This window comes from Duffyella gerundensis, assembly GCF_001517405.1.
GTDB lineage: Bacteria > Pseudomonadota > Gammaproteobacteria > Enterobacterales > Enterobacteriaceae > Duffyella > Duffyella gerundensis.
Map to the genome: position 1 here is coordinate 1,551,194 of NZ_LN907827.1, position 57,671 is coordinate 1,608,864.

Genomic DNA, 57,671 nt, shown 5'->3' on the forward strand with positions numbered 1-57,671 from the left:
CTGACGATCCGGTCGCGGCTTCGCGGGCGGTGGTGCTGTCACAAACGCAGGCGAGGGATGCCCAGTACACCACGTCGCGCTCTTTTGCGACGCAGAGCCTGTCACTGGAAGAGAACACGCTGGCAGGCGTTACCGGTGCGGTGACCAGCGCACAGGAGCAGATCGTCCTTGGCTCCACCGGTACGCTAAGCGATGGCGATCGCGCTTCGGTTGCCACCCGTCTGGAAGGTATTCGCAATCAGCTGCTCAACCTGGCAAACAGTAAAGATGGCAGCGGGCGTTATATGTTCGCCGGTTATAAAACCGACGCCGCGCCGTTTGCCGCTGACGCTACCGGCGATATTGCTTATAACGGCGGCACTAACGCTATAACGCAGAAAGTTGACGCCAGTCGCACCATGACCATAGGCCATACCGGCGACGATGTTTTCACCTCAATCCCCAGCAATGCCAAAAAAGAGCCAGACGGCAGCGCCAGTGAGACCAACCTGTTCAAAATGCTCGACAGCGCCATTAGCGCACTGCGCACGCCGCTCGCCAGTGCCGATGATGCCACAAAGACAGCAGTTTCCGCCGCAATGGATAAAACCAACCGCGGACTAAGCAATTCGCTGAACAACGTGCTGAGCGTGCGTTCTGAAATCGGTACGCAGCTTAATGAACTGGATACGCTGGACTCTCAGGCGGGTGACCGCAGCGTGATTTATGAAGCGCAGAGGGGCAATCTGGAGGATGCAGATCCGGCTGCAACGATCTCTAAGTATACCATGCAGCAGACCGCGCTGCAGGCGGCCTATAAAACCTTTACCGATATGTCCGCATTGTCATTGTTTAAGCTGAACTCCTGAAAATAACTCTTTGAGCGTACTTTAACCGGGTGCGCTCAGTTTTTCCCGCGGTCTGCTGGTCAGCCCGCGGGATTTTTTTTTGCTTTAATTTCGGGTTCGACTCAGCGTTGCAATCAGCAATCAGCAATCAGCAATCAGCAATCAGCAATCAGCAATCGGCAATCAGCAAGTAGCACCACGCGTTGCTACAGATAAGTGACAGGGCGAGTGGGCAGACGCGTGTCACGGCTGCATGGCAGAGCCAGCTTGTCGTGTGCAGGTTATACGCAGCGTCTTAGCGTTACGCAGGCATAAAAAAAGCCCCGCCGAAGCGGGGCTTTTTAATGCGTTCAGTACGCTTACGGACGCGTCGCAGGTGCAGTCGCGTGATGCGTAGCGGAATGACCGCCAGCTGCGCCTTTGCCTTCGAAGTCGTAAGCTGGACGCTGCCAGTCGCTTTGAAGCACAGGCTCTGGCTGCCAGGCCGGTGCCGGTGCTTTGGTCATCGGCGCGGTAGCGTGGAGCTTGAAGCTGGTGGCCGCAACGGCGGTGTTAACCGGCTCATCGCGGGCCGGAACCGGCGCATGCGGCTCGGTCACTACCGGTGCTTCAGTGGCGGCGACAGGCGCAGCCAGCACTTCTTCAACCTGCTGCTCAACGCGTGGGGAAACATCAGCGGCACTCTGCTGAGCAACGTCGCTGGCGGTAGCCTGCGGCTGTTCAGCTGCTGATGCAACCGGCTGGGTTTCAGCCACCGGTGCTTCAGCGGCGGATGCGCTGTTCACATCAGCGGGCTCGGCCTGCGCGGCGATGGTCTGCGCGGTGGCTTCGTCAGCAGCGGAAATCACTGAAGGCTGCTCATTGACCGGTACATCGATAGCGGCGGTCTCTTCAGCTGCCACGACTGGTACAACGGTTTTAACCTGCGGCTCAGCCTGTTTTACCGGCTCAGCTTCTGCTGCTGCAACCGGTAAGGCGTCAGTAGCAGGTAGCGCAACGGCTGCGGCGGTCTCTTCTGCCTGGTAATCAGGCGTGCTGTGCTGCTCAACCTGCTGAGCTGGCTCATCCGCCTGCGCAACCGGATAGCTAATCCACACTTTTCCTGACGCCATTTCTGGTGAAGCGGCAGCCACGGTAACTGGCATTGGCGACTGACCAGGGTAACGCTCATCGCGATAGCGACGACGACGTTGACCACTGACACGCAGATGACGCGGTGAACGGCGTGAACGGCGTGGCATGTTCGTGCTTTCACGGTTGTCCTCGTCCTGCACGTCCTGCACGTCCTGCACGTCCGGCATTGGCATCGCCTGCTCAGCGTCAGATGCAGCTGACTCAGCGGCTGCAGTTGCAGCGGCCTCTGCTTCTGCGGCAAGCTCGGCGGCATTAAGCACGCGAACTTTCTGGCTCAGCTGACGTGGCTTACGACGCGTCATGACCTGAACCTGCTCTTCCTGCATCGCTTCGCTATCAACGATTTCAGGTTCGGCTTCGGCAACAACCGGCTGCTGTACTTTCTCCGCATCCTGCTGCAGGCGTTTTTCTTCCTGACGACGGCGCTGGCGCTCGGCACGCTGTTCACGACGCTGCTGCTGTTGCTCTTCACGCTGCTTACGCGCTTCCTCGCTCAGCGGTGCTGACGGCGTTTCATCACGGGCTTCGACCTGCGCTGGCTGTTGACGACGGCCATTACGGCGGTCATCACGGGCTTCACGTGGCTCACGCGCTTCGCGAGGTTCACGCGGCTCGCGTGCTTCGCGCGGTTCACGGCCTTCACGAGTCTGTTCGCCGTTGCGATCGCGCTGCATGCGCTCATTGCGGTCGCCGCGGTCGCCTCGGTCGCTGCGGTCGCTGCGGTCATTACGATCGCGACGTGGATTACGACGATTGTTGTTGCGGCGTTCGGTATTGCGCTGCGGCTCGCTGCTTTCTGTTGTTGAGGCGGTAGCCACTTCTTCAGCCGCTGGCTGCTCAGCAGGTTTCGCGCTCTCTTCACTACCAAACAGCTTTTTCAGGCCGCCCATCAGGCGACTCATAAAGCCACCCTGATGTGTGCTGGCAGGTGCAGCCGCTTTTTGTGGCTCAGCAACCACAACCGCTGGCGCCGGGGCTTCAGTGGCCGCAGGCGCTTCAACCGGCGCAGGCGGTGCATCAGACATCACAAACGCGGCCAGAGCCGGTTGCTCCGGACGACGACGCTCAGCGTGCTCTTCATCTGACGGCATCGCCATTTCGGCTTCATGCAGCTTCGGCAGGTGATAGCTAAGGGTTTGTGTCTCTTCGCCTTTACGCACGCGCAGTACAGAATAGTGCGGGGTTTGCATCTGGTCGTTTGGCACGATAATCGCGCGCACGCCGCCCTGACGCTTCTCAATGGCGCTCACTGCGTCACGCTTTTCATTCAGCAGGTAAGAGGCAACCTGAACCGGGACAATAGCGTGAACTTCTTTGGTGTTCTCTTTCAGCGCTTCTTCTTCAATCAGGCGCAGAATCGAGAGCGACAGCGATTCGTTGTCACGGATGGTGCCGGTGCCGCTACAGCGTGGGCAAACATGGTGACTGGATTCGCCCAGCGACGGGCTGAGACGTTGACGTGACATCTCCAGCAGGCCGAAACGCGAGATGTGACCAATCTGAATACGGGCACGATCCTGGCGAACCGCTTCACGCAGGCGATTTTCCACCGCGCGTTGATGGCGAACCGGCGTCATGTCGATGTAGTCGATTACGATCAGGCCGCCAAGGTCACGCAAACGCAGCTGGCGAGCAATTTCGTCGGCTGCTTCCAGGTTGGTATTAAAGGCGGTCTCTTCGATATCGCCGCCGCGGGTAGCACGCGCGGAGTTGATGTCGATAGCGGTTAACGCTTCGGTGGTGTCGATAACGATTGAGCCACCTGATGGCAGGCGCACTTCACGCTGGAAGGCGGACTCAATCTGCGACTCAATTTGATAGTGGCTGAACAGCGGGATTTCACCGGTGTAGAGTTTGATTTTGCTGCTGAAATCGGGACGACCCAGCGCGGCGATATGCTGGCGAGCCAGTTCGAGCACTTTCGGGTTATCGATCAGGATTTCGCCGATGTCCTGGCGCAGATAATCACGGAAGGCACGAACAATCACGTTGCTTTCCTGATGGATCAGGAAGGGCGCTGGACGGCTCTCGGCCGCTTTTTTAATCGCTTCCCAGTGTTTCATACGGAAGCTGAGGTCCCACTGCAGCGCTTCGGCTGATTTGCCGACGCCAGCGGTGCGCACGATCAAACCCATGCCTTCAGGCAGTTCCAGTGCGGAGAGCGCTTCTTTCAGTTCGGTGCGATCGTCACCTTCGATACGGCGTGAAATACCGCCAGCACGAGGATTATTAGGCATCAGAACCAGATAACTGCCCGCCAGGCTGATAAAGGTGGTTAAGGCCGCGCCTTTATTACCACGTTCTTCTTTATCGATCTGAACAATAACTTCCTGACCTTCACGCAGCACGTCTTTGATATTTGGACGGCCATGGGCGTTGTAGTTAGCAGGGAAGTAATCGCGGGAAATCTCTTTTAAAGGCAGGAAGCCGTGACGCTCAGCGCCGTAATCAACAAACGCGGCTTCAAGGCTGGGTTCAATGCGGGTGATTTTACCTTTGTAGATGTTGGCTTTTTTCTGTTCGTGCCCTGGGCTTTCGATATCCAGATCGTAGAGACGTTGTCCATCAACCAGTGCGACCCGCAACTCTTCCTGCTGAGTTGCGTTAATTAACATTCTTTTCATCGTAACTTACTCGTTATTCTTACATGAGTGACAAAGCTACGGGCATGGTAACGCTGGACGAGAGTAAACCGGTGGCCCCGTGTCTCATTGCAAGGCCGTCAACCTCACGGTTGTCGCCAGCTCCAGGGGCGCAAAATCGGCAGCCTGCTTTTTAAGTTAAAAAAACAGCGCTTCTGAGGGAAAGGCTACTGAACTGCACCAGAAAAAGCATATCCCGTCTAATCGTCCAGGCTGCAACCCGCAGCCCGCTAAGTGCCTGATTTAACATTACGTCTTACGCCATTGCTGCGTGTATGTTCAATCCGGCTAAATTATTATTTCGCTATTATCTTCGCTCTTAATTGCGAGCGAAAAGCATTAGCATTATTCCATTGCTAACCTTGTTATAGCAAGGTGACTTTTATCGGTATGTGAAGTTTATTGCTGCTTAATGCACTTATTTTGCAGGGCTTTCCCGCAAACCGCATAAAATCCGGGCTGTTATCAGGCGTGAGGCCAACCAGGAAAAAGCTCAAGCCAGAAAAAGAGGTGGCGCTCTGCACGGTCCCTATTTAGAATCGCCGCCATGAAAACGAATCCTCCCGCGGTACAAATCGTTGCCATTTCTGCTGATGAAGCAGGGCAGCGTATTGATAACTTTTTGCGCACTCAGTTAAAAGGTGTGCCCAAAAGCATGATTTATCGCATTTTGCGTAAAGGCGAAGTGCGGGTGAATAAAAAACGCATCAAACCTGAATATAAGCTGGTGGCGGGCGACGAAATTCGCATTCCGCCGGTTCGGGTTGCCGAACGTGATGAGCAGACCGTTTCGCCGAAGCTGGCAAAAGTGGCCTCGCTGGCTGACGCTATCCTTTATGAGGATGACTGGATTCTGGTGATGAACAAGCCTTCCGGCACCGCGGTGCATGGTGGCAGCGGATTGAGCTTTGGTGTCATTGAAGGCTTGCGTGCGCTGCGTCCTGAAGCGCGTTTCCTTGAGCTGGTGCATCGCCTTGATCGCGACACTTCTGGCGTGCTGCTGGTGGCAAAAAAACGCTCGGCGCTGCGTTCCCTGCATGAGCAGCTGCGTGAGAAGGGCATGCAGAAGGATTATCTGGCGCTGGTCCGCGGCAGCTGGCCGTCGCATTTGAAAGTGGTCCAAGCGCCGCTGCTGAAAAATATTTTACAAAGCGGCGAACGGGTGGTGCGGGTGAACAGCGAAGGTAAGCCTTCAGAAACACGCTTCAAAGTGGAAGAGCGCTATGCGCATGCCACGCTGGTGAAAGCGAGTCCGGTTACCGGCAGAACGCATCAGATTCGTGTCCATACACTGCATGCCGGTCATCCCATCGCTTTTGATGACCGTTATGGTGAACAGGAGTTTGATCGCCAGCTGGCCACTACCGGTCTGAATCGGCTTTTTCTGCATGCCGCCGCGCTGACGTTTACCCATCCTAACAGTGGTGAAGTCATGCGTATGGAAGCGCCGCTCGATGAGCGCCTGAAGCAGTGCCTGAAAGTATTACGCCAGCAGGCACAGTAATGAGCAGGGGCTGCGGCCCCGCTTAATCGTTTAATAACGGATTAATGCCCACCTCACGCAGTAGTTCACCCAACGCAATCAGCGGCAGTCCAATCAGCGTATTCGGGTCACGCCCTTCAAGCTTTTCGAATAACGCAATGCCCAGACCTTCACATTTAAAACTACCTGCGCACTGCAACGGTTGCTCTTTACGGACGTAGCCAGCAATTTCTGCCGCTGACAACGCGCGAAAATGCACGGTAAAGGGTTCACAGATGACCTTATAGCGGTGCGTAGCAGCATGGCTGATGGCCAGGCCAGTATAAAAGGTGATCGCCTGCCCGCTGGAATCAGCCAGCTGCTGACGCGCACGCGCCTCGCTATGCGGTTTACCGATGATGCGGCCATTGATCACACAAACCTGATCGGAACCGATGATCCAGTGATCGGGATAGGTCGCCGCCAGTGCCTGCGATTTGGCCAACGCCAGACGCTGCACCAGCGCAGCCGCGGTTTCGTCGGGGAAGGGCGTTTCATCCACCTCGGGCGCAGCACATATAAAAGGCAGCTCGAGTTTGGCTAATAGCGCCTTGCGAAATGGCGAAGTTGAAGCAAGTATTAATGGTGTCATCTTTTTTTCACGAATATATAGCGTATCGGGTAAAGGCATTTTAAACTGTGCGCCGCACCGGATGCGAATATTGGCTGAAAGATGCTGTTTAACGGCCTTTTTCTTTGACTCTCTAACGTTACAAAGTTAATATGCGCGCCCTATGCAAAAGGTAAAATTACCCCTGACACTTGATCCGGTTCGCACCGCTCAAAAACGCCTCGATTATCAAGGCATTTACACCTCTCAACAGGTGGAGCGTGTTGCCGACTCAGTTGTTAGTGTGGACAGTGATGTGGAATGTGACATGACATTCGCGGTGGACAATCAACGTCTGGCCGTTCTGAAAGGAACTGCTGATGTGGATGTCACGCTGTCTTGTCAGCGCTGCAATCAGCCTTTCGCACATCATGTTCACGTCTCGTATTGTTTCAGTCCTGTCGTCACCGACGAACAGGCAGAAGCACTGCCGGAAGCGTACGAACCGATTGAGGTCAACGAGTTTGGTGAAATCAATCTGTTGGCAACGGTTGAGGATGAAATTATTCTCGCCCTGCCGGTCGTTCCGGTTCATGATTCTGAACACTGTGAAGTGTCCGACGCGGACATGGTTTTTGGCAAACTGCCTGCAGAGGCGGAGAAACCAAATCCATTTGCCGTATTAGCCAGTTTAAAGCGTAAGTAATAGGAGTAAGGTCCATGGCCGTACAACAGAATAAACCAACCCGTTCAAAACGTGGCATGCGTCGTTCGCACGATGCTCTGACCACCGCCGCTCTTTCCGTAGACAAAGTTTCAGGCGAAACTCATCTGCGTCACCACATCACTGCGGATGGTTACTACCGCGGTCGCAAGGTTATCGCTAAGTAATACTTGCGGCTTCGCAAGGCGATACTTTGACACGTTTGACCCTGGCTATCGACGCCATGGGCGGGGACTTCGGTCCTTGCGTGACGGTGCCTGCTGCATTGCAGGCACTGGCCTCTCATTCGCAGCTGTATCTTCTTCTGGTCGGCAATCCCGACAACATCACGCCATTACTCGCTAAAGCTGATTCTGCCATTTTGGCGCGTCTGCGGGTTATTCCTGCCGAATCGGTTATCGCCAGTGATGCCAAACCTGCTCAGGCTGTACGTCAAAGCCGCGGCAGCTCTATGCGTATTGCGCTGGAGCTGGTGAAAGAGGGGCAGGCCGCCGCCTGCGTCAGCGCCGGAAATACCGGTGCGCTGATGGGGCTGGCAAAAATGATTTTAAAGCCGCTGGAAGGAATTGATCGTCCGGCGTTGATGTCAGTGCTTCCTCATCAACATCATGGCAAAACCGTTGTGCTCGATTTGGGCGCCAACGTCGGTTCTGACAGCGAAATGCTGATACAGTTTGCCGTGATGGGCGCAGTCATGGCCGAAGAAGTACTGGCCATTGCACAGCCGCGCGTGGCGCTGCTTAATATTGGCCAGGAAGAGACCAAAGGGCTGGAGAGCATTCGTGCCGCCGCTGAGGTACTCAAAACGGCACCCGGCATCAATTATGTCGGCTATCTGGAAGGCAACGATTTGCTGACCGGTAAATGTGACGTTCTGGTCTGTGATGGTTTCATCGGCAACGTCACGCTGAAAACCATGGAAGGCGTTGTGCGCATGTTTCTTTCGCTGCTGAAGTCGCGCGAAGGCGAAAAACGGGCGTGGTGGGCAAAATGGCTTGGGCGCTGGATTAAACGGCGTCTGATGGCGCGTTTTGGCCACCTTAACCCCGATCGGTATAATGGCGCTTGCCTGTTAGGATTGCGCGGGACGGTGATTAAAAGCCACGGCGCTGCGAATCAGCAGGCGTTCGCCGTTGCTATTGAACAGGCAGAGCAGGCGGTGCGTGGGCAGCTTCCGGACAGGATTGCCGCGCGCCTGAAAGCGGTATTAGTCAGGAGTGATTAAGCGTACATGTATACGAAAATAATCGGTACGGGCAGCTACTTGCCCGCTCAGGTGCGGACCAACGCCGATCTGGAAAAGATGGTTGAAACGTCCGATGAGTGGATCGTCACCCGCACCGGCATTCGCGAGCGTCGCGTTGCTGCACCTGATGAGAACGTGGCAACCATGGGCTTTGCCGCTGCTGAACGCGCACTGGAAATGGCCGGTATCGATAAAAAAGATATCGGTTTGATTGTGGTTGCTACCACATCATCCAGCCACGCTTTTCCAAGTTCAGCCTGCATGATCCAGCAACAGCTGGGCATTGAGGATTGCGCCGCTTTCGATTTGGCGGCCGCCTGTGCAGGTTTTACCTATGGATTAAGTGTTGCCGATCAGTTCATCAAAAATGGCGCGGTGAAATATGCACTGGTTATCGGTGCTGATGCGTTAACCCGCACGTTAGATCCTGAAGATCGCGGCACCATTATTCTGTTCGGTGACGGCGCGGGCGCGGTGGTATTAGGTGCCAGCGAAGAGCCAGGCATCATCTCTACGCATCTCCACGCTGATGGTCGCTACGGTGAGCTGCTGTCGCTGACCTATCAGGATCGTTCACAGCAGGATCAGCCTTCTTACCTGAAAATGTCGGGCAACGAAGTGTTCAAAGTTGCGGTAACGGAACTGGCGCACGTGGTTGATGAAACGTTGCAGGCCAACAACCTCGAACGCGAAGCGCTTGACTGGCTGGTACCGCATCAGGCTAACCTACGCATTATCAGCGCCACCGCACGTAAGCTCGGTATGGGCATGGATAAAGTCGTGGTGACGCTGGATCGTCATGGCAATACTTCTGCGGCCTCTGTGCCGGCAGCCTTCGATGAAGCGGTTCGCGATGGACGTATTCAGCGCGGACAGCTGGTGCTGCTGGAAGCCTTTGGTGGCGGTTTCACCTGGGGCTCAGCGCTGGTTCGTTTTTAATCAACAGGAACTGAAAATGACGCAATTTGCTATGGTATTTCCAGGTCAGGGTTCACAAACTCTGGGTATGCTGGCAGAACTGGCCGCGGAAAACCCGCTGATTGAGCAGACCTTCAAAGAGGCTTCCGCTGCCCTGGATTACGATTTGTGGCAGTTGGTTCAGCAAGGTCCAGCCGAAGAGTTGAATAAAACCTGGCAGACGCAGCCTGCGCTTCTCGCAGCCTCTGTTGCCCTTTTCCGTCTCTGGCAGGAGAAGGGCGGCAAGCAGCCGCTGATGATGGCCGGTCATAGCTTAGGTGAATACTCGGCGCTGGTATGTGCAGGTGTGATTGATTTTGCCGAAGCGGTGAAGTTAGTTGAGCTGCGCGGTAAACTGATGCAGGAAGCCGTGCCTGAAGGCACTGGCGCTATGCAGGCGATCATTGGATTGAACGATGACGCAGTCCGCCAGGCGTGTGAAGTCTCTGCGCAAGGCCAGGTTGTTTCGCCGGTGAACTTTAATTCACCGGGCCAGGTAGTCATTGCCGGGAATAAAGAAGCGGTTGAGCGCGCAGGTATTGCCTGTAAAGCCGCAGGTGCCAAGCGTGCACTGCCGCTGCCGGTCAGCGTGCCTTCGCACTGTGCCTTGATGAAACCTGCCGCCGATAAACTGGCGCAGGCGCTGGAAAACATCACCTTCAGCGCGCCACAGTTTCCGGTGGTGAATAACGTTGACGTGATTTGTGAAACATCGCCAGAGGCGATTCGCAGTGCACTGGTGCGTCAGCTTTATAGCCCGGTACGCTGGACCGAGTGCGTTGAATATATGGCAGCACAGGGCGTTTCATCGCTACTGGAAGTGGGCCCGGGCAAAGTGTTAACCGGTCTGACCAAACGCATTGTGGATGCCCTGACGGCTGCTGCTGTGAACGACCCAGCCAGTCTGTCAGCGGCGCTTGAGCAAGCATAAGAGGATAAACATGAGCTTCGAAGGAAAAATCGCGCTGGTTACCGGTGCAAGTCGCGGCATTGGCCGTGCAATTGCAGAAACACTGGTCGCCCGTGGCGCTAAAGTTATTGGCACCGCGACCAGCCAGAGCGGCGCAGATGCCATCAGCGCTTACCTGGGTTCGCAGGGCAAAGGCCTGATGCTGAACGTCACCGACAGCGCATCAATCGAAAGCGTACTGGAAAATGTTCGTGCTGAATTTGGCGAAGTGGACATTTTGGTCAATAATGCAGGCATCACACGTGATAATTTATTGATGCGTATGAAGGAAGATGAGTGGCAGGATATCCTGAACACCAATCTGACCTCTGTTTTCCGCCTGTCCAAGGCGGTGATGCGTGCAATGATGAAAAAACGTGTGGGCCGTATCATTACCATCGGTTCCGTTGTTGGAACCATGGGAAATGCTGGCCAGACAAACTACGCTGCAGCTAAAGCGGGTTTGATTGGTTTCAGTAAGTCGCTGGCGCGCGAAGTGGCGTCACGTGGCATTACCGTTAACGTCGTGGCACCGGGTTTCATTGAAACTGACATGACGTTAGCACTGACGGAAGATCAACGTGCCGGTATCCTGGCAGAAGTGCCAGCCGGTCGTCTCGGCGCGGCGCAAGAAATCGCCAACGCCGTTGCATTTTTAGCCTCTGATGAGGCCGCGTACATCACTGGTGAGACGCTGCACGTCAATGGCGGAATGTATATGGTCTGATAATTGCGAAAACTATTTGCGTTATTCACGGTAAAAGCCGCAAAATAGCGCAAAATCGTGGTTTGACCAGCCGGGATTTAGTTGCATCTTTTTCAACATTTTATACACTACGAAAACCATCGCGAAAGCGAGTTTTGATAGGAAATTTAATAGTATGAGCGACATCGAAGCACGCGTTAAGAAAATCATCAGCGAGCAGCTGGGCGTTAAGTCGGAAGAAGTTGTTAACACGGCCTCTTTTGTAGAAGATCTGGGCGCTGATTCTCTTGATACCGTTGAGCTGGTAATGGCTCTGGAAGAAGAGTTCGACACTGAGATTCCAGACGAAGAAGCAGAAAAAATCACTACCGTTCAATCTGCGATCGACTACATCAACTCGCATCAGGCCTGATCAAGGCTTACTGAACACCATCAGGCGGTCACTTTGACCGCCTGAATTTTATGTCCCTTCTGTTATCGTGTTAACTTTCCCTCCCTGGAGGACGAACGTGTCTAAGCGTCGTGTAGTTGTGACCGGTCTTGGCATGTTGTCTCCTGTCGGCAATACCGTAGAGTCTACCTGGAGTGCTCTCCTTGCCGGTCAGAGTGGCATCAGCCCAATCGACTATTTCGATACTAGTGCCTACGCAACGCGCTTTGCTGGCTTAGTAAAGAATTTTAATTGTGAAGATTTCATCTCGCGCAAAGATCAGCGCAAGATGGACGCCTTCATTCAGTATGGCGTGGTTGCCGGTATGCAGGCGATGCAGGATTCCGGTCTTGAAGTGACCGAGGAAAATGCAGACCGTATCGGCGCAGCAATCGGCTCGGGCATTGGCGGCCTCGGTTTGATCGAAGAGAACCATGCTTCTCTGGTCAACGGCGGCCCGCGCAAAATCAGTCCTTTCTTTGTGCCTTCAACCATTGTCAACATGGTGGCCGGTCATTTGACCATCATGTACGGACTGAGAGGTCCCAGCATCTCGATCGCGACGGCCTGTACGTCGGGCGTGCATAACATCGGTCACGCGGCACGCATTATCGCCTATGGCGATGCAGATGTGATGCTGGCGGGCGGCGCTGAGAAAGCCAGCACGCCTTTGGGCATGGGCGGCTTTGGTGCTGCACGCGCGCTTTCCACCCGCAACGACAATCCGCAAGCGGCCAGTCGTCCATGGGATAAAGATCGCGATGGTTTCGTGCTCGGTGATGGTGCCGGCATTTTAATGCTGGAAGAGTACGAGCACGCGAAAAAGCGCGGCGCAAAAATCTACGCAGAACTGGTCGGTTTTGGCATGAGCAGCGATGCATATCACATGACTTCACCGCCAGAAGATGGCGCCGGTGCGGCACTGGCTATGACAAACGCATTGAAAGATGCGCAGCTCAATGCTGAGCAGATTGGCTATGTCAACGCCCACGGCACCTCCACACCAGCCGGTGATAAAGCAGAAGCGCGCGCGGTCAAAACCGTGTTTGGCGCGGCTGCACAGACGGTCATGGTGAGTTCAACCAAATCGATGACCGGCCATCTGCTGGGTGCAGCGGGCGCGGTTGAGTCAATTTACTCGATCCTCGCCCTGCGCGACAAAGCGATTCCGCCAACCATCAACCTGGATAATCCAGATGAAGGCTGCGATCTCGATTTTGTTCCGCATACCGCGCGCCAGGTCAGCGATCTGGAATACACGCTGTGTAATTCGTTCGGTTTCGGCGGCACCAACGGCTCGCTGATTTTCCGCAGAGTGTAAAACGTTAACGCGTTATCAAGGCCCGCTTAGCGGGCCTTTTTCATATTATGACCAGCACTTTATTTTTCGGAATCACCTCATGACCTGGATAAATGGCAAACCGCAAGCCACACTGGCCGCCAACGATCGGGCAGTCCAGTTTGGTGACGGCAGTTTCTCTACCGCCCGGATCAAGGCGGGCAAGGTTCAGCTGCTTACGGCACATCTGCAGCGGCTACGTCTGGGCTGCGAACGGCTGCTGATTGAGGGATGTGACTGGGCGGCGCTGGAACAGGAGATGTGCACGCTGGCAGCGACGACGCAGGATGCGGTGCTGAAAGTCATTATCAGCCGCGGTGCTGGCGGTCGTGGTTACAGCCCGGCCGGTTGTCAGCAGCCGACGCGTATTCTGACGCTCTCCAACTTACCGGCGCATTACCTGCCGTTGCAGCAGCAGGGCGCCTGCCTCGTCACCAGCCCGGTTCAGCTGGCACGTAATCCACTGCTGGCGGGTATCAAACACCTTAACCGGCTGGAGCAGGTGTTGATTCGCGCACGGCTTGAGCAGACGGGCGCTGACGAAGCGCTGGTGCTTGACACCCAAGGTGTGGTGGTGGAATGCTGTGCGGCTAATTTATTCTGGCGAGAAGGCGAGCAGGTATTTACCCCCTCCATCGCGCATGCCGGCGTCGATGGAGTCATGCGTCAGCATCTGCTGTCGGTCATGGCGCAGATGTCGCTGGATTGTCAGATTGTGGAAGTGATGCCCGGGCGGTTGAAAGCCGCCGATGAGGTCTGGATCTGCAACGCCCTGATGCCGATTTTGCCGGTGCGACAGATAGACGATACACATTATGCATCACGCCAGTTTTATCATTTGCTTGCAGCTTGCTGTTATCAGGATCTTTTATGACCAGGAAAACGCGCGTCATCAGTGCGCTCATCGTGATTATCGCCGCCGCCGCGGCCTGGAGCTATTGGCAGATTACGTCGCTTGCCAACAGCCCGCTGACCCTTGCGCAGGAGAAAATCTACACGCTGCCTGCCGGGAGCGGCCGCGTCGTGCTGGAAGCACAGCTGGAAAGTCAGCACATCATTAAAAAAAGCATGTGGTTCGGTGCGTTGCTGAAGCTGGAACCCGAACTGGCTAATTTCAAGGCGGGTACCTATCGCCTGACGCCCGGAATGAACGTCCGTCAATTGTTGCAACTGTTGGCCAGCGGCAAAGAGGCGCAGTTTCCACTGCGGCTGGTAGAGGGCAATAAGCTCAGCGAGTGGCTGGCTCAGCTGCGCGCCGCACCCTATATCAAACACACATTAAGCGACGACGAAGCCAGCACACTGGCGGCCGCGCTGAAAACCGATCCCGATCGTCTTGAGGGCTGGTTTTATCCCGATACCTGGCTTTACACCGCTAACACTACCGACGTTGCGCTGCTGCAACGCGCGCATGCACGCATGACAAAAGTGGTGGATGATATCTGGCAGCATCGGGCGGATAACCTGCCTTACGATTCGCCGAACGCGCTGGTGACCATGGCGTCGATTATCGAGAAAGAGACCGCAGTGGCCGAAGAACGTAACAAAGTGGCTTCGGTATTTATTAATCGCCTGCGTATTGGCATGCGGCTGCAAACCGATCCCACGGTAATTTACGGTATGGGAAAAAGCTATGCCGGCACGCTGACGCGCAAGGATCTTGATACCGCTACCGCCTATAACACCTATGTGATCAACGGCCTGCCGCCGGGACCGATTGCCATGCCGAGCCAGGCCTCGCTGGAGGCGGCGGCGCACCCGCTGAAAACGAATTTTCTCTATTTTGTCGCCGACGGTAAGGGCGGGCATACCTTTACCACCAATCTTGCCGATCACAATCGTGCGGTGCAGGCCTGGCGTCTGACAATGAAGGATAAGAATGAAAAGTAACTTTATCGTAATTGAAGGACTGGAAGGCGCCGGGAAAACCACCGCGCGTGACTGCGTGGTGCGCGTGCTGAACCAGCATGGCATCAGTGATGTGGTCTTCACGCGCGAGCCGGGCGGCACGCCGCTGGCGGAGAAATTACGCGAGCTGGTAAAGCAGGGCATTGAAGGCGAGCAGGTGACCGATAAAGCCGAGCTACTGATGCTTTATGCGGCACGCGTGCAGCTGGTCGAGACGGTGATCAAACCGGCGCTGGCACGTGGCGCGTGGGTAATAGGCGATCGTCACGATCTCTCCTCGCAGGCGTATCAGGGCGGCGGACGCGGTCTGGATAATCAGCTGATGGCCAGCTTACGCGCTACGGTGCTGGGCGACTTTCAACCCGATCTGACGCTCTATCTCGACGTTACGCCAGAGATTGGCTTGACCCGTGCCCGTGCCCGCGGCGCACTGGATCGCATCGAGCAGGAATCACTGCAGTTCTTTGAACGCACGCGCCAGCGCTACCTTGAGCTGGCCGCTGACGATGCTCGCATCCGCACCATTGACGCCACGCAATCGCTGGAAAAGGTGACATTGTCACTTGAGCAGGCCGTTACGCGCTGGCTGGCTGAGCAATCTGCATGAGTTGGTATCCGTGGCTGAATCAGCCTTACCGGCAAATCGTCGCTCAACTGCAGGCGGGCCGCGGGCACCATGCGCTGTTGATCTCTGCGCTGCCGGGCATGGGGGATGAGGCGCTGGTCTGGGGCATCAGCCGCTGGTTAATGTGTCAGCGCCCTGATGGCCTGAAAAGCTGCGGTGAATGCCACGGCTGCCAGTTGATGATGGCCAGTACTCATCCTGACTGGTACCGGCTGGAAGCGGAAAAAGGCAAAAGCTCGCTGGGCATTGATGCAGTCAGAGCGGTAAATGAAAAGCTCTACAACTTTGCCCAGCAGGGCGGCGCTAAGATTGTCTGGTTGCCCGACGCGGCGCAGCTGACAGAGGCTGCCGCTAATGCCCTGTTGAAAACCCTGGAAGAGCCACCGGCTAAAACCTGGTTTTTTCTTAGCTGTCGCGAGCCATCGCGCCTGCTGGCTACCATTCGTAGCCGCTGCCTGAGCTGGCCGCTGTTACCCCCGGATGAAGCACAAAGCCAGGCATGGCTGGCCAGGCAGCAGGAGGTGGCACCGGAGGCCGCTCTGACGGCGCTGCGGCTCTCTGCCGGTGCGCCTGGTGCGGCACTGACCCTGCTGGAGGCGCGTAGCTGGCAGGCGCGTGACGGTCTGTGTGACGCGCTGTCTGACGCTATCCAGCACGACATCATGCGGCTACTGCCGCTGCTGAATCATGACGATCATGCCCAGCGGCTGGCGTGGTTAATCAGCCTGTTAGTGGATGCGCTGAAATGGCAGCAGGGCGCAGGTGAGTTTATCAGTAACTGCGATCGCCAGGCGCTGGTCGCTTCGCTGGCCGGACAAATGCCCGCCAGTGCGCTAACCGCCAGCCTGCAGGAATGGACGCGCTGCCGCGATCGGCTGCTACAGATTAACGCGGTCAATCGCGAACTGCTGCTGACTGAACAATTATTGAACTGGAGCCTGCGGCTGAAGCCCGCACGCACCGGCTAACCCAAAGAGAGCAATTATGTTTTTAGTGGATTCTCACTGTCATCTCGACGGCCTGGACTATGAAAAGTTGCACACCGATCTGGACGATGTAGTGGCGAAAGCCGCCGCGCGTGATGTGAAGTTTATGCTGGCCATCTCCACCACCTTACCTGGTTTCAAAGCGATGAAGCCGCTGATTGGCGATCGGCCAAATATTGCGCTCTCCTGTGGCGTACATCCGCTCAACCAGGAAGAGACGTACGATTTTGCTGAGCTGCGTGCGCTGGCGGCCGATCCGCGCGTGGTGGCAATGGGCGAAACCGGCCTTGATTACCACTATCAGCCGGAAACTAAAGCGCGCCAGCAGGCGTCATTCCGTGAGCATATCCGTGTTGGCCGCGACCTGAACAAGCCGGTTATCGTGCACACCCGCGACGCGCGCGAAGACACGCTGGCGATTTTGCGCGAAGAGCAGGTGGAAGGATGCGGGGGGGTGCTGCACTGCTTTACCGAAGATCGCGCCACCGCCGCCACCCTGCTGGATATGGGGTTCTACATCTCATTTTCCGGCATCGTGACCTTCCGCAATGCCGAAAGCCTGCGTGACGCTGCGCGCTATGTGCCGCTGGATCGGATGCTGGTGGAAACTGATTCACCTTATCTGGCGCCGGTGCCGTATCGCGGCAAAGAAAACCAGCCGGCTTATACGCGTGATGTGGCGGAATACATGGCAGTGCTGAAAGGGGTGGATATCGAGACGCTGGCGGCAGCGACCACGCAGAACTTCTCCACGCTGTTTCATGTTCCGATGACGTCGCTCGGCGGCTGATTAATTTTATTGCGCGTAATAAAGAAGATTGCTGCGAGAAATGTGCGGGTTGAATCGCAGCCTGCGCATTTTTTTTGCACAAAAACTGGCGTAATCTCCAGAAATATCCTAATTAAAGACGCGCATGTTGAGCGAAACGTGATAGCCATCAAATTACCGGATAGTGAATTATTTTACACTTCGTAATAAATCAAAGAGGCGCACCAACGTCTCATCCGGCAAGGGTCTCTCCCGCCTGTTGCCACCCGTGAAATCGCGGAAAAAGCACTCATACTCAGGAGTTTCACATTATGTTTAAAAATGCATTTGCAAACCTGCAGAAGGTCGGTAAATCGCTCATGCTGCCGGTATCGGTGCTGCCGATTGCCGGGATCTTGTTAGGGGTAGGCTCTGCCAACTTCAGCTGGCTGCCGCTGGTGGTTTCACACGTGATGGCAGAAGCGGGCGGTTCAGTGTTCGCCAACATGCCGTTAATTTTTGCGATTGGTGTTGCACTCGGTTTTACCAATAACGACGGCGTCTCAGCGCTGGCTGCTGTGGTGGCCTATGGCATCATGGTGAAAACGCTGGCGGTGGTTGCACCGCTGGTGCTGCACATGCCTGCGGCGGAGATTGAAGCCAAACACCTGGCGGATACCGGCGTACTGGGCGGGATCATTGCCGGTTCGATCGCGGCCTACATGTTCAACCGCTTCTATCGTATCAAGTTGCCTGAATATCTGGGCTTCTTTGCCGGTAAGCGCTTTGTACCGATCATCTCTGGTCTGACCGCAATTTTCCTTGGCGTGGTGCTGTCGTTCATCTGGCCACCGGTAGGTACCGCTATCCAGACTTTCTCCCAGTGGGCGGCCTATCAGAACCCGGTTGTAGCATTTGGTATTTACGGCGTGATTGAGCGTTCGCTGGTACCGTTCGGTCTGCATCATATCTGGAACGTCCCTTTCCAGATGCAAATTGGTGAGTTTACTAACGCCGCAGGTCAGGTATTCCACGGCGACATCCCACGTTATATGGCAGGTGACCCAACCGCAGGTAAACTCTCCGGCGGCTTCCTGTTCAAAATGTACGGTTTACCTGCGGCAGCGATTGCAATCTGGCATTCCGCTAAGCCTGAAAACCGTGCCAAAGTCGGCGGCATCATGATCTCCGCAGCGCTGACCTCGTTCCTGACCGGCATCACCGAACCGATCGAGTTCTCGTTCATGTTCGTGGCACCGATTCTGTATGCAATTCACGCCATTCTGGCTGGCCTGGCATTCCCAATCTGTATCCTGCTTGGCATGCGCGATGGCACCAGCTTCTCGCACGGTCTGATCGACTTTGTCGTGCTTAGCGGCAACAGCAGCAAAATCTGGTTGTTCCCGATTGTCGGCGTGATTTACGGTCTGATTTACTACACCATTTTCCGCGTGATGATTGCGAAATTTGACCTGAAAACGCCGGGCCGCGAAGAGGCGACCTCAGAGCAGACCACCAGTTCATCCAACGAGATGGCAGCTAACCTGGTTAACGCGTTTGGTGGCAAAGAGAACATCACTAACCTCGATGCCTGTATTACCCGTTTGCGCGTCAGCGTGGCGGACGTGAGCAAGGTTGACCAGTCAGGCCTGAAGCGTCTTGGCGCGGCGGGTGTGGTGGTGGCCGGTTCTGGCGTGCAGGCGATCTTCGGCACCAAATCAGATAACCTGAAAACTGAAATGGACGAATACATGCGTAATCAGTAAGCCGCAGCGGTTGTGCAGCTAACAAAAAAAGAGCGAGTTGATCTCGCTCTTTTTCTTTTTAGTGACGGGTAAGCTGCCTTTACAGATAAACGCGCAGATATTCCGTCAGCGCCAGTAGCGCCATTGCCTGACCATAGGGCATCGAGGTCAGCGGCACCTGGCGATAATAATCCAGATCGTTGCCCATCGCGGTACCAAACGACACCTGCATCAACTCCCCCTCAGCATTGATCTGCGCCGTTACGCCATGCAGCGCCTTTTCCGCCATCGGTAGAAACGTCGGTGGCAGATAGCGCTTGCGTACCGCTTTCAGCACGCCATAAGCAAAACCGGCGCTGGCCGAGGCTTCCAGATAGCTGTCGCGATCGTCGAGCAGGGTGTGCCACAGGCCGCTCTCATGCTGCAACGCCTGCAGCGCGCTGACCTGCGCCTCCAGCACCTGCAGCAAAAAGCGTCGCGTCGCGTGCTGTTCCGGCCAGGCCATTAGCTCAAGAAAGTCAGGGATCACGATGGTGAGCCAGCTGTTGCCCCGCGCCCAGCGCGCGCGCGCAAAGTTGTGGTTACCCTCAAAGCTCCAGCCGTGAAACCACAGGCCGGTTTCGCGATCCATTAAATACTGCACATGGGTCAGGAACTGAAAGGTCGCCTCTTCAACGTAGTCATCGCGGCCCAGCAGTTTGCCGATCTTCGCCAGTGGTAGCACGCTCATCATCAGCGTGTCATCCCACAGCTGCTGGTGGTTTTCATTGTTGTACACCACATGCTGAATGCCACCGTGGCGGGTGCGCGGCATCTCATGCATTACCCATTCCGCCCAGCGCTCCAGCACCGGCAGCCAGGCGGGATTGCGCGTCTCCTCGTAACGGTAAGCCAGCGTCAGAAAAGGACACATGGTGTTGACATTTTTGGTGGGCAGCGGCTCGGCCAGCCGGGCGGCAAACCAGTCGTCGATGATCTGCAGCGTTTGACGATCGCCGGTCTGCTGATAATAGTGATACATGCCATACAGGCCGATGCCGTGCGTCCACTCCCAACCGGCCCAGCCTTTGGTATCGATCACCCGACCGTCGTCGAGGCGCAGCAAAAATTCGCCGCTTTCATCGGTGATGTTGACCAGATTGTCGGTGAGTTTCGCGATCAGCTGCAGGAGCTCGCTGCGCGGTAACAGGAAGTCAGGCTGGCGCAGCAGTGCGCTCTGTTTCACAGGAAATATTGTCATGGTCTCTGTTCCGGTTTATCAGTTAGCGGGTCAAAAGTGAGAATCACGGGGCGATGTGCGGCAAGCGGCGGCGCGGCAGGCCGGTTACGATTAAGAAAGCCGATATTGTTGTTGCCCCACAGGTTTTCGTACGGCAGGCCGGCCAGCTCTTCCACCACCGCGCGTGCCTGCGGCGTGATGGCCTCAGGCAGCGGTCGGCCAGCATCGCGCATCTTCACCGTCTCGGCGCGCAGGATGGCGTGCGTATGCAGATTGAGCTTAAAGCGCAGCGAGATAACAAAGCCGCAGGCGAGTACCGCCACGGTGCCAATGCTGAGAATCGCCAGAATGGTGTGGCCCACGCTCTCAGCCTGCACCGGCTTGCCGGAAACGAAGCCCGAAAGCTGCAGCACGATGCCAACAAACATGACCGCACCGGCCTGCGACGCCTTGCGGGTCAGCGTCATGATGCCGGCAAAAATGCCTTCACGACGCTGGCCGGTGATCACCTCATCAACGTCGGCAATGTAGGTGTAGATATTCCACGGCACGTAGTTGATGCCGCCGCGACCAAGTCCGGCCAGCGCAGAGATCACCACCAGCAGCGCCATATTGTCATTCATGCCGGTAAACCACAGGCCCGCATAAGAGATGGCGCTCAGTCCGAATAGCACCACCACCAGCCGATAAGAGGGCGCCGGTCCAAGACGAATACAGAGCGGAATCATCGCCATCACCGCAATAAATTGCAGTACGGCCATGGTGCCCATCAGGTTAGCGGCGATCTGGGCGCTCTGCATCAGCACAAACACCACGTACCAGGTAAACACCGCGTTAAACACGTCCTGCGCGATGTAGCCGCCAAGATACATGCCGAGATGCTGCCGGAAGATGCGGACGCGCAGCGTTGAGCTCAGCTCGACAAACAATCGCTTCATGCTCTGCGCAAAGGTCAGTTGCTGTTTGTCTTCCTCGGCGCGGCGTGATTCCGCAGAAAAATCCTCTGGCGCCCGTTCCCAGGTAAACAGATAGACCAGCGTCAGCACCAGCGCGCAGATACAGGAGAACACCAGGCTGGCCCAGAAAAAGGAGTGCGGATTATCTTTACCGAGATAGCCAAGCAGGATGCCGGGCAAAAAGGCCGCCAGAATCGCCGACAGCTGCGCCAGCGCAATACGCGCGCCCGAGAACTTGGTTTTCTTTTTGAAATCATCGGTCATTTCCGGCACCAGCGTTTCATAAGGCACCAGCACCATGGTGTAGACGATGTCGAACAGCAGATAGGTCAGCAGGTACCACCAGTAGTTCATATCAGCCAGCCACATCAGGCTGTAGCTAAACACCAGCGGAATGCCGAGCAGGATAAAAAACTTACGGCGGCCAAAACGCTTGCCGAGCCAGGTCGAGCCAAAGTTATCGGTAAGAAAGCCCATTAACGGGCTGATCACCGCATCCAGCACGCGCGCCATGGCAAAGATAAAGGTCGCTTCGATCGGCGTCAGGCCGCAGAAGGTGGTGTAAAAATAGAGCAGCCAGGCAGCGGTCAGGGCGGTGGTGCCGGCACCGAGAAAATCGCCGGAGCCGTAAGCCAGATAGTGTGCCAGTCCGATTTTGCGTGTGCGCATGGGAAAACTCCTGTGTCGAAACGGGGGCCGGTATCCGTACATCACAATCGGAATCATTCAAAAATAAGGCGCGGCCAGCGGTGAAACCTTCGTGATTTGGCAAGATGCGCAATAGTAATGGCAAAATCACGAAGAAAAACCCGTCAGGAATCTAATTTATGAAACGCTGTTTTAATTTATGTCAGGGCGAACGGCAGAAAAGGATGATAAGCAGCGCAACGCTGCAATGCTCGCCAGTTGGCGAAAGAAAATAGCCGCTAAGGTTGAAAGAAAATGAACTTCTCACTCATACTCAGCGATAACTTATTCCCTGCTAAGGATCTGCACCATGGCTGAAGAAACGATTTTCAGTAAAATCATTCGACGTGAAATTCCTTCCGATATCCTCTATCAGGACGAACTGGTTACCGCGTTCCGTGACATCTCCCCGAAGGCGCCGGTTCACGTGCTGATTGTGCCTAACGTGCTGATCGCCACCAGCAACGACGCGCTGGAAGCGCATGAACATGCGCTGGGCCGCATGATCACCGTGGCGGCAAAAATTGCCCGGCAGGAAGGCATTGCGGAAGAGGGCTATCGCCTGATCATCAACTGCAACCAGCACGGCGGCCAGGAGGTGTATCACATTCATATGCACCTGGTGGGCGGCAAACCCCTGGGACCGATGCTGAGTGTCTAAGGCATCGCATTCGATGCGCGCACTTTTACTCGCACTGCCGCTGGCAGCGCTGATGCTCACCGGCTGCAGCAACGATAAACCGATGATCAACACCGCACAAAGCCTGGTGATGGAATCTGCAGTGCTGTCGGCGGGCATCATCACTGACGATCCGGTGATTGGCGAACGTGATGGCCAGCAGCGGGCCGCCAGCGTGCTCTATAATCAACGCGAAACGCCGGTAGATGTCTGGTATCGCTTTTACTGGTATGACGATAAAGGGCTGGAAATTCTGCCTTATGAACGACCGCGCGTCAGCCGGGTTCCGGCGCACAGCAGTGTAGAAGTCGCCTCGCAGGTCGGCAATCTCACCGCCAGCAAGGCGCGCCTCTATTTATGGTTACAGGAGTAATATCGTGACTCGCAGTATCACAAGACTTTCCGGCATTCTGGCGCTGGCGCTGTTCCTCAGCGGCTGTATTAACCAGCGCACCAGCGAACAGCCACCGGCACCGGTTGAACCCGCCACGCCCGAAACGCCGGTGCAACAGCCGCCGCCGATCCAACAGCCTGAACCCGTTGAAAACGTGCCGCAGCCACCAAAATTGCGTTCCATTAACTGGGACAGCAGCGTTCAGCCGCTGGTAGCCAGCATGCTGAAAGCCGAAGGCGTGACCGATGGCAGCGTGCTGCTGGTCGATCGGGTGAAAAACAGCACTAACGGCAGCCTGCAAATTGATAAAGCCACCGCCGCATTGCAGAATGCGCTGGCGAACAACGGCAAGTTCACGCTAGTGTCGGCGCAGCAACTGGCGCAGGCGAAGCAGACGCTGGGTCTGTCGCCAGAAGATAGCCTGAACTCACGCAGCAAAGCGGTGGGCCTGGCGCGCTACGTTGGCGCGCAATATGTGCTCTACAGCAATGCCGACGGCGACATTAAAGCGCCACAGCTTCAGATGCAGCTGATGCTGGTGCAAACCGGCGAAATTATCTGGTCAGGCAACGGTGATGCGCAGTTTTGATCCCGCGCTGCAGCAGCTGTTGAACCAACATTTACCGGCGGCTTTGGTCGCCGGTAATTTTTTGCCGCTGGCTGGCCTGACCGGCTTAAGCGGACAAATTGTCTGGGAAAATGGCCGGTTGTTGGCACGCCGTCAGCCCGACTATCCGCTGCCGCTGGTCGATCGCCAGCGCGAGTTTCGCCTGCTGCGAAAACTCAGTGCGCAGGGCATGGTCGCTGCGCCGCTGGCGGTGAACCGCGAATGGCTGCTGCTGCCGTGGCAGGCAGGGGAACCGGTCACGGCTTCGCTTAATACGCTACGCCCGTCGTTGCTCTCGCTGCTAAACCGGCTGCATCATCAGCCGCTGACCGGCTATCGTTTACGCCTGCTGCCGTTGTTGCAGCGCTACTGGCAGCTCTGCGAGCAGCGCCACTATCGCTGGCAGCACGCGCTACGCCGTTTGCAGATGCGCGGGGAGCCGCAGCCGCTGCGCCTGGCGCCCTTGCACATGGATATCCACGCGGGCAATCTGCTGCACACGCCACAGGGGCTACGGCTGATTGACTGGGAATATGCCGGTGACGGCGACGTCGCGCTGGAGCTGGCCAGCCTGCTGTACGCCAGCGGCGAGCGCGATTGCTGGCTGCGCGACTATGCGCAGATGGCCCGCCTGTCGCTGCCCGTCTTGCGTCAGCAGACGGCTCGCTGGCAGCCGTGGCTGGAACTGCTTGCTGCCAGCTGGTATCAGCTACGCGCCGAGCAGAGTCAGGATGCCCAACTGATTGCCGCCGCGCAGGACGCCTGGCAGCAGCTGGGCCAGTCTCATTTATCGTCAGCGGTTCGCGCTGGCGAAATTATCTGATTGTTGGAGTAGAAACATGGAAAGCCTGATCCCCGGGCCAGTAATGCTGGATGTGCAACATTATGAACTGGATGCCGAAGAGCGTGAGATTCTGCAGCATCCGCTGACTGGCGGGCTGATCCTGTTCAGCCGCAACTACCACGATCCGCAGCAGCTGCGCGAACTGGTACGGCAAATCCGCGCCGCGTCGCGCCATCGCCTGCTGATCGCCGTGGATCAGGAAGGCGGGCGCGTGCAGCGTTTCCGCGAAGGCTTTACCACACTGCCTGCCATGCAGTCGTTTGCCGCGCTGGAACAGGGCGACGCTGCTTACGCGCTGGCGCACAGCGCTGGCTGGCTGATGGCGGCAGAGATGATCGCCATGGATATCGATATCAGCTTTGCGCCGGTGCTCGATATTGGCCACATTAGCGCCGCGATTGGCGACCGTTCGTTCCATCATGACCCGGCGATTGCGCTGCAGGTGGCACGTCACTTTATTGCCGGCATGCATGAAGCGGGCATGAAAACTACCGGCAAACATTTCCCCGGCCACGGTGCGGTCACTGCAGATTCGCACAAAGAGACGCCGTACGATGCGCGTGATGAAGCCACTATCCGGGCGCATGATATGGCGATTTTCCGTCAGCTGATTGACGAGCAGGCGCTGGATGCCATCATGCCGGCACACGTCATTTATAACCAGGTTGATGCGCTGCCCGCCAGCGGATCGCCGCACTGGCTGAAAACCGTGCTGCGCGGCGAACTGGGCTTTGACGGCGTGATTTTCTCAGACGATCTGTCGATGGAAGGCGCTGCGGTGCTGGGCAGCTACGCCGAGCGAGCGCAGGTGTCGCTGGATGCGGGTTGCGACATGGTGCTGGTGTGCAACAACCGCGCCGGTGCGGTCAGCGTGTTGGATAATCTGCAGGCGGCACCGGCCAGCCGGGTGTCACAGCTCTGGCATCGTCAACACTACAGCCGGGATGAGCTGCGCGCCAGCAGCCGCTGGCAGTCTACTCAGCAGCAGCTCAGCACGCTGCAGTCACGCTGGCTGGCGCACAAGGCCGAACAGCAGCAGCGTTAATTCCCCCCTCAATGCACGGCAGCGCCTCGCTCGCCGTGCTCACCATCCCAGGCTACGCTACGCCATAAATGACTCATGCCCGCGCGCGTTTTAACCCTGCGCGTTGCTGATTTATTGGTCTTATTCTGAGTTTCCAGCGAAACAATGACCTGCATCAATTTTCTCATGAACAGGAGTGAAGGGCGTGCTATTCTGCGATCAGCTCGCGATTTAGCTTCGCCAACCCTATGTTTACTAAGGTTTTTATTAACCTTTAGTTAACGATTGGTTCACATCTTAAGGGGGTCTTTTTTGACTACACCGATTCAAACCATAGTGATTGTCGGCGGTGGTGCCGGCGGCCTTGAGCTGGCTACCCAGCTGGGGCATAAACTGGGCCGCAAGAAAAAAGCGGAGATTATCCTGGTCGATCGTAATCACAGCCATTTATGGAAACCGTTGCTGCATGAAGTGGCTACCGGATCTCTGGATGAAGGTATCGACGCCGTAAGCTATCTGGCGCACGCGCGTAATCACCATTTCAGCTTCCAGCTCGGCACGCTCACCGATGTTGATCGCGAGAGCAAACGCCTGAAGCTGGCGGAAATCCTCGATGCCAACGGTGCCGTGCTGGTGCCTGAACGCGATCTCGCCTACGACCAGCTGGTGTTTGCGCTGGGCAGCACCTCCAACGATTTCGGCACGCCGGGCGTGAAAGATCACTGCATCTTCCTCGATAACCCCCATCAGGCACGCCGTTTTCACAACGAGATGCTCAACCAGTTCCTGAAGTTCTCCGCCAGCGGCTCGCCGGAAGAGCAGGTCAACATTGCAATTGTGGGCGGCGGCGCCACCGGCGTGGAGCTCTCTGCGGAGCTGCACAACGCAGTACGCCAGCTGCACAGCTACGGCTATAAAGGGCTGGACAGCAAGGCGCTGAACGTCACGCTGGTGGAAGCGGGCGAGCGGATTCTGCCTGCGCTGCCGCCGCGCATCTCTGCGGCTGCGCATCAGGAACTGACCAAAATCGGCGTGCGCGTATTGACGCAAACCATGGTCACCAGCGCCGAGAAAGGCGGTTTACACACCAAATCGGGTGAGTTCATCAATGCCGATCTGATGGTCTGGGCAGCGGGTATCAAAGCGCCTGATTTCATGAAAGGCATCGGCGGTCTGGAAACCAACCGCATTAATCAGCTGGTGGTGAAAGAGACGCTGCAAACCACGCTGGATGACAGCATTTATGCCATTGGCGACTGCGCCTCCTGTGCGTTGCCGGGTGGCGGTTTTGTGCCACCGCGCGCGCAGTCTGCGCATCAGATGGCTTCGCTGGTGCTGCACAATATTCTCGCGGCGCGTAAAGGCCAGAGCCTGAAGGCCTACGTTTATAAAGATCACGGTTCGCTGGTTTCGCTCTCCCGTTTCAGTACGGTGGGCAGCCTGATGGGGAACCTGATGCGCGGTTCGATGATGGTGGAAGGACGTATTGCGCGTTTCGTCTACATTTCGCTCTATCGTATGCACCAGATCGCCCTGCACGGCTATTTCAAAACCGGCCTGATGATGCTGGTAGGCAGTCTCAACCGGGCGATTCGCCCACGGCTGAAGCTGCACTAAACGCCGCCGGTTATAAGCAAAAGCAATTAATCAAGCCGTTTGTGACAATGTCACAAACGGCTTTTTCTATTTTTAAGCGGATCTGTTGCCAGGAAACATCCTAAAGGCGATGACTTAACCCCAATTGTTGCATTTCGTCCGTTTGTCTGATGTCGCGTTGCCGCTTCATCTGTAAGAATTTTTGACAAGCAATGTGGTGCGTCGCGCACACCGCTTCTGTTCAGTTTGCAGGGATTTCGGCGAACAGTATTGCGCGGTAACAATTTGGTCGATCATTACATAAACTTATTTATATGTGGTGCCGGATGGCACTGCCAGCGCCCTCTACAGGATGTGAGCGTTGATGAATGAAGATAATAAAAGTAATGGCGACTGCTTCAGGAGGTTTCCTGTGAATAAATCAATGTTAGCGGGTATCGGTATTGGTGTGGTGTCAGCGTTAGGCGTTGCGGCTGTCGCCGGTATGAACGTGTTTGATCGCGGCCCGCAATATGCGCAGGTGCTGTCAGCCACGCCGATCAAAGAGACGTTAAAGAACCCACGTCAGGAATGTCGGAACGTAACGCTAACCCATCGTCGTGCCGTACAGGATGAGCACCGCATCGCCGGTTCTGTTCTGGGTGCAGTGGCGGGCGGCGTAGTCGGCCACCAGTTTGGCGGCGGACGCGGACGCGATGTGGCCACAGTCGCGGGTGCACTGGCAGGCGGTTTTGCCGGTAACCAGGCGCAGGGCAGCCTGCAGAACAACGATACCTACACGACCTCGGAAAAACGCTGTCGTACCGTGTACGACAAGCAGGAAAAAATGCTGGGCTATGACGTCACCTATAAGATTGGCGACCAGCAGGGCAAAGTGCGGATGGAAAACGATCCTGGCACACGCATTCCGGTTGACCGTAATGGCCAGCTGGTGCTGAACAACCAGGCATAAGCGGCAAAGACTTTCTCCCGATTGGGAAACACAGCAAACAGGACGATTCTCGCGAATCGTCCTTTTTTTTTGGTCAGGCGGCGGCGTTCTGCTGCAGCTGCTGCATAAAGTCGCGTACCCATTGCATGCGTACCTTGCGTTCACCCAGGTCACGCATAAACTTCAGGCGCGTCGGGCCATCAAGTCGCCACTGCTGCGGATCCTTTTGCAACAAACCGATTAGCCACGCAGGATCGGCTTTGTTCTTCTCGGCAAATTCGATGAAACCGCCTTTTTCGCTCGCTTCGATGCGTCGCACGCCCAGCTTGCGCGCGGTCAGGCGCAGCGCGGCGATATCGAGCAGGTTGCGCGCCGGGTCAGGCAGCATACCGAAGCGGTCAATCAACTCGACCTTCAGCTCATCCAGTTCAGCTTCGCTGGCGGCGCTGGCGATGCGTTTGTAAAACGACAGCCGCGTGTTGACGTCCGGAATGTAGCTCTCCGGCAGCAGCGCAGGCATACGCATCTCAATGTCGGTCTGGTTACTGGTCAGATCCTCCAGCGACGGCTCGCGGCCTTCCTTCAGCGCATCCACCGCGCTCTCCAGCAGTTCCATATAGAGCGTAAAGCCGATGGTCTCCATCTGGCCGCTCTGATCTTCACCCAACAGCTCACCCGCGCCGCGGATCTCCAGATCGTGCGTTGCCAGCGCAAAACCGGCACCTAAATCTTCCAGCGAGGCGATCGCCTCAAGGCGTTTTTTGGCGTCGGTGGTCATCGCTTTTGGATGCGGCGTCAGCAGCCAGGCGTAGGCCTGATGGTGCGAACGACCGACGCGGCCACGCAGCTGATGCAGCTGCGCCAGACCAAAGCGATCGGCACGCTCAATAATAATGGTATTGGCGGTAGGAATATCGATACCGGTTTCAATGATGGTGGTGCAGATCAACACGTTGAAACGCTGATGATGGAAATCGTTCATCACGCGCTCCAGATCGCGCTCGCGCATCTGGCCGTGACCAACGGCAATGCGCGCTTCCGGCACCAGTTTTGCCAGCCGCTGAGCGGCTTTCTCAATGTTTTCCACATCGTTGTAGAGATAGTAAACCTGGCCACCGCGCAGAATTTCACGCAGCATCGCCTCGCGCACTACCAGATCGTCAAATTCGCGCACAAAGGTTTTCACCGCCATGCGACGCGCCGGTGGCGTGGCGATAATCGACAGATCGCGCATGCCGCTCATCGCCATATTCAGCGTGCGCGGGATTGGCGTGGCGGTCAGGGTTAAAATGTCGACGTCGGCGCGCATCGCTTTGATGCGTTCCTTGTGGCGCACGCCAAAGCGGTGCTCTTCGTCGACAATCAGCAGGCCGAGATCGCGCCATTTCAGATCGGTCATCAGCAGCTTGTGCGTGCCGATAAGAATATCGATTTTGCCGTCTACCGCCTGCTCCAGCACCTGTGTCTGCTCTTTCGCGCTGCGGAAACGGGAGAGCATTTCGATGCGCACCGGCCAGTTGGCAAAGCGATCGCGAAAATTGTCATAATGCTGCTGCGCCAGCAGGGTCGTCGGCACCAGCACCGCCACCTGCTTATGATTTTCCACTGCCAGGAAGGCGGCGCGCATCGCCACTTCGGTTTTACCAAAGCCGACGTCGCCGCACACCAGCCGATCCATCGCCAGTGGCCGACACATGTCGCTCAGCACGGCGTTGATCGCCTGTGCCTGATCCGGCGTGGTTTCAAACGGAAAACCCTCGCAGAACAGCTGATACTGTTCACGATCGTGCTTGAAGGCGAAGCCCACTTTGGCAGCGCGCTGGGCGTAAATATCCAGCAGCTCGGCGGCGACATCACGCACTTTCTCGGCAGCTTTTTGCCGCGCGCGCGACCAGGCATCGCTGCCCAGTTTATGCAGCGGCGCATTTTCATCGGCACCGCCGGCATAGCGGCTGATCAGGTGTAACGACGATACCGGCACGTAGAGTTTGGCGTCACCGGCGTAGGCCAGCATCAGATATTCTGCGGTAATCCCGCCGGTTTCCAGCGTGGTCAGGCCGATATAGCGGCCGACGCCGTGCTCAAGATGCACCACCGGCTGGCCCGGATGCAGCTCGGCGAGGTTGCGAATCAGCACATCGGGATTGATGGTGCGGCGGCTGTCCTGGCGGCGACGGCTCACCCGTTCGCCAAGCAGATCGCCTTCGCAAATCAGTGCCCGCTGACGCAGAGCATCAATAAAGCCGTTTTCGCTGGCGCCGATCATCAGATATTGACCCTGATTACCCGCTTCATCGATGCAGCCGATCGCCTTGGGCACCAGCTTGATGCGGGCCAGTAGTTCCTGGAGCGCTTCGCGGCGACCTTCGCTTTCTACTGAGAAAATCGTGGCGCCCTCAAACTGCTCAAGGAAGCGGCGCAGATCGTCGAGCGGCGCTTTGGCCTGCGCCTGCACGGCAAGGGGCGGTAGCGGCTGATAATCAAGATTGGTGTTGGCGGCTTTTTCCGCCAGCGTTTCGCTGCGCAGCTGAACGCGCGGCCACTGTTTCAGCTCGCTGTTCAGCGCGTCAGGGCGCAGCCAGAGCGATTCCGGTGGCAGCAGCGGGCGCATCGGATCGACGCGGCGATTTTCATAGCGGGCGTTGATATCCTGCCAGAAACGTTCGCTGCCGCTGTCGATATCGCCGCTGTTGATCACCAGCGTGTTGGCGGGCAGATAGCTAAACAGGGTTGGCAACGGCGTGCTGAAAAACAGCGGCTGCCAGTATTCAATGCCGGTAGGCAGCGTGCCTTTGCTGACCTGCTGATAAATGTGCTCGGCTTCGCGACGCACTTCAAAATGTTCGCGCCACTGGCTGCGAAACAGCTCAATCGCCGCTTTGTCGGTGGGAAACTCGTGCGCGGGCAGCAGGTTAATCGCCTCAACTTCTTCCAGCGTACGCTGGCTGTCGACGTCGAACAGACGCAGGCTGTCGATCTCATCGTCAAAAAAGTCGATGCGGTAGGGCTGCTCACTGCCCATCGGATAGAGATCGAGCAGCGCGCCACGCGTGGCGTATTCACCGTGCGCCATCACCTGATCGACATGCCGATAACCTGCTTGCTCCAGCTGGTCGCGCAGCAGATCCCGCGACTGCTTTTGGCCTTTTTGCATCACCAGCGCGTGGCCGTGCAGAAAACTGTGCGGACAGACGCGCTGCATCAGCGTGTTCACCGGCGCAATCAGCAGGCCGCGCGTCATGCCCGGCAGGCGATAGAGCGTGGACAGGCGCGAAGAGATGATCTCCTGATGCGGCGAAAAGCTGTCATAGGGCAGCGTTTCCCAGTCAGCGAGGCTGTTCACCGGCTCACGGGTAAACTGCCGGATCTCATCATGCAGGCGCAGGGCGGTTTGCATATCGGGCGTAATCAGCAATACCGGGCCCTGATGGCGTTCAATAATGTCGGCGCATTCAACGGCAGAAGCGGCGCCGGTCAACTGACCAAGCTGACGTTGGTCTCCGGCCCTGGTGGGAAGGGAATAGCGAGTCTGTTCAGGCATAGTCGTTTTGACGATCTCTTCGTGATTTTGCAGGCTGTATGATTCCATAATACGCCGCAGGGATCACCCGCGGCGTCGGGATTCCAGGCAGTTTTTGCCCTGCGCTAACTGTAGAAGAGAGCAAGCGTAAGCGCTATTTGCCCGATCGACCCGAATAGTGCATACGGGGCCGATCGACATTCGCCCAGCTTAATTCCTGCTCCGGATGATAGCTGTGGTTGCCATCATCCCATTTGACGTAATAGCCGCAGCCGCCAGGGGCGTCGCCCTGTTGAAAAACGTTAACGACTTCGCCGCGAATCTCACCTGACTTATGTTTGACGATGCTGCCTTTGGGATACCTGGACATCGGCCATCCTCCTGTAAACGCATAAAACCACGCCTGCCGGGCGGCACTGCGCCAGATCAGGCGGCGCGCCGCGTACTAAAAGTGTAGCGCGACGCCACCGCGGACGGTGAAAAAAAGCGCGGGCCGCTGCATTTTTATCCGCTAAAGAGAAAATGCAACATTCTGCAGTAACTTCCGGCCTGGCACCGCGGCTTAAAGGTTCCATAAAACAAAAGGCTCCTTTATCATCCATGCCATCGCTTACGCCTTCGACCTACAAGACGGATCTCATGTATCAACCTGTCGCACTATTTATTGGGCTACGTTACATGCGTGGCCGCGCCGCTGACCGCTTCGGTCGCTTTGTCTCCTGGCTCTCCACGATCGGCATTACGCTGGGCGTGATGGCGCTGGTCACCGTGCTGTCGGTAATGAACGGCTTTGAGCAGGAGCTGGAAGGCAACATTTTAGGGCTGATGCCGCAGGCGCTGATTACCAGCGAAAAGGGATCGATTAATCCGCAGCAGCAGCCGGTGAGCGCGCTGAAGCTGCAGGGCATCAGCCGCAGTGCGCCGCTGACCACCGGCGAGGTGGTGCTGCAAAGCGCGCACAGCGTGGCGGTGGGCGTGATGCTGGGCGTGCAGCCGGACGAGCGCGATCCGCTGACGCCTTACCTGATCAACGTTCAGCAGAACGTGCTGCAATCGGGCAGCTACAAGGTCATTCTCGGCGAACAGCTGGCAGGTCAGCTGGGTATCAAGCGCGGCGACGAGCTGCGCCTGATGGTGCCATCCGTGAGTCAGTTTACGCCGATGGGCCGTGTACCAAGCCAGCGTCTGTTCACCGTGGCGGGGACGTTTGCCGCCAACAGTGAAGTCGATGGTTATCAAATTCTGGTTAACCAGCAGGACGCCTCGCGCCTGATGCGCTATCCGCTCGGTAACGTTACCGGCTGGCGGCTGTGGCTCGACAAGCCGCTGCAGGTTGACAGCGTCAGCCAGCAGGCGCTGCCTGCGGGTCTGGTCTGGAAAGACTGGCGCGAGCGCAAAGGCGATCTCTTCCAGGCGGTGCGCATGGAGAAAAACATGATGGGCCTGCTGCTTAGCCTGATCGTCGCCGTGGCGGCGTTTAACATTATTACTTCGCTCGGTCTGGTGATCATGGAGAAGCAGGGCGAAGTGGCGATTCTGCAAACGCTGGGGCTGACCCGTCGGCAAATTGTTACTGTGTTTATGGTGCAGGGAGCCAGCGCTGGCATCATTGGTGCGCTGCTCGGTGCGCTGCTTGGCGTACTGCTTGCCAGCCAGCTGAATCAACTGCTGCCGGTGATCGGCCTGTTCCTTGATGGCGCCTCGCTGCCGGTCGCCATTTCACCGATGCAGGTGCTGACCATTGCGTTGACGACGATGATCGTTGCGCTGCTTTCTACGCTCTATCCATCCTGGCGCGCCGCCGCCGTCCAACCCGCTGAGGCTTTACGCTATGAGTAATTCGATTCTGTTGCAGTGTGACAATCTGTGCAAACGCTATCAGGAAGGCAGCGTGCAGACTGACGTGCTGCGTAACGTGGCGTTCAGCATGCAGCAGGGCGAGTTGATGGCGATTGTCGGCAGCTCGGGCTCAGGCAAAAGTACGCTGTTGCACCTGCTGGGCGGCCTCGATAAGCCGACCTCCGGTGATGTGATTTTCAACGGCCAGTCGCTGAATGCGATGTCATCCTCGGCGAAAGCGGAGCTGCGCAACCGCGAGCTCGGTTTTATCTATCAGTTTCACCATCTGCTGCCAGACTTTAACGCGCTGGAAAACGTGGCGATGCCGCTGTTGATTGGCAAAGTGGCCAGGGCGGAAGTAGAGGAGCGCGCTCGCGCCATGCTGGCGGCGGTCGGGCTGGAAAAACGTGCGCTGCATCGGCCCTCAGAACTCTCCGGCGGCGAGCGTCAGCGCGTGGCCATTGCTCGCGCGTTGGTCAATAACCCCCGGCTGGTGATGGCCGATGAGCCAACCGGTAACCTGGATGCGCGCAACGCCGATGCGATTTTCGATCTGATCGGCGAGCTAAACGTGCGTCAGGGCACCGCCTTTCTGGTGGTGACACATGATTTGCAGCTGGCGAAACGACTGAAGCGTCAGCAGGAGATGCGCGACGGTCAGCTCAGCGATCGGCTTACCCTGACGGAGAGCCTGTAATGACCCCCTCGTTATCTCTGCTGCTGGGCTTACGCTTCAGCCGCGGACGCCGCCGCGGCGGCATGGTTTCGCTGATTTCGGTGATCTCCACCGTGGGTATCGCGCTGGGCGTGGCGGTGCTGATCGTGGGCCTGAGCGCGATGAACGGCTTCGAACGCGAGCTGAACAACCGCATTCTGGCGGTGGTGCCGCACGGCGAAATCGAGCCGGTAAACGGGCCGCTGGCCGACTGGCAGCCGATGATCAGCCGCATTGAGCAGGTGCCGGGCATTGCCGCCGCGGCGCCGTATGTTAATTTCACCGGGCTGGTGGAGAGCGCGGCGAAGCTGCAGGCGATTCAGGTCAAAGGCGTTGATCCGCAGCAGGAGAGTCGGCTGAGCGCGCTGCCGTCGTTTGTGCAGAACAACGCCTGGTCGCAGTTCAGCGCTGATAAACAGCAAATTATTATCGGCAGCGGCCTGGCGAAATCGCTGAACCTGAAGCAGGGCAGCTGGTTAACGCTGCTGATTCCCAATCATGACGGACAGAACAAGCTGCTGCAGCCCAAGCGCATTCGCCTGCAGGTCAGTGGCATTTTGCAGCTCAGCGGCATGCTCGATCACAGCCTGGCGCTGGTACCGCTGGCCGACGCGCAGAAGTACCTTGATATGGGCGAAAATGTTTCCGGCGTGGCGCTGAAAATGAACGATCCGTTTAACGCCAATCAGCTGGTGCGTGACGCCGGTAAAGTCACCAACGCCTATGTCTATATTCGTAACTGGACCAGCACCTACGGCTACATGTACCGCGATATTCAGATGATTCGCGCCATCATGTATCTGGCGATGGTACTGGTGATCGGCGTTGCCTGTTTCAACATCGTCTCCACGCTGGTGATGGCGGTAAAAGACAAAAGCAGTGATATCGCCGTGCTGCGTACGCTGGGAGCGAAAGATGGCCTGATTCGTGCCATCTTCATCTGGTATGGTCTGCTGGCTGGTCTGCTGGGCAGCGTATGCGGCGTGGTCGCTGGCGTGCTGGCGGCGCTGAACCTGACGCGCCTGATTGGCGGGCTGGAAGCGCTGCTGGGTCACGCTTTCCTCTCCGGCGACATCTACTTTATCGATTTTCTGCCGTCGGAGCTGCACTGGCTGGATGTGGTGTCGGTGCTGATCACCGCCATTCTGTTAAGCCTGCTGGCGAGCTGGTATCCGGCACGCCGGGCCAGCCGTATCGATCCGGCGCGGGTGCTGAGCGGGCACTGAGTCGCCCAGCCAGAATCAGCAGGCTCTCAATGCGTCTGCTAGCAGTAGCCGGTATGATGTGAACGATCGTGGTTAATCTCGCCGCCGGGCACGCAGAGTCCCGGCTGTTTTGCGAATCTAAGGAGCGTTTATGCGTACACCCCGTCGCCGCGTGCGACTCGCCCGCTATAAGAAGAACCGCCGCAAGGTGCATCAGCGGTTCCGTCAGCGTATCTTTGAACGCGACCGTACGGCAGAACTGGCAGCGCATCCGCAACCTAAAGTGGTGATCCTTACCGGCGCCGGTATCTCGGCCGAATCGGGAATCCGTACTTTCCGTGCCGCCGACGGCCTGTGGGAAGATCATCGCGTAGAGGACGTGGCCACGCCGGAAGGGTTCGCCCGCGATCCGCAACGGGTACAGGCATTTTACAACGCGCGCCGCCAGCAGCTGCAGCAGCCGGACATTCAGCCTAATGCCGCACATCTGGCGCTGGCCGAGCTGGAATCGGTGCTGGGCGACAATTTTCTGCTGGTGACGCAAAATATCGATAATCTGCACGAGCGGGCCGGTAGCCAGCGCGTGCTGCACATGCATGGCGAACTGCTGAAGGTGCGCTGCGCCAGCAGTGGTCAGGTGCTGGAGTGGAATGGCGATGTCAGCGAAGACGATCGCTGTCACTGCTGTCAGTTTCCATCGGTACTGCGCCCGCACGTGGTGTGGTTTGGTGAAATGCCGCTGGGCATGGATCAGATTTATCAGGCGCTGGAGCAGGCGGATGTGTTTATCGCCATCGGCACCTCCGGCCACGTCTATCCGGCTGCGGGATTTGTGCATGAAGCTAAACTGCGCGGTGCGCTGACCGTAGAGCTCAACCTTGAGCCGAGTCAGGTAGGCAGCGAGTTTGAAGAGAAAAAATATGGCCTGGCCAGTGAAGTGGTGCCGGCCTATGTGAAAGCGATGCTGCAGGCGCTGCGGCCTGAGCCTGCCACCAGCGAATAACCTAACGGCCACGGGCGAGCTGCCCGTGGCCGCTTTACCGCTTATCGTCCCGCTTTCAACTTCTGAAACAGCGTCTCATAGAGCACGCTGGCTTCACCGACATCGTTTTGCCATTCACCTTTCTGAATCACCGCCTCTGGCGGATAGAGCGACGGATCGTTCGCCACCTCGGCAGGCAGCAGCTTTTTCGCCGCCAGGTTCGGCGTGGGGTAGCCGATGGTTTCCGCCACTTTCGCTGCTACATCGGGACGCAACAGGAAGTTTATTAGCTTCAGTGCGCCCGCCTTGTTCTTCGCGTTAGCCGGGATCGCCAGACTGTCCATCCAGAAAATGCCGCCTTCTTCCGGCCAGACAATCTGCAATGGCGTGCCCGCCTGGCGCGCTACATACGCGGAACCGTTCCACACCATGCCCAAATTCACTTCGCCTTCCATGTACGGATTACCCGGATTGTCGGAGTTGAAGGTCAGCACGTTGGGCATCAGCTTGCGCAGCTCGTTATACGCTGCCTCAATCTCTTTGGGATCGGTGCTGTTGCCGGAAAGCCCCAGTTTACGCAGCGCCACCTGAAACACCTCGCGCGCGTCATCGGTCATCAACAGGCTCTGTTTGTATTCCGGCTTCCACAGATCCGCCCAGCGCGTAACGCTTTTTGGATCGATGGCATCGCTGTTAACGCCAATCGCGGTCGCGCCCCAGATGTAAGGAATAGAGTAGTCATTGTTGGGATCGAACGGCTTGTTAAGCAGGTTAGGATCGAGGTTATGAAAGTTGCTCAGCGCACTTTTGTCGATCTTCTGAATCATCCCCTCGTTGCGCATTTTCGCCACAAAGTAGGTCGATGGCACAATCAGATCGTACGCGCCATCTTTCCAGGTTTTCAGCTTGGCATACAGCGTTTCATTCGACTCGTAGGTGGAATAGATCACCTTGATGCCGGTCTCTTTAGTGAACTGCTCCAACAGACCCGGCGGCACGTACTCCGTCCAGTTATAGAAGTAGAGAGTTTTGCTGTCATCCGACGCTTGTGCGGTGGATAAACCCGCGGCCAGTGCGCCCGCGGTCAGCCAGTAACGCCACGTTTTCATTCTGTTTCCTCTTATTCATCGCCGTGCGTGTCGCCCGGCATGGCTACATAGTTATCGCCGCGTGCGGTCACGCAGCAGCAGCTGGCTACAGGCAACCAGCAGCAGCGACAGGGTCATCAGGATGGTAGCCAGCGCATTAACCTCTGGCGACACGCCGACCTTGACCATCGAGTAAATTTTCAGCGGCAGGATCTCAAATCCTGGCCCGGTAACAAATGACGAGACCACCACATCATCCATCGACAGGGTAAAGCTCAGCAGCCAGCCTGCGGCCACTGCTGGCATCGCCAGCGGCAGAATGATTTTGCGTAAAATGGTCATTTCGCTGGCGCCCAGATCTTTCGCCGCCTCCAGCATGCGTACGTCAAAGCCTTTTAGCCTGGCATAAACGGTGATCACCACAAACGGCAGGCAAAAGGTGATATGCGAAAACAGCAGCGACCAGAAACCGAGCGAGATGCCGAGCAGCATAAACAGCACCAGCAGCGAAATCGCCATCACGATATCCGGTGACATCAGCACCACAAACAGCATGCCGCTGACAAATGGCTTGCCGCGGAAATGATAGCGGTAAAGCGCCACCGCGGTCAGCGAGCCGATCAGCGTGGCAAAGGTGGCGGAAAGTACGCCCATGATCAGCGAATGGCGCGCTGCTTCGATCAGGCTGTCGTTGTTAACCAGCAGGCGATACCATTTGCCGCTGAAGCCCTGCCAGTTAATGCCGAAGCGCGAAGCATTAAACGAATTGACGATCAAAATCGCAATCGGGATATAAAGCCAGGCGTAAATGACGGCCATAAAGCCGCCGCGGAGCAGGCGTCCGGTCATGTCAGATCCACCTTGTTATTCAGCAGCCGCGCGGCACGCCAGTAAATCAGCAGCAGCAGGCCCATCACCAGCGTCAGCACGATGCTGGTGGCGGCTCCAAACGGCCAGTCGCGAATGTTCAGGAACTGGCTTTTGATCACGTTGCCGATCAGCAGGTTCTTTGCGCCGCCCAGCAGATCGGCGACGAAAAACAGCCCCATGGCTGGCAGCAGCACCAGCAACGAACCGGCGACGATGCCGGGCAGGGTCAGCGGCAAAATGATGCGCCAGAAGGTTTGTAGTTTGCTGGCGCCGAGATCGCGTGCCGCTTCCAGCAGCGCGCTATCCAGCTTCTCCAGGCTTGAGTAGAGCGGCATCACCATAAACGGCAGCAGAATATAGACCAGCCCGAGTATCACCGCCTGTTCGGTATAGATAATGCGAAACGGCGTCTCAATCAGCCCGAGGCTCAGCAGAAAATCATTCAGCCAGCCGCGCGTGCTGAGGAAAAGCTTGAGGCCATAAATACGGATCAGCGAGTTGGTCCAGAACGGCACGATCAGCAGAAACAGCATCAGCGGACGCAGCCTGGCGGAGAGTGTGGTCAGGCACCAGGCGAACGGATAGCCGAGCAGCAAACAGCAGGCGGTGGCGATCAGCGCCATGTTGAACGAGTGCATCAGCACATCGGCGTAGAGCGGATCGAGCAGGCGGCTGTAATTGTCGAGTGTGAACACCATGCTGATGATATGGGCGTCATCGCGGGTCAGAAAGCTGGTGCCAACAATCAGCAGATTGGGGAAAAAAACAAACAGCAGCAGCCAGCCGACAATCAGCGTGATAATGCCTTTTTGCAGCAGATTACGTCGCATGTTCATCGGCCAGCACCACCTCCCAGCCCGATACCCAGTTCACCGCCATTTTTTGATTCAGCGAGTGGTCAAAATCGGGATCGTCTTCGTTAAAGAATTCGCTGACCGTCACCAGCTTGTGATTCTCCAGCTCCACGGTGGATTCCAGCGTCATGCCTTTGTAGTTGCGCTCGCGCACATAGCCGATCAGGCCTTCAGCGTGCGCCTCCTCGGCCACCTCTTCCACGCGCAGATCTTCCGGGCGCAGCAGCACGTTGAGCCGATCGCCCGCGCTGACCGCAAACGGCACGCTCAGCTCGCACTCATGGCCTTCCACCCGCGCCCGCACGCGGCCGTCGGCCAATGGCGCCAGCACCACGGCCTCAAAGACGTTAATTTCGCCGATAAAGCGCGCCACGAACAGGTTTTTCGGTTCTTCATAGATTTCGCGCGGCGTGCCGTCCTGTTCGATAAAGCCGTCGCGCATCACTACGATGCGATCGGACATGGTCAGCGCCTCTTCCTGATCGTGGGTAACAAACACAAAGGTGATGCCGAGCTTACGCTGCAGCGCTTTCAGCTCGTTTTGCATCTGCTTGCGCAGCTTGTAATCCAGCGCGGAGAGCGACTCGTCGAGCAGCAGGACCTTGGGACGATTGACCACCGCGCGGGCGATCGCCACGCGCTGCTGCTGACCACCGGAAAGCTGATGCGGTCGCCGGGTGGCAAACTCCTCCAGCTGCACCATCGCCAGCGCCTCGTTAACGCGCTGGGTGATCTCCGCCGCCGGGGTTTTCTGCATGCGCAGGCCAAAGGCGACGTTTTCAAACACCGACATATGTGGGAACAGCGCGTAGCTCTGAAAGACCGTGTTGACGTGGCGATGCTCAGCGGGCGTGGCGGTGATATCTTCACCGTCGAGCATCAGTACGCCAGCGTCGCTCTGCTCCAGCCCGGCAATCAGCCGCAAAATGGTGGTCTTGCCGCAGCCGGAAGGGCCGAGCAGGGTGATAAATTCACCGTGGCGGATGGTGAGATTAAAATCGGCAATAATCGATTTGCCGTCAAAAGCTTTACTGATGCCAGAAAGCGTAACCAGCGCCTGTTGCGCGCGTGTTTGCGTCATTTTAGTCACTCAGTGGTTAAGTTGCCGAATGGCCGATCGCGCCGCAGCGCATGCTCAGACCCCGTGAAGGGCGGGATGATACCTGAAAAAAGCGGCAATGGCATGGCCGCATGCTGGCAACGGCAAACGGCGGCGAGCAGCAGGCCGCCGCTCGCCAGAGAGAGCTTAGCGACGCGGGCGTAACAGCAGCAGCGTCAGGCTAAAAGAGAGGGTCAGCGCCATGATCACGCCGAGCACGGCGTAGATAAACCACGGGCCGATGTAGGCGGGCAGGCTGAAAATGCTCGACAGAATATAGCCATAGAGCCGCACGCCAAAAAAGGCGATAAACGCCGACGCGCAGGCGCTGGCTATGATGGTGGAGACAAAGGCCTTTTTATGCCGCGTCAGCACGCCAAACAGCGCCGGTTCGGTGATGCCGAGCAGGGCGGAAATTGCTGCCGACAGCGTGACCGTGCGATCCTCACTCTGTCGGTTAAGAAACCAGACGGCGAAGGTGGAGCCAGCGATCGCCATGTTGGCCATAAACATCATGGGCATCAGCATGTCATAGCCGCGATCGGTGAAATTCTGCAGGGCAATCGGCGTCATGGCGTGATGCATGCCGGTCAGCACCGCCAGCGGACGAATCGCCCCGACCACCAGGCCCGCCAGGCTGGCGGAGAAGCCGAACAGCCCCTCAATCAGCCACGCTAACCCCTTGCCCAGCCAGATCCCCGCCGGACCGATCACCGTCAGCGCAACCAGCGCGGCGATAAACAGCGTCAGCGTCGGCGTAAAGACGGTTTTCAGCACCGTCGGCATGATGCGATCGACGCCGCGATGAATATAGCTCAGCGCCAGTACCGAGAAGATCACTGGAATCACGCTGGAGGCGTAGTTAAAAATCGGCACCGGCAGCATCTCAAACAGCCAGAAGGTGCTGACGGCGCCCGGCGCATGGCTGGCCAGCGCTTTCGCTGCATCAATCAGCGTGGGATACATCAGGCAGGCGGCCACCGCGGCGGCCAGGTATTCATTGGTGCGAAACATTTTTGCCGCCGAGACGGCGAGAAAAAAGGGCAGGAACCAGAATACGCCGCTGGCGATCAGGTCGATGATCAACACCGTCTGGCTCTGCGCCGACAGTACCTTCAGCGCCACCAGTCCGGCCAACAGTCCTTTAATCATGCCGGCACCGGCGATAGCGGGCACGATCGGGCCAAACACACCGGACACGGTATCCATAAACAGCGAGATCGTGCTTTTACGTGCGCGCTTTTCAGCCGGTACCGCGCTGTTATCAAGGTTAAGCTGCGCCGTTAACGGCTGGAACCAGCTGTTAACCTGCGGCCCGACAATAATCTGAAACTGGTCATTCTGTATTTGCGCGCCCAGCACGCCGGCCAGGCTTTTTATTTGTTGCTGATCGACTTTGCGATCGTCAATTAAATCGAAGCGCAGACGGGTCATGCAGTGCCAGACGTTGTTGATATTTTCCCTGCCGCCGACGCCATCAATGATCTTATTAATTATGCTGGGGTTGCTCATGTTTTACTGCTCCTGTGAACGCGCCTGGTGATAGCACTAACGCGAGCTGAGTCTATGTGAGTCGGCGTGGTAAAACCAACCAATAAAAATTGATTTAGCTCACACAATCACGCTGTAAAAGGCCTTATGTGGAACGTTTATGCCAATTGGTCCGTTTTTTCGTCTCTTTATCGCAGCGGCGTGAACCAAAATAAAGTAGTGGCAAAACGCGCCCGGAGGCGGGAATAATAACGGCACATCCGGCACTGTTATTCACCGGCCGCGTTATATTTGGGAGCTGTTATGACGCCTACGCGTATTACCAATATTGAATGTTTTATTACCAAACCCGACCGGCATAATCTGGTGGTGGTGCGCGTCAGCACCGACAAAAATATCACCGGCCTCGGCTGCGCCACCTTTCAGCAACGGCCGCTGGCGGTAAAAACCATGGTGGAGGAGTATCTGAAGCCGCTGCTGATGGGCCGCGATGCCAACCACATCGAAGATCTCTGGCAGATGATGATGGTGAACGCCTACTGGCGGAACGGACCGGTGATCAACAACGGCGTTGCCGGTATCGATATGGCGCTATGGGACATCAAAGGTCAGCTGGCGGGAATGCCGCTGTATCAGCTGTTTGGCGGCAAATCGAAAGATGCGATTGCGGTCTACAGCCACTGCGCGGCGGAATCGCTGGCGGCGCTCTATCCGCAGGTAGACGCCTTGCAGGAGGCAGGCTATCGCTACGTGCGCTGTCAGCTCGGTTTTTATGGCGGCACGCCGCAGCAGCTGCATGCCACCCGTGAACCGACGCCAGGTGCCTATTACGATCAGGATGAGTACATGGCCAACACCGTGGCGATGTTCAAAGCACTGCGCGAAAAATACGGTATGCGCCTGCACATTCTGCACGATGTGCATGAACGGCTCTTTCCGCAGCAGGCCATTCAGCTGGCGAAAGCGCTGGAACCCTATCAACCCTATTTTATTGAAGATATTGTGTCACCGCAGCAGAGCGGCTGGCTGGAGCAGGTGCGGGCGCATGCCAGCGTGCCGCTGGCGATGGGCGAGCTGTTTAACAATCCGGCAGAATGGCACGATCTGATCGTCAACCGGCGCATCGATTTTATCCGTTGCCATGTGTCACAAATCGGCGGCATTACGCCAGCGCTGAAGCTGGCGGTGCTTTGTCAGGCGTTTGGCGTACGCCTCGCCTGGCACGGGCCGCCGGATATGACGCCGATCGCCGTGGCGGTGAATACCCATCTCAATATTCACCTGCACAACGCCGCGGTGCAGGAATATCTTCCCGCCGATGCGGCAACCCAGGCGGTGTTTCCCGGCGCGCCGGTGGCCGAAGGCGGCTATCTCTATCCCGGCGAGCTGCCCGGCATCGGCGTGGGCTTTGATGAGACGCAGGCCGCCGCGTATCCGCTGGTGTACCGGCCCCATGAGTGGACGCAGAGCCGCTTGCCCAATGGCGCCATGCACACGCCTTAGTCGCCGGTGCGAAAGCGCAGATTGTCGTGATTAAACGGAATCACGTAGGTGCAGGCGTAATGAATGTCGATCACGTCGCTCATGATATAGATTCGCCCGCCTTCCAGAATGCCGCGATGCTGAATATGCATCGCGGGCTGCCCACGTTTACAACCCAGCAGCGCCGCCTGCGCCTTGTCGACCGCCACCGCTTCATAGCGGGTCAGCGAATGCGAAATACGCAGGCCTTTGGCCATCACATAGCGTTGCAGTGAGCTTTCGATCACTCGCTGGTTGAGATCGGCAAAATCGGCGGCGGGCAGGCTGGAGGTTTCAATTTGCGTGCAGCGCTGATCGACATAGCGCAGGCGGCAAAATTGCCAGACATAGTCATTGTCGCCGAGGGCGAACGCCTGCTGCTGATCGCTGTCCGGCAGCTTTTTATGCAGGTTGATCATGCGATAGTGCATCTGATCAAAGCGCTTCTCGGTGATCGAGTTGTAGATCAGCGGGTTGTTACGCGCCTCGGCGGAAACATAAATCCCTGAACCCTGCACGATGCGAATAATGCCAATGCTCACCAGCTTTTCCAGCGCCTGACGAATGGTAAAGCGCGACACGCCATATTCCTCTGCCAGCTGTCGCTCCGGCGGCAGTCGCTGCAACGGCTCGGCGCTGTGCTGATAAATTTTGCTCAGCAGATCCTGAGCAATAAACTCTTTTTTCTTCATCCTGACTTTCCGATCGACGCGGGGTGGTAAAGCGCACTACGCTTTAGTATCAATAGCATGATGTGAAACAAGGCGAAGCGCCGCCAGGACGTCAATAATCACAACGGCCTGTTCTGAGGGATAAATAATGACACAATTACTTGAGCGTTTTTTAGATTACGTCGCGATTGAAAGTCAGTCACGACCGCAGGCACGGACTGTACCGAGCTCGGAAGGGCAGTGGCTGATGGCCAGAAAGCTGCAGGAAGAGCTGCTGGCGCTGGGCTTTGTTGATGTGACGCTAAGCGATCACGCGGTGGTAATGGGCACCTTGCCCGCCAATGTTGACTGGCCGACGCCGGTGATTGGCTTTATTTCCCACATGGATACGTCGCCTGATTTCACGGCGAAGCACGTTGCACCACAAATTATTGAAGACTATCGCGGCGGAGACATTGCGCTGGGCAACGGTGAAGAGGCGCTATCGCCGGTGATGTTTCCGGTGCTGCATCAACTGATTGGCCATACGTTAATTACCACCGACGGTAAAACGCTGCTGGGCGCTGATGATAAAGCGGGTATCGCTGAAATCATGACCGCCATGGCGGAGCTGGCGGCCAGCGATCGTCCACACGGTGCCATTCGCGTCGCCTTTACGCCAGACGAAGAGATCGGCCGCGGCACCGCGCATTTTGATGTCGAAGGTTTTGGCGCCGACTGGGCCTACACCATGGATGGCAGCGGCGTTGGCGAGTTTGAATTTGAAAACTTCAATGCTGCCTCCGCCACGGTGGTGATCAAAGGTAACAATGTGCATCCCGGCTCGGCAAAAGGCGTGATGGTCAACGCACTGGATCTGGCAATGCGTTTTCACAGCGAGCTGCCACCGGGCGAAACGCCGCAAAACACCGCGGGCTATGAGGGCTTTTTCCATCTGCATCAGGTGAAAGGCGGCGTTGAGCAGGCGGAGTTACACTATATCGTGCGTGATTTTGACCGCGATAATTTCGAAAAGCGCAAACAGCTGCTGGTGGATCTGGCGAAGCGCCTGAGCCGCGGCCTGCAGGCGGATTGTCATATCAACGTGCAGCTGGAAGATACCTATTTCAACATGCGCGAGAAAGTGGAAATCTATCCGCACATTATTGAGCTGGCGCTGACCGCGATGCGTGACTGTGGCATTGAGCCACAGGTTAAGCCGATTCGTGGCGGCACCGACGGCGCATCATTGTCCTGGATGGGGCTGCCATGCCCGAATATCTTTACCGGCGGCTATAACTATCACGGCAAGCATGAGTTCGCTTCGCTTAACCAGATGGCGCAGGCGGTGCAGGTGATTGTGCGCATCGCAGAGCTGGCGGCGGAGAAAAAATCGAGCTGATGCTCGGGCGGGCGGCACCTTCGCGGTGTCGCCTGCATCATCGCATTTCCTGCCACGCTCACAGAAAGATTGTTTGTTCCACTCGGTTATTATTTTCCCACCTGTCGGAAATTTCACATTTTAATCGCTAAATGCGTCCGCGCTGCGTACTTGCATTACACTCGCTTCATCTGCTCATCAATGAATAAAAGGAATAACAATATGAAAATCACTCACGGTTTATATGCAGGCGCACTGATGGCTATTTCCGTAACGGCGGGCGCAGCAGAACCAACGGCAATGAAAAATCCGCTGAGCGTACACGTTCTTAATTTACAGACCGGCGTGCCGACGGCCGATATCACAGTGGAACTGGAGCAGAAACAGCAGGATAAGTGGGTGAAGCTGGCCAGTGGCGTGACCGATAAAAATGGCCGTATCCCGGCGTTATATCCGCAGGATAAGCCTGTCGCCAGCGGCGTATATAAAGTGGTGTTTAAAACCGGCGATTATTATCAGAAAATGAAACATAACACCTTCTTCCCGGAAATTCCGGTGATCTTCAACATGGAAAATAAAGGCGAGCATTACCATATTCCATTACTGCTGAGTCAGTACGGTTATTCTACCTATCGTGGTAACTGATCGACAATAACGGCGATTTCCGCGCGGTCAGGCGGTAAGAAAAGGGCGCTCAGAGTAGAATGAGCGCCCTTGCTGTTACTCTTCTTCGCTAAAATACCAGTAGCCGCTGTTCACTAGCGCCGCCAGTTGTGCCAGCACGGACGGATCGTCCAGCGCCTCGCCCAGCTGCGCAATGCCAAGGGTATGATGATGGGCCAGCGCAGTTAACACTTCCGGACGCGCGCACTCAATCTGCTCGCCGTTAACAAACACCGCACCTTCCAGCGTCAGCACGCGCAGGCCGCCAAGGCGACTCAGGGTGTCACCCTGCTGCAGCGCATCGTAGATCTCATCAGGCTGATAAGGCGGTTCTGGCGGAGCCAGATCCAGCTCGTGACGCGTCTGCGAGATAAACTCACCAAACCACTGCTTAAACTGCTCTGGCTGATCGATCACGTCGATCATCAGCTGGCGAATGCCTTCTATTTCCTCTGGCAGGATAGTGGAAGGGCAGTCGCGCGCCGGAACATCAGGATCGGTAAAGCGTTTGCCGCCCAGCTCATGCGCCAGCACGTAATCCGCAAAGCCGCTGATCAGTTCGCGGCCGCTTGGCGCGCGAAAACCCACGGAATAATTAAGCGCATTTTCCAGCGACCAGCCTTCGTGCGGGAATCCCGGCGGAATATAGAGAATATCGCCCGGCTCCATCTCTTCATCGATGATGGCGTCGAAGGGTTCGACCTGCAGCAGATCGGGATGCGGGCAGTGCTGTTTCATGGGCACTTTGTCGCCTACGCGCCAGCGACGACGACCCATGCCCTGAATAATAAAGACATCGTATTGATCGAGGTGCGGGCCGACGCCACCACCCGGCACCGAGAACGAGATCATCAAATCGTCGGTGCGCCAGTCCGGCAGTGCACGGAAGGGCTGCATCAGCGCCGCCGACGGCTGATGCCAGTGGTTAACCGCCTGCACCAGCAGCGACCAGTTGTTCTCACCCAGATGGTCGAAGCTCTCAAACGGGCCGTGACCTACCTGCCAGTTGCCGTCCTGATGGCTGACCAGTCGGCTGTCGACCTCATTTTCCATCGCCAGCCCGGCCAGCTCATCAGGAGAAAGGGGATCGACAAAGTTTTTGAAGCCGCGCTTCAGCAGTACCGGGCGTTTTTGCCAGTAGCGCTGGATAAAGTCGGGCCAGTCGAGATCAAGCTGATAATCCATAAGACATTCCATTCAGGCGATAAATTGCAGCAAGTATAACAGTGCCAGCCGCTTTCTACTCGTGGTGATGCGCCACTTCCTGGCGTCCAAAGGTGACGACCATGCGCGCGCCGCCGAGTGGGCTGGTTGACGCCACGATTTCGCCGGCATACTGCTCCAGAATATCGCGCGCCACTGCCAGCCCCAGCCCCTGACCGGGGCGCAGCGTGTCGGCCCGCTGGCCACGCAGGAAAATCAGCTCACGCTTGCTTTGTGGAATACCGGGGCCGTCATCTTCAACCCGCAGCGTCAGGCTTTCGCCATGTTGCTGAGCGCTGACCTCAACAAACTCAAGGCAATATTTGCAGGCGTTATCGAGAATGTTGCCCATCACTTCCATAAAATCATTTTGATCGCCGAGGAAGACCGTTTCCGGTGAGATATCCAGGCTGATCGATACGCCTTTACGCTGATAGACCTTGTTGAGGGCGGAGCAAAGACTGTCGAGCAACGCTGACGCGGAATGCAGTTCGCGCTGCAGCGGATTGTGATCGGCCTGCATGCTGGCGCGATGCAGATAGTAGCCAATCTGCTGTGAGATGCGGCTGATCTGCTCCAGCATCACCGGCTCCGCCTGTTCCACGGTAAAGTTTTTACCGCCGCGCAGCGAACGCAGCGTGCTTTGTAGCACCGCCAACGGCGTTTTCAGGCTGTGAGTCAGATCGGCCAGCGTGGTGCGATAGCGGGTGTAGCGCTGCCGCTCGTTGTCCAGCAGCAGGTTAAGATTGCGCACCAGGCTAACCAGCTCCTGCGGGGGATGCGGATCGAGCGATTCTCGCTGATTGGTTTCCAGCTCGCGGATCTGACCGGCCAGATGACCGATCGGCCGCAGGCTCCAGTGCGCCGCCAGCCAGAGCAGCGGGATTACCAGCAGCAGGTTGAGCGCCAGCACATAGCTGAACCAGGACCAGACCACGTCAGAGTGCTGCAACTCCTGCGGAATGGTATCCACCACCACAATGGTCAGCGCGGGCAGATTAGTGGTCGCCTCATAGCGATTGACCGCCACCGAGTGGGTAAAAGTGTCATCGCCGTCACCGTCGTAGGCGTGCAGTTTTTTCTGTGAAGCCTGATCGTTGGCCAGCGCTTCCTGGCTGGTGCGATTATTGGTATCGATTTCATAAAAGTCCGGCTTTTGTAGCCATTCCGGGCGGATCTTTTGCCGAATCTTTGGCACATCGCGCTGCTGCCAGAGCAGCTTGCCGCGCTCATCATAGATAAACACCAGCGTCGGAAAATTCAGCGTCATGCGTTCCGGCTGGGCGATGGTCAACTTCTGGTTCTGCCACTGCGCCAGCGTATAGAACAGGTTGCTCTCACCGCGCATCACGCGATAGGTGTTTTTATCGAAGCTCACCACGTAACCGATCACCGCTACCAAACCGTACGAGAGCGACAAAAACAGCACCACGGCGGCGGTAGCGAGCAGGAAACGGGCGCGCAGGGAAAAAGGGCGCTGGCGGTTAAACAGCTTCATTGGTCAGAGATCAAAGCGGTAGCCCTGACCGCGCACGGTAGTGATGACATCACCCTCATGTTCAGCCTGCATCTTCTTGCGCAACCGACCCATTAATACGTCGATAGTGTGGCTTTCGCGGAGTTCGGCGTCGGGGTAAAGCTGCAGCATCAGCGAATCTTTGCTCACGACTTTGCCAGCATTGCGGATCAGCGTCTCAATAATGGTGTATTCAAAGGCGGTGAGTTTGACCGGCTGCGCGTTAATCGCCAGTTCACGGCGTGACAGATCAACCTGAAACGGCGGCAGGCTGATAATTTGCGAGGCGTGTCCGCTGTTGCGGCGCATCAACGCTTGCAGGCGCGCGGCGACCTCTTCGATGTGAAAAGGTTTGGTAACGTAATCATCGGCACCCGCTTCCAGCGCCTCGACTTTCGCCTGCCAGCCTTCACGCGCGGTCAACACCAGCACCGGCTGCTTAACGCCCTGGCCACGCCAGCGGCGGATCAGCGCCATACCATCTTCGTCAGGCAGGCCGAGATCGACCAGGGCGATATCCGGCGCATGCTCGCTGAGAAAATAGTCAGCTTCTTTCGCATCTTCTGCGGCGTCCACCTGATGACCCATGTCGCGCAGCTGCACGGCAAGATGATGGCGTAATAATGCATTGTCTTCGACAACCAGTACGCGCATAGCGTTGTCCTGTATTCCGGAGTGAGGGAGCAAAGTATAAAGGCGAGGAGCTAAACAGGATATTAACGCGAGCCAGGGAGACTGGCTCGCAGAAAGATTATTTTAATTCATCAACCATTTTAATGGCGCGGCCGATGTAGTTGGCGGGGGTCATCTGCTTGAGACGGGCTTTCTCTTCTTCCGGCAGCGCAAGGCCGTCGATAAAGGCCTGCATGCCCGCAGCGTCAACGCGTTTACCGCGCGTCAGCTCTTTGAGTTTTTCATACGGCTTTTCGATGCCGTAGCGACGCATCACCGTTTGTACCGGCTCGGCCAGCACTTCCCAGTTGTGATCCAGCTCATCCAGCAGGCGTTCGCGGTTCACTTCCAGTTTTGAAATGCCTTTCAGCGTAGCCTGATAGGCGATCAGCGCATAGCCGACGCCGACGCCGAGGTTGCGCAGCACGGTGGAATCGGTCAGATCACGCTGCCAGCGGGAAACCGGCAGTTTGCTCGCCAGATGCTGCATCATGGCGTTAGCCAGGCCAAGGTTGCCTTCGGAGTTTTCGAAGTCAATCGGGTTGACCTTGTGCGGCATGGTGGATGAGCCAATCTCGCCAGCAATGGTTTTCTGCTTGAAATGGTTCAGCGCCACGTAGCCCCAGATATCGCGGTCGAAATCGATGAGGATCGTGTTGAAGCGCGCCATGCAGTCAAACAGCTCGGCAATATAGTCGTGCGGCTCAATCTGCGTGGTGTACGGGTTCCAGGTGATACCCAGCGAGGTAACAAAGGCTTCACTGAACTGGTGCCAGTCTACTTCCGGATAGGCGGCGATATGCGCGTTGTAGTTGCCAACGGCGCCGTTGATTTTGCCGAGGATTTCCACGCGCTCCAGCTGGCGCAGCTGGCGTTCCAGACGGTAAGCGACGTTGGCCATCTCTTTACCCATGGTCGACGGCGTAGCCGGTTGGCCGTGGGTGCGCGACAGCAGCGGAATATCGCGGTACTGCACGGCTAGATCTTTCACCGCATCAACGATCTGATGCCAGTAAGGCAGCACCACGTCGCGACGGGCGGTTTCCAGCATCAGCGCGTGGGAAAGGTTATTGATATCTTCAGAGGTACAGGCGAAGTGAATAAATTCAGAGACCGCATGCAGCGCGGGCACGCTTTCCACTTTTTCCTTCAGAAAATATTCCACCGCTTTCACATCATGGTTGGTGGTGCGTTCGATGGTTTTAATGCGCGCGGCGTCAGTTTCAGCAAAATCAGCCACGATTTGGTCAAGGTAAGCGTTTGCGTCGGCATCAAATGCAGGAACTTCCATGATCTCTGCGGTCGCAGCCAGTTTTTGTAACCAGCGAACTTCAACCTCAACGCGAAATTTCAGCAGGCCATATTCGCTGAAAATGCCGCGCAGCGGACTGACTTTATCGCCGTAACGACCATCGACCGGTGAGACGGCGGTCAGAGAGGATAATTCCATCGGTGCAACTCCTGAAACGTTTGACAGTAAGCGTCGGCCTGATTACCAGGCCGGACCCAGTTTTTCCAAAATAGCTTTCGCCTCGTTAACGAGACGGGAACGCGAAAACATCAGCTGCAGTCGTCCGCCGCCCGCCTGTTGCCAGAGCACGGCGCTGCGAATGCCAGCCAGCAGCGTGGCGCGCACTTTGCTCTGTACCTGTGAATTTTGCAGGATAGCGGTGGAGCCGGTGACCTGAATGCGCGGGCCAAGCGGGCTAATGACATCAACATAGATGCCCGCCATGGCGCTGAGAATGGTGTCTGATTCCAGCGGATAGTGCGCCAGTTGTCGGTCGAGCTGGGCAATGCGCTGGGCAAGATCGTTCATTGCCTGCTTGTTGCCGTGCAGCTTGCGCTCCAGCACCATCAGGCTCAGGGTATAACGGGTGAGTTCAGCGCTGGCGCCCTGACGGCTCGGCGAATTCAATACCGCAATCAGGCTTTCCAGCCCGAGGCGCAGGTTGGCAGGATCGTTACCGTAGACCGCCAGCGTGGACGACGGATTGAGGTCGAGCAGGCTACGCAGCGAAACCTCCAGCGCGGCGTTGTCCGCCTGACCCTGATGCGCCAGCTGTTGAACCAGCTGAGCTGACTGACAGATGCCCGCCAGCGCCAGGGTAATATCAAAATAATTTTTAGCCACGGTTACTCCTGTTTACGCGTTGCCGTTCGCCAGCGTCCGACGTCATTATGATACAAACGGCACGCGCTCTTCGATGATGCCGCCGCCAAGGCAATGCTCATCAAGATAAAACACCGCTGACTGGCCCGGCGTCACCGCCGCTACCGGCTCATCAAAACGCACTTCAATACGATCGTCAGCCAGCGGCGTGATAGTGCAGGGAATATCAGCCTGACGATAACGGGTTTTCACCGTACAGCGCAGTGGGGCGGTCAGCGGCTCACGGTCGACCCAGTGCAGCTGCTGCGCAATCAGGCCCACCGACATCAGGCGCGGGTGATCGCCACCCTGGGCCACAATCAGGCGATTGCTGGCGACGTCTTTATCGACTACATACCAGGGATCGTCGTTGCTCTCTTTCAGGCCGCCGATGCCCAGGCCTTTCCGCTGGCCCAGAGTGTGATACATCAGACCCTGATGTTCGCCGACTACCGCGCCATCAACGGTTTCAATGACGCCCGGCTGTGCGGGCAGATAGCGCGCGAGGAAATCGCGGAATTTACGTTCGCCGATAAAACAGATGCCGGTTGAATCTTTTTTCTTCGCGGTGACCAGCTCCAGCTCTTCTGCCAGGCGGCGCACTTCCGGCTTGGCCAGTTCGCCGACCGGGAACAGGCTTTGTGCAATCTGTTCGTGGCTCAGGGTATAGAGGAAATAACTCTGGTCTTTGTTGTCATCCAGCCCGCGCAGCAGGCGGCTTTTGCCGTCGACATCCTGACGGCGCACATAGTGGCCGGTGGCGATGAAATCGGCGCCGAGATCTTCAGCGGCAAACTCGAGGAAAGCTTTGAATTTGATCTCTTTGTTGCACAGGATATCGGGGTTCGGCGTGCGGCCCGCCTTATACTCTTCAAGGAACAGCTCAAACACGTTGTCCCAGTACTCGGCGGCAAAGTTTATTTTGTGCAGCTTCATCCCAAGCTTGTCGCAGACCGCCTGTGCATCTGCCAGATCGTCCGCCGCGGTGCAATATTCCTCACCGTCATCTTCCTCCCAGTTCTTCATGAACAGGCCTTCGACCTGGTAACCCTGCTGCTGCAGTAACCAGGCGGAAACGGAAGAATCGACGCCGCCGGACATCCCGACGATCACTTTTTTCTGGCTGTTGTCAGACATGGGCACTCACGCTACTCGAAATGAAATAAAAACAGGCGACATATGCTATCACGCACCTGCGCGTTGCGCACCCTCGCTAAACGGCCACTGGAAGGCGCTAATCAGCGTCAGCGGGTAGCGCACATTTTGCTGCCAGAGCCGCACGCTCTCGGCTACCAGCGGCGATCGCAGGTTAGGGGCCTGTAACACCGCCGTTGGTGGCAGCCACAGGCAGCGCGTAATGTCGCTGTCCTGTGGCGCGGTGGCGGCCATCTCAGGCAGATCCAGGCTGAAAAGAAAGCGCACAAAAGGCGTATTGTCGGGGGCGATCCACTGCTGAACGGCGAGGAAATGCTGCGGCGTGGCGGCAATGCCGGTCTCTTCCCACAGCTCGCGTTCTGCCGCCTGAATCAGCGTTTCATCAGCTTCCAGGTGACCAGCCGGTTGATTCAGCGTCGGCTTGCCGTGCACCCACTCTTCCACCACCAGTAGCTGACCTTGCGCCTGCACCAGCGTGGCGACGGTGACATGAGGTTTGAACATCTCTTCTCCTGATTAGATAACCTGCCGTTATGGCGTATTACGCCGTGGGGTGATAGTCGCGCCATTCGCCGGGTGCCAAATCCTCCAGCGACATGTCGCCAACCGCATAGCGAATCAGACGCAGCGTCGGAAAGCCAATGTGCGCCGTCATGCGCCGAACCTGACGGTTGCGGCCTTCGTGCAGGGTGATTTTCAGCCATTGCGTCGGGATCGATTGCCGCTCACGAATCGGCGGATTACGCGGCCAGAGCCAGGCGGGTTCCGCCACCGCTTCGGCACCTGCCGGTAAGGTTGGGCCATCTTTCAGATTAATGCCATCACGCAGGCGTTGCAGCTGATGCTCTTCGGGCACGCCTTCGACCTGAACAAAATAGGTTTTATGCGTGCGCTTACCAGGCTGGGTAAGGGCCGCCTGCAGCGCGCCGTCATTGGTCAGCACCAGCAGGCCTTCACTGTCGCGGTCGAGCCGACCAGCGGCATAGACGTCGGCGATCGGAATATAATCCTTCAGCGTTTTGCGTCCCGCTTCGTTGGTAAATTGCGGCAGCACGTCATAGGGTTTGTTAAAAAGAATGATGCGTTGTGGACCCGTGACCCGACGGGCCGGGGCGCGCTTGTCGCTGAATCGTTTAAGGCGATGATGTTTAACAGGAGTTTGTCGCATGGGCTTTGCAGTCTGTGAGAATGGGCGCATTATAACGCGAAATTGCGATGATTGGCGCGACGTGAATATTCAAGTAGTATTGACGCGCATCTTACAAATCATTAACAAATAGAGCGCTCGAAGGAGAGGTTAATGGAAAGCAAAGTAGTAATTCCGGCGGAAGGTCAAAAAATCACCCTGGATCAGGGCAAGCTGGTCGTGCCAAACAATCCGGTTATTCCTTACATTGAGGGTGACGGTATTGGTGTCGACGTATCCCCTGTGATGCTGAAAGTGGTTGATGCCGCTGTGAAAAAAGCCTACAACGGCGAGCGTAAAATTTCCTGGATGGAAATCTTTACCGGTGAGAAATCGGTTGAACTGTACGGTCAGGATGTCTGGCTGCCGCAGGAAACCCTGGATTTAATTAAAGAATATCGCGTGGCCATCAAAGGCCCGCTGACGACCCCGGTCGGTGGCGGCATCCGCTCCCTGAACGTGGCGCTGCGTCAGGAACTGGACCTCTACGTTTGTCTGCGTCCGGTGCGCTATTACAAAGGCACGCCAAGCCCGGTTAAACGTCCTGAAGAGACCGATATGGTGATCTTCCGTGAGAACTCCGAAGATATCTATGCGGGTATCGAGTGGAAAGCGGGCTCTGCGGAAGCAGACAAAGTGATCAAGTTCCTGCGCGAAGAGATGGGCGTGAAGAAAATTCGCTTCCCTGAGCAGTGCGGTATCGGCGTGAAGCCGTGTTCAGAAGCGGGCACCAAACGTCTGGTGCGTGCAGCGGTTGAGTACACCATCACCAACGATCGTGACTCACTGACGCTGGTTCACAAAGGCAACATCATGAAGTTTACCGAAGGTTCTTTCAAAGACTGGGGCTACCAGTTAGTGAAAGAAGAGTTCGGCGGCGAGCTGATCGATGGCGGCCCATGGATGAAGTTCAAAAACCCAAACACCGGTAAAGAGATCATCGTTAAAGATGTGATTGCCGATGCATTCTTACAGCAAATCCTGCTGCGTCCATCTGAGTATGACGTTATCGCCTGTATGAACCTCAACGGCGACTACATCTCTGATGCGCTGGCTGCACAGGTTGGCGGTATCGGTATCGCACCAGGCGCCAACATCGGTGATGAATGCGCACTGTTTGAAGCGACCCACGGCACGGCGCCAAAATATGCCGGTCAGGATAAAGTGAACCCAGGTTCCGTGATCCTGTCAGCAGAAATGATGCTGCGTCACATGGAGTGGTTCGAAGCGGCTGACCTGATTGTAAAAGGTGTTGAAGGCGCTATCGCTAACAAGACCGTGACTTACGATTTCGAACGCCTGATGGAAGGCGCTAAACTGCTGAAATGTTCAGAGTTTGGTGATGCGATCATCGAAAATATGTAATCGCGTTCTGTGAGAACAACAACGGGAGCCTGCTGGCTCCCGTTTTTTTTGCCGTCGGTGAGGCTTTCACACATCGCATGTTGGCGGCCACGATCTGATACATCTTTCTTCCCCGCGCATCCGCAGTCTGATCTATTCTTGAGACCAGCGGCTCATCCGCCACCGTTGTGCTTTGTTATCAGCGCCTGATGTCTGGCGCCAGAGATTGGCGAGTAATCAGCATACGGGTCGCATTTTTGTTGTGCGACAGCGGTAATGGCCTGGCCATTACGCGATAATCAGGCGAACATCTTTTTGTGTATTTAACGAATGACTGGCTGGAGAGTTATGAAAAGCGTGCTGCTGTTGGTTTCTTGTTTGCTGCTTGCCGGTTGTGGCATGGGTATCACCTCCCTGATTCCGTCCAGCGATGTCTGTCCAAGCGGCATCGACAGCGTCACCGGGCAGTGTCGTTAATATCGACCGGCCTGCGCCGATAGTGAGCGCAGGCCAGCAGCTTAGCGGCAATGCTGAACAATGCTGAGGCGGTCAGCAAGCACCGTTTCTCCCATTTCAAACGTCTTATAGAAGCGCATATCGGTGCCGCTGCCTTGCGGCGTCAGGTCGACAAACATCGACTCTTCCCATGTATAAACGGTCGTTTTGCCCGGTTTCATTTCCGTATGCGACGTATCATCCTTCGCAATCACCCTCGACGTTGACCAGCCTGAATAAATACACTGGCTAAGCGCCTCCATGCTTTTGCTGCTGGATCCCTGCCAGCTTGGCTGATTCAGCCGCGCATCCTCGACGGAAGAGGTACAGCCCACAACGGCCAGCGGTAAAATAATGGCGAACAGTTTGTTGTAAATCATCTTAACTCCTTCGCGCCTGGCGCGTCAGTGTTGCGGGAATAGCCAATGATTTGATCGTTGTTCTCTGCATTACGCCTTTATCGGTTTGCTTTGCTCCTTCATCTGTCGCCTGACGGGATACGCACGGCGCTCCTGTTTTTGACTATAGAGCAGCTGGCCGCTTCATGCTGGCAGGAGAGGAGGGATTTCGCGAGAAGAGGGGCAGGGAAATGCCGTATTTGAGATCGCCATAAAAAAATCCGGCACGAGGCCGGATTTTCAATATAACAGTATGTCGCCTTTAGCCGTCAAATATACAGCATCTGCATTGGGGTGCGAGCCGCTGTCACCATGTGATGCTGACCTTGTGAGTAAGCCATGGCTGACGTAAAAAAAGACAGAACGCAAAAAGCGTTAATCAACGTCGAAACTCTTTTTCTTTATAGTCCGGCAACATCGCCGGGTGCTGTGTCTAATCTTTGCACAGACATAATAACAAGATTAATCCGATTGCAAAAGAGAAATAATCTATTTTATTTCATATTTTCTTTTTTACCGTCGCACCTTAAAAATGAGGTTAAGCGGCGGCAAGTGCGCGATAAACGGGTATCGCAAAATGAAGATAGACCATGCTGGAAAAGTTGCACGGAAATGACAAAAATAAATTTCAGCGAGCAGACCCGGAATGGCAACCACGCTGACTGCTTACAATCCAGGCGAAACCTGGCGGAAATAGCCGCAGCTCGTCAGTCAGACGTCAGTAAATTGTAAGTTTTTGTCAAAATCAGAGTTGTCTGAATGCTGAGGGGCAGGTCATCTGCGCAGGATAGACCCTGTCGGTCAGGGTAAGTCTGAAACGGCAGGGACGAGCGTCGCTAACTGACCGCGGTTAGCAGCCACACTGGAATTCACCGTTGCTCCGTTGAGGGTAAACATGCGCTGCACTAACTGTTTTGCGCCACTGACGCAGGAGGAGAAGTTTTATCTGCAATCCTGCTGTGAACGTTGCGATCGGGACGCCCGGGTGGTGCAGGGCGAAGCGCATCTGCCGATCAAATCGCCGCGTTATCTGATACGCTGGATCCAATTCTGCTGTCGGCGCTGCTGGTTTCGCCTGCAGGGCCAGCATTAATCCTTTCTATAAGACGTCAGGTACTATGGCTTTTAAAGCACTGTTTCAGCGTCTGGCACAATCACCTTTCCGCCAGCGCTTCCATTTGGGTTATCGGGAATATGTTTACAGCCAAAGCAAAGGCGCGGCGGCGCTGAACGAACATGCTACAGCGTTTATCGCTGAACGCCTGGCCGCCGCAGAGCCTGCGCACGATGGTAAACAGACGCCAATGCGAGGGCATCCGGTATTTATTGCCCAACACGCCACCGCCACCTGCTGTCGTGGCTGCATTGAAAAATGGCATGCGCTTCCTCGTCATCAGCCGCTGACCGCGGCGCAACAGGATTACCTGGTTAGCGTGATCATGCACTGGCTGCATCACGAGATGCAGCGACCGATCCCGCCTGCACCCACGCCGAAATCTGCCGCGACTTCTGCGCAGCTGTCGCTGTGGTGACCGCGGGCAGTTAATGCTTTCCCCCATCCGCTGCCGAAAAAACATGCAATTTCCTGATGTATGATCAGGCAAATTTGCTACTTACGTCACATTCAGACATCAAGTTTTCCCTGGCTCTGCCGATTTACTCAGCCGCGACGTTCACAAAAAAATGCCGATGCATGC

At 56.6% G+C, this 57,671-nt stretch carries 55 protein-coding genes (1 of these 55 cut by a window edge); 34 read left to right on the forward strand and 21 right to left on the reverse strand.

All coding sequences use genetic code 11. The annotated features are described in order from the left end of the window. Positions 1–848: the 3' portion of a flagellar hook-associated protein FlgL gene (gene flgL, locus EM595_RS07150; protein ID WP_067429605.1), read on the forward strand. It extends 118 nt beyond the left edge of the window; 848 of the gene's 966 nt are visible here — the last part of the coding sequence; its start codon lies beyond the left edge, outside the window; the stop codon is at positions 846–848. 338 nt (positions 849–1,186) lie between these two features. Here the strand turns inward: flgL and rne are convergent, their stop codons facing one another. Then, positions 1,187–4,585, reverse strand: coding sequence for a ribonuclease E (gene rne / locus EM595_RS07155; RefSeq protein WP_067429608.1), 3,399 nt, complete (start codon positions 4,583–4,585; stop codon positions 1,187–1,189). A gap of 565 nt (positions 4,586–5,150) precedes the next feature. Between rne and rluC the strand changes: the two genes are divergently transcribed. Next, positions 5,151–6,107: a 23S rRNA pseudouridine(955/2504/2580) synthase RluC gene (gene rluC, locus EM595_RS07160; RefSeq protein ID WP_067429611.1), complete on the forward strand. Its 957-nt coding sequence runs from the start codon at positions 5,151–5,153 to the stop codon at positions 6,105–6,107. Positions 6,108–6,129: 22 nt separating this feature from the next. On the opposite strand, the gene EM595_RS07165 is transcribed toward rluC, so the two are convergent. Then, positions 6,130–6,717 (reverse strand): Maf family protein, encoded by a 588-nt coding sequence (locus EM595_RS07165; RefSeq protein ID WP_067435252.1) that lies wholly within the window; start codon positions 6,715–6,717, stop codon positions 6,130–6,132. Positions 6,718–6,859: 142 nt separating this feature from the next. Here EM595_RS07165 and yceD point away from each other — a divergent pair, with 142 nt between their 5' ends. From yceD to ptsG, 14 genes are all read left to right on the forward strand, one after another. Continuing rightward, positions 6,860–7,381 carry a 23S rRNA accumulation protein YceD gene (gene yceD / locus EM595_RS07170; protein ID WP_067429614.1) on the forward strand — a complete coding sequence of 174 codons (522 nt, stop codon included), beginning with the start codon at positions 6,860–6,862 and terminating at the stop codon, positions 7,379–7,381. 14 nt (positions 7,382–7,395) lie between these two features. Next, positions 7,396–7,566: a 50S ribosomal protein L32 gene (gene rpmF / locus EM595_RS07175; RefSeq protein WP_067429617.1), complete on the forward strand. Its 171-nt coding sequence runs from the start codon at positions 7,396–7,398 to the stop codon at positions 7,564–7,566. Positions 7,567–7,592: 26 nt separating this feature from the next. Next, entirely contained in the window at positions 7,593–8,624 is a 1,032-nt protein-coding gene (gene plsX / locus EM595_RS07180) for a phosphate acyltransferase PlsX (protein WP_067429620.1), read from the forward strand. Between the two features lie 6 nt (positions 8,625–8,630). Beyond that, complete coding sequence (locus EM595_RS07185) at positions 8,631–9,584, forward strand: beta-ketoacyl-ACP synthase III (protein ID WP_067429621.1); 954 nt, start codon at positions 8,631–8,633, stop codon at positions 9,582–9,584. A gap of 16 nt (positions 9,585–9,600) precedes the next feature. Next, positions 9,601–10,533, forward strand: a complete 933-nt coding sequence (gene fabD / locus EM595_RS07190) for an ACP S-malonyltransferase (RefSeq protein WP_067429624.1) — start codon at positions 9,601–9,603, stop codon at positions 10,531–10,533. A 10-nt stretch (positions 10,534–10,543) separates the two neighbouring features. Then, positions 10,544–11,278, forward strand: coding sequence for a 3-oxoacyl-ACP reductase FabG (gene fabG, locus EM595_RS07195; protein ID WP_067429626.1), 735 nt, complete (start codon positions 10,544–10,546; stop codon positions 11,276–11,278). Positions 11,279–11,432: 154 nt separating this feature from the next. Beyond that, positions 11,433–11,669, forward strand: coding sequence for an acyl carrier protein (acpP, locus tag EM595_RS07200; RefSeq protein WP_067429632.1), 237 nt, complete (start codon positions 11,433–11,435; stop codon positions 11,667–11,669). Positions 11,670–11,766: 97 nt separating this feature from the next. Then, entirely contained in the window at positions 11,767–13,008 is a 1,242-nt protein-coding gene (fabF, locus tag EM595_RS07205) for a beta-ketoacyl-ACP synthase II (protein WP_067429634.1), read from the forward strand. A gap of 79 nt (positions 13,009–13,087) precedes the next feature. Then, positions 13,088–13,900 (forward strand): aminodeoxychorismate lyase, encoded by an 813-nt coding sequence (gene pabC / locus EM595_RS07210; protein ID WP_067429636.1) that lies wholly within the window; start codon positions 13,088–13,090, stop codon positions 13,898–13,900. Next, positions 13,897–14,916, forward strand: coding sequence for an endolytic transglycosylase MltG (gene mltG / locus EM595_RS07215; RefSeq protein ID WP_067429639.1), 1,020 nt, complete (start codon positions 13,897–13,899; stop codon positions 14,914–14,916). The genes pabC and mltG overlap by 4 nt, the downstream gene beginning before the upstream one ends. Further along, a complete protein-coding gene (gene tmk / locus EM595_RS07220) occupies positions 14,906–15,541 on the forward strand; it encodes a dTMP kinase (protein WP_067429641.1) in 636 nt (211 codons plus the stop codon). The genes mltG and tmk overlap by 11 nt, the downstream gene beginning before the upstream one ends. Next, positions 15,538–16,527: a DNA polymerase III subunit delta' gene (holB, locus tag EM595_RS07225; protein ID WP_067429643.1), complete on the forward strand. Its 990-nt coding sequence runs from the start codon at positions 15,538–15,540 to the stop codon at positions 16,525–16,527. Before tmk ends, holB begins: the two co-directional genes overlap by 4 nt. Positions 16,528–16,543: 16 nt before the next feature. After that, positions 16,544–17,335: a metal-dependent hydrolase gene (locus EM595_RS07230; protein WP_067429646.1), complete on the forward strand. Its 792-nt coding sequence runs from the start codon at positions 16,544–16,546 to the stop codon at positions 17,333–17,335. A gap of 290 nt (positions 17,336–17,625) precedes the next feature. After that, a complete protein-coding gene (gene ptsG / locus EM595_RS07235) occupies positions 17,626–19,059 on the forward strand; it encodes a PTS glucose transporter subunit IIBC (protein ID WP_067429648.1) in 1,434 nt (477 codons plus the stop codon). A gap of 79 nt (positions 19,060–19,138) precedes the next feature. Here the strand turns inward: ptsG and bglB are convergent, their stop codons facing one another. Together bglB and EM595_RS07245 are read right to left on the reverse strand one after the other, a co-directional pair. Further along, entirely contained in the window at positions 19,139–20,278 is a 1,140-nt protein-coding gene (gene bglB / locus EM595_RS07240; RefSeq protein WP_067429651.1) for a beta-galactosidase BglB, read from the reverse strand. Then, entirely contained in the window at positions 20,275–21,882 is a 1,608-nt protein-coding gene (locus EM595_RS07245; RefSeq protein ID WP_067429654.1) for an MFS transporter, read from the reverse strand. The genes bglB and EM595_RS07245 overlap by 4 nt, the downstream gene beginning before the upstream one ends. A gap of 328 nt (positions 21,883–22,210) precedes the next feature. Between EM595_RS07245 and hinT the strand changes: the two genes are divergently transcribed. From hinT to EM595_RS07280, 7 genes are all read left to right on the forward strand, one after another. Further along, positions 22,211–22,561 carry a purine nucleoside phosphoramidase gene (gene hinT, locus EM595_RS07250; protein WP_067429657.1) on the forward strand — a complete coding sequence of 117 codons (351 nt, stop codon included), beginning with the start codon at positions 22,211–22,213 and terminating at the stop codon, positions 22,559–22,561. A 13-nt stretch (positions 22,562–22,574) separates the two neighbouring features. Further along, entirely contained in the window at positions 22,575–22,952 is a 378-nt protein-coding gene (locus EM595_RS07255; RefSeq protein WP_067429659.1) for a YcfL family putative periplasmic lipoprotein, read from the forward strand. 4 nt (positions 22,953–22,956) lie between these two features. Then, positions 22,957–23,562: a penicillin-binding protein activator LpoB gene (lpoB, locus tag EM595_RS07260; RefSeq protein WP_067429661.1), complete on the forward strand. Its 606-nt coding sequence runs from the start codon at positions 22,957–22,959 to the stop codon at positions 23,560–23,562. Then, positions 23,549–24,403, forward strand: coding sequence for a thiamine kinase (gene thiK / locus EM595_RS07265; RefSeq protein ID WP_067429663.1), 855 nt, complete (start codon positions 23,549–23,551; stop codon positions 24,401–24,403). Before lpoB ends, thiK begins: the two co-directional genes overlap by 14 nt. 16 nt (positions 24,404–24,419) lie before the next feature. Next, positions 24,420–25,469, forward strand: coding sequence for a beta-N-acetylhexosaminidase (nagZ, locus tag EM595_RS07270; protein WP_067429665.1), 1,050 nt, complete (start codon positions 24,420–24,422; stop codon positions 25,467–25,469). Between the two features lie 303 nt (positions 25,470–25,772). Continuing rightward, positions 25,773–27,065 (forward strand): NAD(P)/FAD-dependent oxidoreductase, encoded by a 1,293-nt coding sequence (locus tag EM595_RS07275; RefSeq protein WP_371317161.1) that lies wholly within the window; start codon positions 25,773–25,775, stop codon positions 27,063–27,065. A 391-nt stretch (positions 27,066–27,456) separates the two neighbouring features. Further along, positions 27,457–27,996 (forward strand): glycine zipper 2TM domain-containing protein, encoded by a 540-nt coding sequence (locus EM595_RS07280; protein ID WP_067429674.1) that lies wholly within the window; start codon positions 27,457–27,459, stop codon positions 27,994–27,996. 73 nt (positions 27,997–28,069) lie between these two features. On the opposite strand, the gene mfd is transcribed toward EM595_RS07280, so the two are convergent. After that, positions 28,070–31,516 carry a transcription-repair coupling factor gene (mfd, locus tag EM595_RS07285; protein ID WP_067435255.1) on the reverse strand — a complete coding sequence of 1,149 codons (3,447 nt, stop codon included), beginning with the start codon at positions 31,514–31,516 and terminating at the stop codon, positions 28,070–28,072. Between the two features lie 133 nt (positions 31,517–31,649). Beyond that, positions 31,650–31,865, reverse strand: a complete 216-nt coding sequence (locus EM595_RS07290) for a hypothetical protein (protein WP_067429677.1) — start codon at positions 31,863–31,865, stop codon at positions 31,650–31,652. Positions 31,866–32,134: 269 nt separating this feature from the next. Between EM595_RS07290 and lolC the strand changes: the two genes are divergently transcribed. The 4 genes from lolC to cobB all read left to right on the forward strand — a co-directional run bounded on the left by lolC (position 32,135) and on the right by cobB (position 36,257). Beyond that, on the forward strand, positions 32,135–33,334 hold the full coding sequence (lolC, locus tag EM595_RS07295) for a lipoprotein-releasing ABC transporter permease subunit LolC (protein ID WP_067429680.1): 1,200 nt from the start codon (positions 32,135–32,137) through the stop codon (positions 33,332–33,334). Next, positions 33,327–34,031 (forward strand): lipoprotein-releasing ABC transporter ATP-binding protein LolD, encoded by a 705-nt coding sequence (lolD, locus tag EM595_RS07300; RefSeq protein ID WP_067429689.1) that lies wholly within the window; start codon positions 33,327–33,329, stop codon positions 34,029–34,031. The genes lolC and lolD overlap by 8 nt, the downstream gene beginning before the upstream one ends. Beyond that, complete coding sequence (gene lolE, locus EM595_RS07305; RefSeq protein ID WP_067429692.1) at positions 34,031–35,275, forward strand: lipoprotein-releasing ABC transporter permease subunit LolE; 1,245 nt, start codon at positions 34,031–34,033, stop codon at positions 35,273–35,275. The genes lolD and lolE overlap by 1 nt, the downstream gene beginning before the upstream one ends. Before the next feature lie 130 nt (positions 35,276–35,405). Then, the gene (gene cobB / locus EM595_RS07310) at positions 35,406–36,257 is read left to right on the forward strand and encodes a Sir2 family NAD+-dependent deacetylase (protein ID WP_067429695.1); all 852 of its coding nucleotides are present in this window, start codon (positions 35,406–35,408) and stop codon (positions 36,255–36,257) included. A gap of 41 nt (positions 36,258–36,298) precedes the next feature. Here cobB and potD read toward each other — a convergent pair whose 3' ends face one another. The 5 genes from potD to EM595_RS07335 all read right to left on the reverse strand — a co-directional run bounded on the left by potD (position 36,299) and on the right by EM595_RS07335 (position 41,659). After that, positions 36,299–37,345, reverse strand: coding sequence for a spermidine/putrescine ABC transporter substrate-binding protein PotD (gene potD / locus EM595_RS07315; protein WP_067429698.1), 1,047 nt, complete (start codon positions 37,343–37,345; stop codon positions 36,299–36,301). 51 nt (positions 37,346–37,396) lie between these two features. Continuing rightward, the gene (potC, locus tag EM595_RS07320; protein ID WP_067429701.1) at positions 37,397–38,173 is read right to left on the reverse strand and encodes a spermidine/putrescine ABC transporter permease PotC; all 777 of its coding nucleotides are present in this window, start codon (positions 38,171–38,173) and stop codon (positions 37,397–37,399) included. Next, complete coding sequence (potB, locus tag EM595_RS07325) at positions 38,170–39,030, reverse strand: spermidine/putrescine ABC transporter permease PotB (RefSeq protein WP_067429704.1); 861 nt, start codon at positions 39,028–39,030, stop codon at positions 38,170–38,172. The genes potC and potB overlap by 4 nt, the downstream gene beginning before the upstream one ends. After that, complete coding sequence (gene potA, locus EM595_RS07330; RefSeq protein WP_067429707.1) at positions 39,014–40,129, reverse strand: spermidine/putrescine ABC transporter ATP-binding protein PotA; 1,116 nt, start codon at positions 40,127–40,129, stop codon at positions 39,014–39,016. The genes potB and potA overlap by 17 nt, the downstream gene beginning before the upstream one ends. A gap of 165 nt (positions 40,130–40,294) precedes the next feature. After that, the gene (locus EM595_RS07335; protein ID WP_067429709.1) at positions 40,295–41,659 is read right to left on the reverse strand and encodes a PTS transporter subunit EIIC; all 1,365 of its coding nucleotides are present in this window, start codon (positions 41,657–41,659) and stop codon (positions 40,295–40,297) included. A gap of 282 nt (positions 41,660–41,941) precedes the next feature. Here EM595_RS07335 and EM595_RS07340 point away from each other — a divergent pair, with 282 nt between their 5' ends. Continuing rightward, positions 41,942–43,141, forward strand: a complete 1,200-nt coding sequence (locus EM595_RS07340) for an enolase C-terminal domain-like protein (RefSeq protein WP_067429711.1) — start codon at positions 41,942–41,944, stop codon at positions 43,139–43,141. Here EM595_RS07340 and EM595_RS07345 read toward each other — a convergent pair. Beyond that, complete coding sequence (locus EM595_RS07345) at positions 43,138–43,851, reverse strand: GntR family transcriptional regulator (RefSeq protein WP_067429714.1); 714 nt, start codon at positions 43,849–43,851, stop codon at positions 43,138–43,140. The two genes, EM595_RS07340 and EM595_RS07345, sit on opposite strands and share 4 nt — an antisense overlap. 127 nt (positions 43,852–43,978) lie before the next feature. On the opposite strand from EM595_RS07345, the gene pepT reads away from it, so the two are divergent. Next, entirely contained in the window at positions 43,979–45,211 is a 1,233-nt protein-coding gene (gene pepT, locus EM595_RS07350; protein WP_067429716.1) for a peptidase T, read from the forward strand. Positions 45,212–45,412: 201 nt separating this feature from the next. After that, positions 45,413–45,835, forward strand: coding sequence for a hydroxyisourate hydrolase (gene uraH / locus EM595_RS07355; protein ID WP_067429719.1), 423 nt, complete (start codon positions 45,413–45,415; stop codon positions 45,833–45,835). A 75-nt stretch (positions 45,836–45,910) separates the two neighbouring features. Here the strand turns inward: uraH and EM595_RS07360 are convergent, their stop codons facing one another. The 8 genes from EM595_RS07360 to rluE all read right to left on the reverse strand — a co-directional run bounded on the left by EM595_RS07360 (position 45,911) and on the right by rluE (position 53,719). Continuing rightward, positions 45,911–47,038, reverse strand: a complete 1,128-nt coding sequence (locus EM595_RS07360) for a ribosomal protein uL16 3-hydroxylase (RefSeq protein WP_067429722.1) — start codon at positions 47,036–47,038, stop codon at positions 45,911–45,913. A gap of 55 nt (positions 47,039–47,093) precedes the next feature. Then, positions 47,094–48,554 carry a two-component system sensor histidine kinase PhoQ gene (phoQ, locus tag EM595_RS07365; protein WP_067429724.1) on the reverse strand — a complete coding sequence of 487 codons (1,461 nt, stop codon included), beginning with the start codon at positions 48,552–48,554 and terminating at the stop codon, positions 47,094–47,096. 3 nt (positions 48,555–48,557) lie between these two features. Then, positions 48,558–49,226, reverse strand: coding sequence for a two-component system response regulator PhoP (gene phoP / locus EM595_RS07370; protein WP_067429727.1), 669 nt, complete (start codon positions 49,224–49,226; stop codon positions 48,558–48,560). A 97-nt stretch (positions 49,227–49,323) separates the two neighbouring features. Next, positions 49,324–50,694, reverse strand: a complete 1,371-nt coding sequence (gene purB / locus EM595_RS07375; RefSeq protein WP_067429730.1) for an adenylosuccinate lyase — start codon at positions 50,692–50,694, stop codon at positions 49,324–49,326. Positions 50,695–50,736: 42 nt separating this feature from the next. After that, the gene (hflD, locus tag EM595_RS07380) at positions 50,737–51,378 is read right to left on the reverse strand and encodes a high frequency lysogenization protein HflD (RefSeq protein ID WP_067429733.1); all 642 of its coding nucleotides are present in this window, start codon (positions 51,376–51,378) and stop codon (positions 50,737–50,739) included. Positions 51,379–51,423: 45 nt separating this feature from the next. Then, a complete protein-coding gene (mnmA, locus tag EM595_RS07385; RefSeq protein WP_067429736.1) occupies positions 51,424–52,533 on the reverse strand; it encodes a tRNA 2-thiouridine(34) synthase MnmA in 1,110 nt (369 codons plus the stop codon). A 48-nt stretch (positions 52,534–52,581) separates the two neighbouring features. Further along, entirely contained in the window at positions 52,582–53,055 is a 474-nt protein-coding gene (locus EM595_RS07390) for an NUDIX domain-containing protein (protein ID WP_067429739.1), read from the reverse strand. Between the two features lie 37 nt (positions 53,056–53,092). Next, complete coding sequence (gene rluE / locus EM595_RS07395) at positions 53,093–53,719, reverse strand: 23S rRNA pseudouridine(2457) synthase RluE (RefSeq protein ID WP_231938719.1); 627 nt, start codon at positions 53,717–53,719, stop codon at positions 53,093–53,095. Positions 53,720–53,851: 132 nt separating this feature from the next. On the opposite strand from rluE, the gene icd reads away from it, so the two are divergent. Both icd and EM595_RS21445 read left to right on the forward strand, forming a co-directional pair. Further along, positions 53,852–55,102, forward strand: a complete 1,251-nt coding sequence (gene icd, locus EM595_RS07400) for an NADP-dependent isocitrate dehydrogenase (RefSeq protein ID WP_067429745.1) — start codon at positions 53,852–53,854, stop codon at positions 55,100–55,102. Positions 55,103–55,429: 327 nt separating this feature from the next. Further along, positions 55,430–55,558: a hypothetical protein gene (locus EM595_RS21445; protein WP_262385532.1), complete on the forward strand. Its 129-nt coding sequence runs from the start codon at positions 55,430–55,432 to the stop codon at positions 55,556–55,558. A gap of 41 nt (positions 55,559–55,599) precedes the next feature. Here the strand turns inward: EM595_RS21445 and EM595_RS07405 are convergent, their stop codons facing one another. Continuing rightward, positions 55,600–55,956, reverse strand: a complete 357-nt coding sequence (locus tag EM595_RS07405) for a hypothetical protein (protein WP_067429748.1) — start codon at positions 55,954–55,956, stop codon at positions 55,600–55,602. A 913-nt stretch (positions 55,957–56,869) separates the two neighbouring features. On the opposite strand from EM595_RS07405, the gene EM595_RS07410 reads away from it, so the two are divergent. Both EM595_RS07410 and EM595_RS07415 read left to right on the forward strand, forming a co-directional pair. Next, entirely contained in the window at positions 56,870–57,067 is a 198-nt protein-coding gene (locus EM595_RS07410) for a hypothetical protein (protein ID WP_067429751.1), read from the forward strand. Between the two features lie 25 nt (positions 57,068–57,092). Next, complete coding sequence (locus EM595_RS07415) at positions 57,093–57,506, forward strand: DUF4186 domain-containing protein (RefSeq protein ID WP_067429754.1); 414 nt, start codon at positions 57,093–57,095, stop codon at positions 57,504–57,506. Positions 57,507–57,671 lie beyond the last annotated feature (165 nt).

Bases quoted from the DNA above. Each gene is read 5' to 3' on its own strand.
- lolE (WP_067429692.1), top strand. From the start codon at position 34,031: ATGACCCCCTCGTTATCTCTGCTGCTGGGCTTACGCTTCAGCCGCGGA.
- lolC (WP_067429680.1), top strand. From the start codon at position 32,135: ATGTATCAACCTGTCGCACTATTTATTGGGCTACGTTACATGCGTGGC.
- EM595_RS07340 (WP_067429711.1), top strand. From the start codon at position 41,942: ATGACGCCTACGCGTATTACCAATATTGAATGTTTTATTACCAAACCC.
- cobB (WP_067429695.1), top strand. From the start codon at position 35,406: ATGCGTACACCCCGTCGCCGCGTGCGACTCGCCCGCTATAAGAAGAAC.
- EM595_RS07290 (WP_067429677.1), bottom strand. From the start codon at position 31,865: ATGTCCAGGTATCCCAAAGGCAGCATCGTCAAACATAAGTCAGGTGAG.
- yceD (WP_067429614.1), top strand. From the start codon at position 6,860: ATGCAAAAGGTAAAATTACCCCTGACACTTGATCCGGTTCGCACCGCT.
- bglB (WP_067429651.1), bottom strand. From the start codon at position 20,278: ATGACAATATTTCCTGTGAAACAGAGCGCACTGCTGCGCCAGCCTGAC.
- EM595_RS07230 (WP_067429646.1), top strand. From the start codon at position 16,544: ATGTTTTTAGTGGATTCTCACTGTCATCTCGACGGCCTGGACTATGAA.
- purB (WP_067429730.1), bottom strand. From the start codon at position 50,694: ATGGAATTATCCTCTCTGACCGCCGTCTCACCGGTCGATGGTCGTTAC.
- EM595_RS07185 (WP_067429621.1), top strand. From the start codon at position 8,631: ATGTATACGAAAATAATCGGTACGGGCAGCTACTTGCCCGCTCAGGTG.
- potB (WP_067429704.1), bottom strand. From the start codon at position 39,030: ATGAACATGCGACGTAATCTGCTGCAAAAAGGCATTATCACGCTGATT.
- rne (WP_067429608.1), bottom strand. From the start codon at position 4,585: ATGAAAAGAATGTTAATTAACGCAACTCAGCAGGAAGAGTTGCGGGTC.
- EM595_RS07405 (WP_067429748.1), bottom strand. From the start codon at position 55,956: ATGATTTACAACAAACTGTTCGCCATTATTTTACCGCTGGCCGTTGTG.
- mnmA (WP_067429736.1), bottom strand. From the start codon at position 52,533: ATGTCTGACAACAGCCAGAAAAAAGTGATCGTCGGGATGTCCGGCGGC.
- fabD (WP_067429624.1), top strand. From the start codon at position 9,601: ATGACGCAATTTGCTATGGTATTTCCAGGTCAGGGTTCACAAACTCTG.
- lolD (WP_067429689.1), top strand. From the start codon at position 33,327: ATGAGTAATTCGATTCTGTTGCAGTGTGACAATCTGTGCAAACGCTAT.
- nagZ (WP_067429665.1), top strand. From the start codon at position 24,420: ATGGAAAGCCTGATCCCCGGGCCAGTAATGCTGGATGTGCAACATTAT.
- EM595_RS07335 (WP_067429709.1), bottom strand. From the start codon at position 41,659: ATGAGCAACCCCAGCATAATTAATAAGATCATTGATGGCGTCGGCGGC.
- acpP (WP_067429632.1), top strand. From the start codon at position 11,433: ATGAGCGACATCGAAGCACGCGTTAAGAAAATCATCAGCGAGCAGCTG.
- phoP (WP_067429727.1), bottom strand. From the start codon at position 49,226: ATGCGCGTACTGGTTGTCGAAGACAATGCATTATTACGCCATCATCTT.
- tmk (WP_067429641.1), top strand. From the start codon at position 14,906: ATGAAAAGTAACTTTATCGTAATTGAAGGACTGGAAGGCGCCGGGAAA.
- rpmF (WP_067429617.1), top strand. From the start codon at position 7,396: ATGGCCGTACAACAGAATAAACCAACCCGTTCAAAACGTGGCATGCGT.
- EM595_RS07390 (WP_067429739.1), bottom strand. From the start codon at position 53,055: ATGTTCAAACCTCATGTCACCGTCGCCACGCTGGTGCAGGCGCAAGGT.
- EM595_RS07345 (WP_067429714.1), bottom strand. From the start codon at position 43,851: ATGAAGAAAAAAGAGTTTATTGCTCAGGATCTGCTGAGCAAAATTTAT.
- EM595_RS21445 (WP_262385532.1), top strand. From the start codon at position 55,430: ATGAAAAGCGTGCTGCTGTTGGTTTCTTGTTTGCTGCTTGCCGGTTGT.
- uraH (WP_067429719.1), top strand. From the start codon at position 45,413: ATGAAAATCACTCACGGTTTATATGCAGGCGCACTGATGGCTATTTCC.
- hinT (WP_067429657.1), top strand. From the start codon at position 22,211: ATGGCTGAAGAAACGATTTTCAGTAAAATCATTCGACGTGAAATTCCT.
- EM595_RS07245 (WP_067429654.1), bottom strand. From the start codon at position 21,882: ATGCGCACACGCAAAATCGGACTGGCACACTATCTGGCTTACGGCTCC.
- holB (WP_067429643.1), top strand. From the start codon at position 15,538: ATGAGTTGGTATCCGTGGCTGAATCAGCCTTACCGGCAAATCGTCGCT.
- thiK (WP_067429663.1), top strand. From the start codon at position 23,549: ATGCGCAGTTTTGATCCCGCGCTGCAGCAGCTGTTGAACCAACATTTA.
- ptsG (WP_067429648.1), top strand. From the start codon at position 17,626: ATGTTTAAAAATGCATTTGCAAACCTGCAGAAGGTCGGTAAATCGCTC.
- EM595_RS07415 (WP_067429754.1), top strand. From the start codon at position 57,093: ATGGCTTTTAAAGCACTGTTTCAGCGTCTGGCACAATCACCTTTCCGC.
- rluC (WP_067429611.1), top strand. From the start codon at position 5,151: ATGAAAACGAATCCTCCCGCGGTACAAATCGTTGCCATTTCTGCTGAT.
- mfd (WP_067435255.1), bottom strand. From the start codon at position 31,516: ATGCCTGAACAGACTCGCTATTCCCTTCCCACCAGGGCCGGAGACCAA.
- EM595_RS07410 (WP_067429751.1), top strand. From the start codon at position 56,870: ATGCGCTGCACTAACTGTTTTGCGCCACTGACGCAGGAGGAGAAGTTT.
- mltG (WP_067429639.1), top strand. From the start codon at position 13,897: ATGACCAGGAAAACGCGCGTCATCAGTGCGCTCATCGTGATTATCGCC.
- phoQ (WP_067429724.1), bottom strand. From the start codon at position 48,554: ATGAAGCTGTTTAACCGCCAGCGCCCTTTTTCCCTGCGCGCCCGTTTC.
- rluE (WP_231938719.1), bottom strand. From the start codon at position 53,719: ATGCGACAAACTCCTGTTAAACATCATCGCCTTAAACGATTCAGCGAC.
- potA (WP_067429707.1), bottom strand. From the start codon at position 40,129: ATGACGCAAACACGCGCGCAACAGGCGCTGGTTACGCTTTCTGGCATC.
- pabC (WP_067429636.1), top strand. From the start codon at position 13,088: ATGACCTGGATAAATGGCAAACCGCAAGCCACACTGGCCGCCAACGAT.
- icd (WP_067429745.1), top strand. From the start codon at position 53,852: ATGGAAAGCAAAGTAGTAATTCCGGCGGAAGGTCAAAAAATCACCCTG.
- fabG (WP_067429626.1), top strand. From the start codon at position 10,544: ATGAGCTTCGAAGGAAAAATCGCGCTGGTTACCGGTGCAAGTCGCGGC.
- potC (WP_067429701.1), bottom strand. From the start codon at position 38,173: ATGACCGGACGCCTGCTCCGCGGCGGCTTTATGGCCGTCATTTACGCC.
- potD (WP_067429698.1), bottom strand. From the start codon at position 37,345: ATGAAAACGTGGCGTTACTGGCTGACCGCGGGCGCACTGGCCGCGGGT.
- EM595_RS07255 (WP_067429659.1), top strand. From the start codon at position 22,575: ATGCGCGCACTTTTACTCGCACTGCCGCTGGCAGCGCTGATGCTCACC.
- EM595_RS07165 (WP_067435252.1), bottom strand. From the start codon at position 6,717: ATGACACCATTAATACTTGCTTCAACTTCGCCATTTCGCAAGGCGCTA.
- pepT (WP_067429716.1), top strand. From the start codon at position 43,979: ATGACACAATTACTTGAGCGTTTTTTAGATTACGTCGCGATTGAAAGT.
- EM595_RS07360 (WP_067429722.1), bottom strand. From the start codon at position 47,038: ATGGATTATCAGCTTGATCTCGACTGGCCCGACTTTATCCAGCGCTAC.